Source organism: Paracoccus sp. (in: a-proteobacteria), assembly GCF_032007265.1.
In the GTDB taxonomy this organism is placed as follows: Bacteria; Pseudomonadota; Alphaproteobacteria; order Rhodobacterales; family Rhodobacteraceae; genus Paracoccus.
In genome coordinates this window covers 1-55,039 of record NZ_DALZMB010000012.1, presented here as the reverse complement: position 1 = coordinate 55,039, position 55,039 = coordinate 1, and the positions used below count along the sequence as shown (strand labels likewise).

At 59.1% G+C, this 55,039-nt stretch carries 45 protein-coding genes; 31 read left to right on the top strand and 14 right to left on the bottom strand.

The window, feature by feature from the left end:
* Nucleotides 1-17 precede the first annotated feature (17 nt).
* Nucleotides 18-533 (bottom strand): hypothetical protein, encoded by a 516-nt coding sequence (locus RTS12_RS04445; protein ID WP_312525896.1) that lies wholly within the window; start codon nt 531-533, stop codon nt 18-20.
* 837 nt (nt 534-1,370) lie between these two features.
* The gene (locus RTS12_RS04440) at nt 1,371-1,919 is read right to left on the bottom strand and encodes a cysteine hydrolase family protein (RefSeq protein WP_312525895.1); all 549 of its coding nucleotides are present in this window, start codon (nt 1,917-1,919) and stop codon (nt 1,371-1,373) included.
* A gap of 159 nt (nt 1,920-2,078) precedes the next feature.
* On the opposite strand from RTS12_RS04440, the gene RTS12_RS04435 reads away from it, so the two are divergent.
* Nucleotides 2,079-3,032 (top strand): helix-turn-helix domain-containing protein, encoded by a 954-nt coding sequence (locus tag RTS12_RS04435; RefSeq protein WP_312525893.1) that lies wholly within the window; start codon nt 2,079-2,081, stop codon nt 3,030-3,032.
* Between the two features lie 526 nt (nt 3,033-3,558).
* On the opposite strand, the gene RTS12_RS04430 is transcribed toward RTS12_RS04435, so the two are convergent.
* From RTS12_RS04430 to RTS12_RS04410, 5 genes are all read right to left on the bottom strand, one after another.
* Nucleotides 3,559-4,953 (bottom strand): efflux transporter outer membrane subunit, encoded by a 1,395-nt coding sequence (locus RTS12_RS04430; protein ID WP_312525891.1) that lies wholly within the window; start codon nt 4,951-4,953, stop codon nt 3,559-3,561.
* Nucleotides 4,954-4,997: 44 nt separating this feature from the next.
* A complete protein-coding gene (locus tag RTS12_RS04425) occupies nt 4,998-5,657 on the bottom strand; it encodes a hypothetical protein (protein WP_312525889.1) in 660 nt (219 codons plus the stop codon).
* A gap of 248 nt (nt 5,658-5,905) precedes the next feature.
* On the bottom strand, nt 5,906-9,085 hold the full coding sequence (locus tag RTS12_RS04420; RefSeq protein ID WP_312525887.1) for an efflux RND transporter permease subunit: 3,180 nt from the start codon (nt 9,083-9,085) through the stop codon (nt 5,906-5,908).
* A 3-nt stretch (nt 9,086-9,088) separates the two neighbouring features.
* Nucleotides 9,089-10,243 (bottom strand): efflux RND transporter periplasmic adaptor subunit, encoded by a 1,155-nt coding sequence (locus RTS12_RS04415; RefSeq protein WP_312525885.1) that lies wholly within the window; start codon nt 10,241-10,243, stop codon nt 9,089-9,091.
* Between the two features lie 149 nt (nt 10,244-10,392).
* On the bottom strand, nt 10,393-11,007 hold the full coding sequence (locus tag RTS12_RS04410) for a TetR family transcriptional regulator (RefSeq protein WP_312525883.1): 615 nt from the start codon (nt 11,005-11,007) through the stop codon (nt 10,393-10,395).
* Between the two features lie 1,297 nt (nt 11,008-12,304).
* Between RTS12_RS04410 and RTS12_RS04405 the strand changes: the two genes are divergently transcribed.
* The 10 genes from RTS12_RS04405 to RTS12_RS04360 all read left to right on the top strand — a co-directional run bounded on the left by RTS12_RS04405 (nt 12,305) and on the right by RTS12_RS04360 (nt 22,210).
* Nucleotides 12,305-13,471 (top strand): acyltransferase, encoded by a 1,167-nt coding sequence (locus tag RTS12_RS04405; protein WP_312525881.1) that lies wholly within the window; start codon nt 12,305-12,307, stop codon nt 13,469-13,471.
* Nucleotides 13,472-13,723: 252 nt separating this feature from the next.
* The gene (locus RTS12_RS04400; RefSeq protein WP_312525879.1) at nt 13,724-15,844 is read left to right on the top strand and encodes a type VI secretion system tip protein TssI/VgrG; all 2,121 of its coding nucleotides are present in this window, start codon (nt 13,724-13,726) and stop codon (nt 15,842-15,844) included.
* Nucleotides 15,845-15,847: 3 nt separating this feature from the next.
* Nucleotides 15,848-16,288 (top strand): hypothetical protein, encoded by a 441-nt coding sequence (locus RTS12_RS04395; RefSeq protein ID WP_312525877.1) that lies wholly within the window; start codon nt 15,848-15,850, stop codon nt 16,286-16,288.
* Nucleotides 16,263-17,219: a hypothetical protein gene (locus RTS12_RS04390; RefSeq protein WP_312525875.1), complete on the top strand. Its 957-nt coding sequence runs from the start codon at nt 16,263-16,265 to the stop codon at nt 17,217-17,219. The genes RTS12_RS04395 and RTS12_RS04390 overlap by 26 nt, the downstream gene beginning before the upstream one ends.
* Before the next feature lie 183 nt (nt 17,220-17,402).
* Nucleotides 17,403-17,534, top strand: coding sequence for a hypothetical protein (locus RTS12_RS04385; RefSeq protein ID WP_312525873.1), 132 nt, complete (start codon nt 17,403-17,405; stop codon nt 17,532-17,534).
* Nucleotides 17,534-18,610, top strand: a complete 1,077-nt coding sequence (locus RTS12_RS04380; protein WP_312525871.1) for a DUF4150 domain-containing protein — start codon at nt 17,534-17,536, stop codon at nt 18,608-18,610. The genes RTS12_RS04385 and RTS12_RS04380 overlap by 1 nt, the downstream gene beginning before the upstream one ends.
* A gap of 20 nt (nt 18,611-18,630) precedes the next feature.
* Nucleotides 18,631-19,623 carry a type VI immunity family protein gene (locus RTS12_RS04375; RefSeq protein ID WP_312525869.1) on the top strand — a complete coding sequence of 331 codons (993 nt, stop codon included), beginning with the start codon at nt 18,631-18,633 and terminating at the stop codon, nt 19,621-19,623.
* A gap of 3 nt (nt 19,624-19,626) precedes the next feature.
* Nucleotides 19,627-20,193: a hypothetical protein gene (locus RTS12_RS04370; protein WP_312525867.1), complete on the top strand. Its 567-nt coding sequence runs from the start codon at nt 19,627-19,629 to the stop codon at nt 20,191-20,193.
* 2 nt (nt 20,194-20,195) lie between these two features.
* Nucleotides 20,196-21,215: a DUF2169 domain-containing protein gene (locus tag RTS12_RS04365; protein WP_312525866.1), complete on the top strand. Its 1,020-nt coding sequence runs from the start codon at nt 20,196-20,198 to the stop codon at nt 21,213-21,215.
* Nucleotides 21,212-22,210, top strand: a complete 999-nt coding sequence (locus RTS12_RS04360) for a hypothetical protein (RefSeq protein ID WP_312525865.1) — start codon at nt 21,212-21,214, stop codon at nt 22,208-22,210. The genes RTS12_RS04365 and RTS12_RS04360 overlap by 4 nt, the downstream gene beginning before the upstream one ends.
* 19 nt (nt 22,211-22,229) lie before the next feature.
* Here RTS12_RS04360 and RTS12_RS04355 read toward each other — a convergent pair whose 3' ends face one another.
* The 3 genes from RTS12_RS04355 to RTS12_RS04345 form a co-directional block, all read right to left on the bottom strand.
* Nucleotides 22,230-23,477, bottom strand: a complete 1,248-nt coding sequence (locus tag RTS12_RS04355) for an MFS transporter (protein WP_312525863.1) — start codon at nt 23,475-23,477, stop codon at nt 22,230-22,232.
* Nucleotides 23,478-23,629: 152 nt separating this feature from the next.
* Nucleotides 23,630-24,397, bottom strand: a complete 768-nt coding sequence (locus tag RTS12_RS04350) for an SDR family oxidoreductase (RefSeq protein WP_312525862.1) — start codon at nt 24,395-24,397, stop codon at nt 23,630-23,632.
* 18 nt (nt 24,398-24,415) lie between these two features.
* On the bottom strand, nt 24,416-25,105 hold the full coding sequence (locus tag RTS12_RS04345; protein ID WP_312525861.1) for a GntR family transcriptional regulator: 690 nt from the start codon (nt 25,103-25,105) through the stop codon (nt 24,416-24,418).
* Between the two features lie 184 nt (nt 25,106-25,289).
* Here RTS12_RS04345 and RTS12_RS04340 point away from each other — a divergent pair, with 184 nt between their 5' ends.
* From RTS12_RS04340 to RTS12_RS04320, 5 genes are all read left to right on the top strand, one after another.
* On the top strand, nt 25,290-26,543 hold the full coding sequence (locus RTS12_RS04340; protein ID WP_312525859.1) for an ABC transporter substrate-binding protein: 1,254 nt from the start codon (nt 25,290-25,292) through the stop codon (nt 26,541-26,543).
* Nucleotides 26,544-26,609: 66 nt separating this feature from the next.
* Nucleotides 26,610-27,488, top strand: coding sequence for a branched-chain amino acid ABC transporter permease (locus RTS12_RS04335; protein WP_312525858.1), 879 nt, complete (start codon nt 26,610-26,612; stop codon nt 27,486-27,488).
* A 4-nt stretch (nt 27,489-27,492) separates the two neighbouring features.
* On the top strand, nt 27,493-30,024 hold the full coding sequence (locus RTS12_RS04330; protein ID WP_312525857.1) for a branched-chain amino acid ABC transporter ATP-binding protein/permease: 2,532 nt from the start codon (nt 27,493-27,495) through the stop codon (nt 30,022-30,024).
* A 13-nt stretch (nt 30,025-30,037) separates the two neighbouring features.
* Complete coding sequence (locus RTS12_RS04325; protein WP_312525856.1) at nt 30,038-30,955, top strand: 3-hydroxyacyl-CoA dehydrogenase; 918 nt, start codon at nt 30,038-30,040, stop codon at nt 30,953-30,955.
* Nucleotides 30,948-31,880 carry a 3-keto-5-aminohexanoate cleavage protein gene (locus tag RTS12_RS04320; protein WP_312525855.1) on the top strand — a complete coding sequence of 311 codons (933 nt, stop codon included), beginning with the start codon at nt 30,948-30,950 and terminating at the stop codon, nt 31,878-31,880. Before RTS12_RS04325 ends, RTS12_RS04320 begins: the two co-directional genes overlap by 8 nt.
* Before the next feature lie 93 nt (nt 31,881-31,973).
* Here the strand turns inward: RTS12_RS04320 and RTS12_RS04315 are convergent, their stop codons facing one another.
* The gene (locus RTS12_RS04315; protein ID WP_312525854.1) at nt 31,974-33,008 is read right to left on the bottom strand and encodes a LacI family DNA-binding transcriptional regulator; all 1,035 of its coding nucleotides are present in this window, start codon (nt 33,006-33,008) and stop codon (nt 31,974-31,976) included.
* A 204-nt stretch (nt 33,009-33,212) separates the two neighbouring features.
* Between RTS12_RS04315 and RTS12_RS04310 the strand changes: the two genes are divergently transcribed.
* The 11 genes from RTS12_RS04310 to RTS12_RS04260 all read left to right on the top strand — a co-directional run bounded on the left by RTS12_RS04310 (nt 33,213) and on the right by RTS12_RS04260 (nt 45,875).
* Nucleotides 33,213-34,280 carry a sn-glycerol-3-phosphate ABC transporter ATP-binding protein UgpC gene (locus RTS12_RS04310; RefSeq protein WP_312525853.1) on the top strand — a complete coding sequence of 356 codons (1,068 nt, stop codon included), beginning with the start codon at nt 33,213-33,215 and terminating at the stop codon, nt 34,278-34,280.
* Between the two features lie 72 nt (nt 34,281-34,352).
* Nucleotides 34,353-35,585, top strand: coding sequence for an ABC transporter substrate-binding protein (locus RTS12_RS04305; protein WP_312525852.1), 1,233 nt, complete (start codon nt 34,353-34,355; stop codon nt 35,583-35,585).
* Between the two features lie 118 nt (nt 35,586-35,703).
* The gene (locus RTS12_RS04300) at nt 35,704-36,606 is read left to right on the top strand and encodes a sugar ABC transporter permease (RefSeq protein ID WP_312525851.1); all 903 of its coding nucleotides are present in this window, start codon (nt 35,704-35,706) and stop codon (nt 36,604-36,606) included.
* Between the two features lie 3 nt (nt 36,607-36,609).
* Nucleotides 36,610-37,458, top strand: coding sequence for a carbohydrate ABC transporter permease (locus tag RTS12_RS04295; protein ID WP_312525849.1), 849 nt, complete (start codon nt 36,610-36,612; stop codon nt 37,456-37,458).
* Entirely contained in the window at nt 37,455-39,191 is a 1,737-nt protein-coding gene (gene araD, locus RTS12_RS04290) for an L-arabinonate dehydratase (protein WP_312525847.1), read from the top strand. The genes RTS12_RS04295 and araD overlap by 4 nt, the downstream gene beginning before the upstream one ends.
* Nucleotides 39,192-39,200: 9 nt before the next feature.
* Nucleotides 39,201-39,983 (top strand): aldolase/citrate lyase family protein, encoded by a 783-nt coding sequence (locus RTS12_RS04285; RefSeq protein ID WP_312525845.1) that lies wholly within the window; start codon nt 39,201-39,203, stop codon nt 39,981-39,983.
* A gap of 1 nt (nt 39,984) precedes the next feature.
* On the top strand, nt 39,985-40,866 hold the full coding sequence (locus tag RTS12_RS04280; protein WP_312525843.1) for an SMP-30/gluconolactonase/LRE family protein: 882 nt from the start codon (nt 39,985-39,987) through the stop codon (nt 40,864-40,866).
* 1 nt (nt 40,867) lies between these two features.
* Complete coding sequence (locus tag RTS12_RS04275; RefSeq protein WP_312525842.1) at nt 40,868-41,626, top strand: SDR family oxidoreductase; 759 nt, start codon at nt 40,868-40,870, stop codon at nt 41,624-41,626.
* Nucleotides 41,627-41,634: 8 nt separating this feature from the next.
* A complete protein-coding gene (locus tag RTS12_RS04270; protein ID WP_312525840.1) occupies nt 41,635-43,623 on the top strand; it encodes an alpha-glucosidase in 1,989 nt (662 codons plus the stop codon).
* 3 nt (nt 43,624-43,626) lie between these two features.
* A complete protein-coding gene (locus RTS12_RS04265; RefSeq protein WP_312525838.1) occupies nt 43,627-44,409 on the top strand; it encodes a sulfite exporter TauE/SafE family protein in 783 nt (260 codons plus the stop codon).
* Nucleotides 44,409-45,875 (top strand): NAD-dependent succinate-semialdehyde dehydrogenase, encoded by a 1,467-nt coding sequence (locus tag RTS12_RS04260; RefSeq protein ID WP_312525836.1) that lies wholly within the window; start codon nt 44,409-44,411, stop codon nt 45,873-45,875. The genes RTS12_RS04265 and RTS12_RS04260 overlap by 1 nt, the downstream gene beginning before the upstream one ends.
* Nucleotides 45,876-45,945: 70 nt before the next feature.
* On the opposite strand, the gene glpK is transcribed toward RTS12_RS04260, so the two are convergent.
* Together glpK and glpD are read right to left on the bottom strand one after the other, a co-directional pair.
* Nucleotides 45,946-47,436: a glycerol kinase GlpK gene (gene glpK / locus RTS12_RS04255; protein ID WP_312525834.1), complete on the bottom strand. Its 1,491-nt coding sequence runs from the start codon at nt 47,434-47,436 to the stop codon at nt 45,946-45,948.
* Nucleotides 47,437-47,462: 26 nt separating this feature from the next.
* The gene (gene glpD / locus RTS12_RS04250; protein WP_312525832.1) at nt 47,463-49,052 is read right to left on the bottom strand and encodes a glycerol-3-phosphate dehydrogenase; all 1,590 of its coding nucleotides are present in this window, start codon (nt 49,050-49,052) and stop codon (nt 47,463-47,465) included.
* Nucleotides 49,053-49,239: 187 nt separating this feature from the next.
* On the opposite strand from glpD, the gene RTS12_RS04245 reads away from it, so the two are divergent.
* The 4 genes from RTS12_RS04245 to RTS12_RS04230 all read left to right on the top strand — a co-directional run bounded on the left by RTS12_RS04245 (nt 49,240) and on the right by RTS12_RS04230 (nt 54,002).
* Entirely contained in the window at nt 49,240-50,001 is a 762-nt protein-coding gene (locus tag RTS12_RS04245; protein WP_312525830.1) for a DeoR/GlpR family DNA-binding transcription regulator, read from the top strand.
* 281 nt (nt 50,002-50,282) lie between these two features.
* Entirely contained in the window at nt 50,283-52,565 is a 2,283-nt protein-coding gene (locus RTS12_RS04240; RefSeq protein WP_312525828.1) for a TonB-dependent siderophore receptor, read from the top strand.
* A 58-nt stretch (nt 52,566-52,623) separates the two neighbouring features.
* Nucleotides 52,624-53,268 carry a tetratricopeptide repeat protein gene (locus RTS12_RS04235; protein WP_312525827.1) on the top strand — a complete coding sequence of 215 codons (645 nt, stop codon included), beginning with the start codon at nt 52,624-52,626 and terminating at the stop codon, nt 53,266-53,268.
* Between the two features lie 50 nt (nt 53,269-53,318).
* Nucleotides 53,319-54,002, top strand: coding sequence for a Fe2+-dependent dioxygenase (locus RTS12_RS04230; protein WP_312525825.1), 684 nt, complete (start codon nt 53,319-53,321; stop codon nt 54,000-54,002).
* On the opposite strand, the gene RTS12_RS04225 is transcribed toward RTS12_RS04230, so the two are convergent.
* Nucleotides 53,997-55,039, bottom strand: a 1,043-nt coding sequence (locus RTS12_RS04225) for an alpha-hydroxy acid oxidase (protein WP_312525823.1), incomplete at its 5' end; no start/stop codon positions are given. The two genes, RTS12_RS04230 and RTS12_RS04225, sit on opposite strands and share 6 nt — an antisense overlap.

Genomic DNA, 55,039 nt, shown 5'->3' with positions numbered 1-55,039 from the left:
AAATGGCTGCGTGAACTCTACGGCCAAACCCCGTTAAAACGGGGAGGATTACCCAGCAGTCCGGTGAGAATGTAGAGTGATTGGAATTTTGACCAGAATCCTGGTGTTTGGATACGCTTGAAGCGCGAGAGGGGCAGTTTGTCAGCATCTGCGCCATAGAGCAGTTGCTGGAGGATACTCCGCTCAATCTCTTGTTTGTGCCCCTCACGTCGCTCATCACCTGCTTCTGGTAAGAAGGCCGCAAGAGAGATATGCAGGGCTTGGCGGGGGTAGGACTTGAGGAAGGATCGGATGATGCTGCTCTTGCCAGAGCCATAAGGTCCGGTGAGCGCGATGTTAGACACGTTCGGGCTGTCGGTCGCGAACTTCAATGCAGCCGAATATACCCCTCCTTGGTCGGCCTCATCGGTAGGGGCGAGATCAACGAATTTCGCTGGCGCCAAGGATGAAGCGGTTCGTAAGCGCAGCGCTTCCGCTATCTTGATGAGCTTGGCAGAGATCCAGCGGCCGATTTTAGTAAGACCAGTACGCATAAAAGGCTGACCACCATGTTCGAAATCTCATCCCAACCGCATGTATAATTTAGTCTACCATGCGCGCTAAGGGCGAAAGGTCCGCTGTGGCGTCGGATGGTTGCTAAGGTTTCGCTGCGACGCGCACGGGAGGCTGTTATTGCCAATTGCTGCGCAAGCATCGCCGCGCCGCCGCATGTCGGTTCACCGCCCATAGCCGCCATTGCAGAGGCAGTTTCAGATCAAAGAATTTTAGGAAGACAACTCATTGGCCGGAAATGAAAAAAGCGCCCAATGGCGCTTTATTTCATTCGGGATGTCTGGCTGAAAAGGCAGGACTATCTGCGTCTTTCCACCGGCTTGACCTGACCCGCCGCCATCGGGGCCGTCACACTAAACTGATCGGCCGCCACCAGTGCTGGACGGTTGGGCAGCCTCGTCCTGCCCGCGCCACTTCGCACAGGAATAGTCTTGCCAAACAGGCGGGACAGCGGCTTTGGCGAGCGATGGGGTGGTGATAAATGGGGTTGGCGAGCCAATTGCTGTTGAAGGCCCGCTGACACGTAAGACGTATCAACTCTGGGCTCTCTGAGACCGCAATGTGCGGCGCCAAACCTTATCCGACCTTGGCAAAAGCGAGGATGAAAACGGGACGGGCGCGTTGCTGACCCGAGTGCCGCTGATCGCCGAGCCCAGGCTCTTTTGTCGACAATTCAGGTGATACTGCCGCCAAAGAATACGCCATCCGCCGGGGGTGGCATGCGTGCCCCGGCGGATCGCTTTTCGTTTATGGAAATACCGAAACTCGTGCTGGCAATAACTCAAGTATGCGGCAATCCACCGGGCCAGAAGGCCTTATTACTGCGCGACGTAAGCCTTGGTATCTGTGATTGCCGCATAGGCAAAGCCGAGCGCGGACATCATGGCGGCTTGGACCGAGGCCGCTGGAACGATGACGCCTTCGTGCTCTAGATCGCGGGTCGCGCAAGCGTCCTGAACCACAGTCACCTTATAGCCGAAATCGCTGGCAGCGCGGGTCGTCGCATCGATGCACATATGGCTCATCGCGCCGACAACCACGACATCATCGATCCCGGCTGCGTCGAGGGTTTCCTTTAGGTCGGTCTTCAGGAAAGAGTTCGGGAAATTCTTCACGATCACCGTCTCGCCCTTGCCGGGGGCGACCAACGTGTTGATCTTGCTTCCCTGCGAGTCGGGCGTGAAGAATGGTGCGTCGTGGCTGGGGAAAATGTGCTGGATGTGGATGACGCGGTCGCCTTTTGCACGGGCGGCCTCAATCACCCGGGCGGCGTTGGCGGCTGCCTGCTCAATGCCGACGAGTTCGTATTTTCCGCCGGGAAAGTAATCATTCTGAAGATCAACGACGACGATGGCGCGTTTGCTCATGGATAGACCTTTCTTGTGGCCGTTCAGGTTGCGATGCCTCGACAATAAGAAAGTGCGGCACTATTCCAATTGGCAATATCGACATTTTTGAGGGCAATAGTGACAAAGACGGCAGAGCTCGACACCGAAGTAGGTCTGTTGATCTATCCCGGAGCGCAGATGTCCGCGGTTCTTGCGATGACGGATCTGTTCCTTGTGTCCAACCGGTTTGCCGCGCCGGGCGAAGCTTCGGGTCTGAACCATATAACTGTCAGCCACTGGCGCATCGATGCGAAGGGCGGCCTGCCGCAAAGGGTCTTTGCGACAGGCCACGCCCCGCGCCCTGAACCCGCCGTCCTGATCCTGTCGCCCAGTCTTGGCGAGCCGACAATGCCCGCAATCGCTGCGCCCTATATCGACTGGCTGCGGGCCATTCATGACAGGGGGGGAATTCTTGCTTCGGTCTGTGCTGGCGCGTTTCTATTGGCCGAAACCGGATTGCTGGATGGCCGGCTTGCGACGACGCACTGGATGCTGGCAGACCAGTTTCGTGGGCGCTTTCCACATGTAATGGTCGATGCAGATCGCCTGTTGGTGGACGGTGGCCAGATCCTGACCTCGGGTGGTCTGATGTCCTGGACCGATCTGTGCCTGAGGCTGGTGGAACGCCTGCGCGGCGCAGAGGTCATGACCCAGACCGCCAGATTCCTGCTGGTCGACCCGCCAGGCCGCGAACAGCGGTATTACAGCTTGTTCTCGCCCTGCATGAGCCATGATGATGTGGCCATCCTTAACGTCCAGCGCTGGTTGCAAAAGACAAACGGCCAGGACGTTTCACTGGAAACCCTGGCGACAAAAGCGGGACTTGAACGACGTACCTTCCTGCGCCGCTTTCGCAAGGCAACTGGCATGACCACATCGGAATATGGGCAAAGGCTGCGCGTTAGCAGGGCGTGCGAGCTGCTTCAGTTCGGCTCGGACACGGTCGAGCAGATCGCTTGGGAGACGGGCTATGGCGATACGGGGGCTTTCCGCAAAATCTTTGCCCGGTTTGTCGGGCTTACCCCTGCTGAGTACCGTCAACGTTTTGGCATTGCCCTAAAAGACTGCGACGGGGGAATTCGGGCGGGTTAGCCGGTAAGCGGGGGGGGCGGGAAACGTGCCTATCTGCCCCCTTTGCTTGAGCGCCCATGAGAAGGCTGCAGTCTTCGCTGACGCATTCCGATTGTTGCGCTGTCCTAAGCCAGATCAAATCCTAGGGTGAATACACCTGTCGCGGGACACGGTTCAGGGGCGACATCGTGGTTGTTTGATTGTCTGGGGCAGTTTCTGGGCCAAATCTTGTCGTTTTGGCGCGGTTGCGAAGGCCAGGCATCTGGGCCGAACGCGCGGACAAGATCGTGCAGTTGTGGTCGATTTTCCCTGATGCGGACAGAACGTTTCTGGCTCGCCCCTTTCCGTCCCCCAAGCACCAAATTGCCGCCAGTGCCTTGGTCAGACTGTGCGCGATGCCGGGCGGGGTTTGGAGGGGTGTCGGTGTCGCGACAGTTATCACTTGCCCCCACCCAAAAGCGCGATGATGGGTGGGGTGCTTGACGAGAAAGGGGGCGTTTTGCCCCCAATCTTTACGCTTGAAGCGAAATGGGAACCGCAATCAGGCTTAGTTACCTGCGGGTTTCAGGCCGATCCCGCCTGCTGCGGCCGCGCTTAGCTTGATGAAGTTCAGGCTTTGCTGGCGCAGCGCACCCGCAAGCTCTTGGCGCGAGGACAACAGCACGCGTTCGGCGTCCAATACGGGGAAAAACTCGGATTCGCCGTATTCATAGGATTCTCGCGTCAGACCGACCGATTCCTCGGCATTGGCGACCAGTTTGGTTTGGGATGCGACCAGCCTTGAATCACGGTTATAGCCGGCAAGGGCGTTCTCGACCTCTTCGACTGCCCCCAGAACCGATGCGCGCCATGCCAGCCGCGCCTGTTCGGCCCTCGCCTGCGCGGCCGACAGCCTTGCACTGTTGGCACCGCCGGTGAACAGCGGGACGGAAAGCTGCGGTCCGAAGCCCCAGGTCTTCATGCTGCCGCCTCCGCTGATATTAAGGGGGGTAACCGACCCCGACAGCGTGAGTTGGGGGTAAAAGGCGGCTTGCGCCTGATCGACCCCAGCCATGGCCGAAGCAAATTTGCGCTCGGCCACGCGCACATCGGGACGCGCACGGATCACATCGGCAGGGACACCGACGCTGGCGCTATAGCGCGCGCGGGGCTGGCCGCCAGACTTTCTCAGGGCGCTTGCGATTTTGGTGCTAGTGCTGTCGGTAAGTGTGGCCAGCCGGTTCACGGCTTGGTCAAATCCGGTTTCAAGCGGCGGGACGGCTGCTTCGGCCTGGGTCACCAATTGCTCGGCCTGCAACACGTTGATGCGGCTTGTGGCGCCCAGAACGTCTTGCTGTTCGGTTAGGCGCAAGGAGGTCTTGCGGCTTTCCAAGCTACGGCGGGTCAGCTCGCGCATGTTTTGGTAATAGCGCGCATCGACATAGGCCGAGGCGATGGCGCTGACCACTGTCAGACGCGCCACATCTGCCGACAGATAGGCTGCATCGAGATCAGCACTGGCACCGCGCCGTGCCGCGCGATTGGCACCAAAGACATCGATCATCCACGACACGCCAAGCGTGCCCGATGAAGTCTCGGAGATGGCGCCCGCGCCTTGACTGTCACCGCGTTGGCCCGCCGCCGATGCGGTGACCTGCGGCAGATCGGTCGCGCCCGCTAGGCGTGCATTGGCTTCGGCCTCGCGGATGGCGGCGACCGCGCTCATGACGTCAAGGTTACGCGCGAGCCCGTCATTGACCAGCCGGTCGAGTTGGCTATCGCGGAAGGCCGCCCACCAGGTATTCGCACCAGCGCGCCGCGCTGGAGAGTTTCCGGCGAAACGGTCGGCAACATCGGCCTTGGGCGCGCTATAGGGCAGGGTGGTTCCGCAGGCGGCAAGCAGGCTGACCGAGGAAAAACCGGCCAGAAGGGCGCGGCGAGAAAGGCTTGGCGTTTGTGTCATCTGTCTGGTCCTGAGATGGGTTTGCGGCACCTGTCGGGGCCGGTTCATGCGGTGGTTGCGACGCGGGTTGCGGCGCCAGAGAGGGTTGGGGGCGGCGGTGTCCTTGCCGCGTTTGCTGCTTGGCAGGGGCTTGTGGCGAAGGGGGGCTGCCCATCGTGAGGCGACGGCGTGCCAAGCTCGGCAAGTGTCGCCAAAAACGCTTCGCGTTCAGCCTCGGCGAGGGTCAGCAGCCCAAGTGTTTCGCCAAAGCAGAGCCCCATCACACCGATCAGCGCGGCCATGGCCTTGGCGTGGTCGCCTGATCCGTTGCGAAGGCGGTCGATATGCCTGCCGATTGCGGCATTGGCCTCGATGCGGCAGGTTTCGGCCGGGCCGAGGCTGACCGCGATGGCAAGGCTGGCCGCCAGCAGGTCGAAATCGCTTCTGCGGCGCGCAAGATCCAAGGCCGCGTGGACGGAGGGATATGGCGCGCCTGCATGGGCGCTTTCGCAATCCTTGATGCGATGGCCAAGATGGCGAATGCCACTGCGGATGAAATTCTCGAGGATCTCGGCCTTGTCGCTGCGGTAGACGACGCTGGATTTGGTCGTGCCGATTTCTTTGGCCAGCGCGTCGATGGTCAGGTTTGCGGCGCCCTCGCGGTTGCACAGGGTGATGATGGCCTGATTGATCTGCTCGTGAGAGAGCTTGCGTGTTCGGCCCATGAAAAGCCTTCTTGGTTGGCCCGCGTCCTGACGACGGGGCGGGCAGTCGGTGATTGGCCCATTTGGGCGCGCGACGAAGGGGCAAACGGGACGCCCCGATCTAGGGGGCGCGCCCGAGGCCGGGTGAAGAAAGGTCCGGCGGCGGAAGGGTGAACCAGCCGCCGCCGGTGCTGTCTGCCGACCGGATCAGGGACGGCAGCACGGAGCAAACATGGCCCCTTTAGGCATTGTTGCGTTTTGGGGGCGCATCAATGCCCGGCAGGAGGGGCTGTGACCTGCGGTGCGGCAGCGGCCTGCTTGTCCGATCCGCCCCGGCTAAAGAGCCGCGTCACAAGGATGAAGAAGACCGGCACGAAGAAGATCGCCAAAGCGGTCCCCGTGATTGTCCCCATCAGCGTGGCATAGCCGATTGCAACCCGGGCCCCGGCACCTGCACCCGAGGCAAGCACCAGCGGCACGACGCCCAACCCGAAGGCCAGCGAGGTCATCAGGATCGGCCTGAACCGCAGCTCGGCCGATTTGCGCACAGCCTCAAGCGCGCTTTCGCCAAGCGTCGCCATCCTTTCACGGGCGAATTCGACAATCATAATGCCGTTCTTGCCCGTCAGGCCCACCACGGTCAGCAGCCCGACCTGAAAGTAGACGCCGTTCGACTGTCCGCCGATCAGTGCCCCCAACAGCGCGCCCAGAATGCCGACCGGCATCGCCAAAAGGACCGCAATCGGGATCGACCAGCTTTCGTAAAGCGCAGCGAGGCATAGGAAAACCGTGCTAAGCGCCAAGGCGTAAAGCAGCATAGCACCCGCGCCCGCCTCTTTTTCCTCGAGCGACATGCCTGTCCATTGCAGCGAGAAGCCGGGCGGCAACTGGGCGGCAAGTTCCTCCATCGCGGCCATGGCATCACCCGAAGAATAGCCGGTGGCAGGCGATCCTTCGACACCCATCGAGGGCAGCGCGTTGTAGCGGCTGACCTGCTGTGGGCCAAAGACCCATTCCTGCGTCGCGATGGTCGAAAGATCGACGAAATCGCCATTGGCATTGGGGATGCGCCAGAGTGACATATCCTCGGGAGAGGTCCGTGCCCACGGCTCGCCCTGCACATAGACCCGCTTCACGCGGCCTTCGTACAAGAAGTCGTTGACATAGGAGCTGGACCAGATCGTCGTCAGGAACGCCCCGACATCGGTGGCGGTGACACCGACCGCGCCTGCTTCGGCCCAGTCGATATTGAGCCGGAACTGCGAGGCATCTTCGACGCCGTTCGGACGCACGCCGGTCAGGCGCGGATCCTGTGCCGCCATGCCCAAAAGCTGGTTGCGCGCGGCAAGCAGTTCTTCATGGGTCTGGCCGGCATTGGCCTGAAGATAGGCGGAAAAGCCGTTCGAGTTGCCAAGCTCCATCACGGCGGGCGGAACGATCGGCACGACGATCGCCTCGCTGATCCCACCCATCAGGGGGCCGAAGGCGCGGGCCGCGATGGCTTGCGCGGAATCCTCAAGTGCGGCGCGTTCTTTCCAGTCCTTCAGCTTGACGAACATCATGCCCATGTTCTGGCCTTGGCCCGAGAATGAGAAGCCACGGATGGCAAAGATCGCGTCAACGTTGTCGGCTTCGGCGCTGGTGTAATAGGCCTCGACCTTTTTCAGCACGGCTTCGGTCTGCGAGGCGGTTGCCCCCGAGGGAAGCTGCACGATCGTCATAAGCGAGCCCTGATCCTCGTCGGGAAGAAACGAGGTCGGCGTCCGCTGGTAAAGCGCGACCATCCCCACAAGGATCAGCCCGTAGATGATCAGCATCCGCAACGGCCGGGCCGTCACGCTCCGCACGCCGCCCGCATAGGCCGAGGTCAGGCCAGAGAAGCGACGCTCGAAGCCGCGGCTGAAGCCCGCACCAAAACGCCCGATCACGGTTTTTGGCGGCTCTTTGCTGTGAGGCTTGAGCATGGTTGCGCAAAGCGCCGGGGTAAAGATCAGTGCAATGAGCACCGAAAGCCCCATGGCCGAAACGATGGTGACGGCGAATTGCTTATACATCTCGCCGGTCGAGCCGCCAAAGAAAGCCATAGGCACGAAAACCGCCGAAACGACGATGCCGATGCCCACCAATGCGCCCGAGATCTCATCCATTGATTTCTCGGTGGCTTCTTTGGGGCCAATGTGCTCCTCGGCCATGATGCGCTCGACGTTCTCGACGACGACGATGGCGTCATCGACCAAAAGCCCGATCGCCAGCACCATCGCGAGCATGGTCAGCGTATTGATGGTGAAGCCAAGCGAGGCCATCACCCCCATCGTGCCCAAAAGCACGACCGGAACCGCCATGGTCGGGATCAGCGTGGCGCGGAAGTTCTGCAAGAAGACCAGCATCACAAGGAACACCAGCACGATCGCCTCGATCAGCGTATGGATCACCGCCTCGATCGAGATGACGACGAAAGGCGTCGTATCATAGGGGATCTCATAGCTGACGCCCGCGGGCAGGCCTTGGGCCAACTCGGCCACTTTGGCTTTCACCAGCTCAGCCGTATTCAGCGCATTGGCCCCCGAAGCGAGCTGGATTGCCATGCCTGACGCGGCTTTGCCGTTAAGGAAGGCCTCGATCTCGTAGTTTTCCGTGCCCAGCTCGGCGCGTGCCACATCCTTAAGCAGCACCATCCCGCCATCGGTATCGGTCCGCAAGACGATGCGCTCGAAATCCTCGGGGGTTTTGAGCAGCGATTGCGCGGTGATCGTCGCGTTGAGAAGCTGACCCTCGGGCGCAGGCATCGAGCCGAAGCTACCTGCAGAAATCTGCGCGTTTTGGGCGCTGATCGCCTGCGTCACAACACTGGGCGCGAGATCGTAATATTTCAGCTTTTGCGGATCCAGCCAGATGCGCATGGCATATTCCGACCCGAAGACCTCGACTTTACCGACGCCTTCAAGCCGCGAGATCGGCTCGACCATATAGGAGTTGAGATAATCGGCGAGGTCGATATCGCGTTTGCTGCCATCCTCAGAGACGAGCGCGATCACCATCAGAAAGCCGGTCGCGGATTTCTCGACGGTGACGCCCTGGCGTTGAACCACCGAAGGAAGGCCCGCCTCGGCCTGCGCCAGTTTGTTCTGGACCTGCACCTGCGCAATATCAGGGTCCGTCCCGATCTCGAAGGTCAGCGTCACGGTGGCGCGCCCGGTCGAGGTCGTGGAGGAGCTGATATAGCGCAACCCGTCAAGTCCGGTCATTTCTTTTTCGATGATCTGGACGACCGTATCGGCCACGGTTTCCGCCGAGGCACCGGGATAGGTCGCGCCGATCACCACCGAAGGACCGGCGATCGAGGGATATTGCGAGATGGGCAGGCGCAGGATCGAAAGCGCGCCCAAGCCCATGATGATAATGGCAATAACCCACGCAAAGATGGGTCTGTTGATGAAAAAGCGCGCCATGGCTTATTGCGCCTCTGTACTTTGGGCGGGCGCAGTATCAGGCGCCGCTACGGGGGCAGCCGTCACAGGTGCGCCTGGGCCCGCTTTTTGGAAGCCAGAGGTGATCAACTCGTCGCCGTCGACCAGGCCCGCGGTCGTCACCCATTGGTTGCCCGAGGAAGACAGGATGGTCAGATTGCGCACCGCAACCTTGCCATCTTCAAGCACCCATGCGCTGGCCGCACCGCTTTGGTCGCGCATCACCGCATTCATCGGCACAAGGATCGCCTTGTCGGCGGTGGCCTGCGGCAGCTCGACCTCGACATAAAGGCCCGGCAAAAGCAATTTGTCAGGGTTCGAGAACGAGATGCGCAGCGTCACCATGCCCGTCGTGGGTTCGACCTGCGGTTCGGCGGCGCGCAGCTCTCCGGTATGGGGATAGGTCGCACCATTGGGCAAAAGCATCGTCGCCTGACCCGAAAGGGCGCCCCGCTGCTCTTTGAGTTCCGCTGCGCGGTCAAGCAGGTCGTTGGCCGATTGCGTCACATCGACATAGATGGTGTCAATCGCGCGGATCGTCGTCAAAGCGGCAGTTTGCTGCGCCCCGACAAGAGAGCCGGGCGTGGCTTGCGACAGGCCGATGATACCGGAGATCGGCGCCGTAATTGTGGTGCGGTCCAGATCGATCTTGGCGCTTTGCAGCTGCGCTTTGGCCATTTGCAGGCCGGCATTGGCAGCGCTGCGGGTCGCAACGGCGCTGTCGCGCTTTTGCGCTGAACCGGCACGGGTGGCGTAAAGCTCTTCGGCGCGTTCAGCCTCGCGTACGGCCAGCTCGTAATTGGCCTCAGCCTCGGCGACGGCTGCCTCGGCTGCTGCGACGGCTGCCGCGTAGGTGTCATCCTCGATCTTGTAAAGCGGCTGACCCTTTTCGACGGCACGGCCTTCTTCGAACAGACGATCGCTGATGATCCCCGAGACCTGTGGACGGACTTCGGCGACGGTCGAGGCCTTGATCCGGCCCGGAAGGCGCGCGGTAAGGGTAAAGGGCGCTTCATGAACGATCATCGTATTGACCGAAGGCGGCGGCGCGTCTTGCGCCGATGCGGGCAGGGTGGCCGCAAAGGCAAGAAAGGCGCCGGCCAAAAGGCTGGGGGAGGCAAGCAGTCTGGGTCGTTTCATAACGAGCCTTTCTGATGGGGGCGTAAATGGGTTCGCCGCAAGGGGGAGGGCGGCAATGGAAAGGAAAACGGGGCCGAGTAATGCCGCCATCACAGCAGCATTATTGCGGTGTCATCCGTCCTGTTGATGGGGGAGCTAGACCGTTTCGTTTACTTTTGTTCAGGAGATTTTCGGATCAACGACATCTGCGCCGAGATCAGCTTCCAACCGAGTGTGGTCAGCTGGAACGCATGAGAGGAGCGTTGCCATTCGCTGACGATACCGTTCATCGTCACCATCATCATGATGGCGGCCTCGCGCGGTGTGAAGTTGGGGTTCAGGCTGCCGTCTTTTTCAGCAAGGGCGGTCACACGCTGAAGGTTCTCGAAGACTTCATTGTTCATCTTGGTTGTCCAGTCCGCGACCGTTTCATCGGCAGCGGCATGCAGGGAAATGCGGAACATCCTTTGCTGACTTTCATCTGCCTCGAAGATCGCCAGTATCTCGTGCGCGGTCGCCTCGAGAAAGCTCAACGGGTCTTCGTGGCCCTGCGCGCCCGCCAAAATCAGCAGCTCTTCCTGCGGTAACTTGCGGCGCGTGCGTAACGCGTTCAGAAGATCCGTTTTATTCTTGAAATGCCAATACAACGCACCGCGCGTCGCACCTGCGGCGCGTGAAATGCTTTCGAGAGAGGGGCCCGAGATGCCCTTTTCAGCGAAAATGATTTCGGCTGCATCAAGGATCGCATTCCGCGTTTCCTCGGCGTCTTCCTTGGTCCGTCTCACGTCGCGATTCACTTTCAGTCACATATCGAAGCGCACCATTAAACAATCATGTATGTATGTAAAGGTGGATTTTGTCGGAACCTGAGCTGTCTTGGCCGGAGCGAATGGTCATGAAAGAGAGCGTCTAGATGTTATGGATTTGTGCTTAACTTATTGAATCTAATAAGAAATTGAAAAATCAGTGACGGCTTTGCTTGCCCATTCAAAGCAAGGCCGCAAAAGCAAACGTTGTCTGCTGCAAATGAGCAGAAATCCACCTGACCACCATGCGCCTTCTTGGGTTTGGGGATGGTGGCTTGGCGGAAGGCTAGGGCATTTCGGCCAGAATGCTCGGTCGGAAAGCAGATCGGATCAGCTTTACTGGATAGGATCGAGGACGTTGCAAACAACACTGAAGCCAAGCCTGTGACGATAAAACCGGGGATTAAGGAGGCTTTCACGATTCTCGTGAATATGCCGCTCGCGACCCTATGCTTCTGGACGCAAAGGGGCAGCCGAACTGAAGCTGCGTCTCGGCCTTGCCGATTAGGGCAGCATAGCCGCTTGATCACCTTCAGACGCAAGCCATCGTGGCAAAGCAGATTGTGCTGCAGACAGATTCTGGGCGTTCACACCTTCGTTTGGCGTCTTTGAATCCTCGGATCATGTGATGGATGGTCGCGCGATACCAAGTGAACTCGATCGCAATTGGTACCTTGCTGATCGTGCGCTGCAGCAGCCCGGCCATAATCCGGCATCGGTGTGTGGTGGAATGCGGTGCTGCGCGGGGGGCATATCAGCTTACAACAGCCTGAAAACTATGGCTTGTCGCGTGTCGAGTTAGACCCAGCCATGGCTGTAAAATTGAGCAGTAATTCGCGTTATGTAATATGGAAAACTATGAGCCTATCCATTTCGACAGCAGATTAGCTGACTTGGCTGATTTTTCATTCACATTGACCTTAAGCTGACAAAGGCGATGCCTGGACGCATCCTCGATAGGTTGCGGATCGCCGATAAGAGCGCCGCGAAATAAAATAAGTAGCATAATTAAAGATTTGCATGGGTATCCTTTAGCTGAATGCCAGTTGGTGGCGACTAAAAGGATGCCCTAAATGCATCAAATGGCGCCTGTGATCCTCTAGGCATTGGCCACTATAAAAAATTCAAATGCACGCTTAAGGCGATTCACCCAAGCGCTTTGCGTGTTACATATTCGCCCCAGATGCGCCCGCCGAAAGCGCCCGCCCTTTAACACGCCAGACCTTTCATCCTTTATGCTCGATTGTGCTAATTTGGTGTGTCGAGGAGTAATGAGTTGGCGCAGGCTATTCGGCCGTCATATCCGCTATTCGATTGGTTGCGCTTTGTTCTGGCTTCACTGGTCTTTATGGAACATGCCCAGATCGTCGGTGGCATGTTGCCGGGATATTTCGCGGTTCAGGTGTTCTTTGCACTAAGTGGCTGGTTGATCGGCGGAATCCTTATCAATATGCAGGCCTCTGATCTGCCACGGTTTTTCTTTAATCGCGCCACAAGGATTTGGATTCCTTATTTTTTTGCAGTTTTCTTACTCTATAGTTTCGCGCTGCTAAAAGAAGGCGTTGCCCCCTATTATTTCCGCAGTTTACTTAGTGATGTGACGCTGACGCATAACTGGTTTATCAAGAAAGTGCCCGAGGTGCTGTCTGCCATGCCAATGCAGGGAACGGGTGCACATTTCTGGTCAATCGCCGTAGAAGAGCAGTTCTATCTTGTTGCGCCCATTCTGATTTTCTTTACGCCTGTGCGCAAATCAGTCGTGGCCTGGACCGCATTGACGGCAATTGCGATCCTGTCTGGCAGTCTTTTCGGTGCGATTTCTGGTGGTGTTCTGGCCGTGATCCTGAACCAGAGATGGCCACACTTCTACAGCGGTAAAGCCGCCCAGGTCGGCCTTTTCACGGCGCTTCTGGTCATGGTCGCCGCCAGTTGGATTTGGCCGCAAAGCTATAGCTATCTTCTGCCGCTGATCTCGGTTGCGATTGTGCTGTTGTTGGTACGGCCCGGTCCGCGCGGCGCCCTTGGGATGACATTGGGAGGGCTATCCTTCCCGATGTATCTGAACCATTGGATTGGAATTTTCGCGGGAAATGCTCTGCTGTCCAAGGTTCCCGCGATCGGAAAATTGGGGGCAATGGGCGTGGGCTATGGCTTTGCGGTTATTTCCGCAGCAGGGATCTATTGGCTGATTGACCGCAATGTCATGCGCTACCGTGATGCTTGGTACACGGCCCTTCGCGGCAAGGGGGCCATGACGGTTGCCTATTCGCTGCTCATCGTTGGCGTTATCATGGGCGCGTTCGTCTTGGGACCGATCAATTCGGCACCCATGCGCAAAATGGACCAGATCTCGGCCGTCGCTTCGGTGCATCTGATCATGCTTGATGCGCTGAAGGGGGATCTCGATCATGCCCAAACCTCAGGACCAACGACGGTAGAATAGCGCGAATCTGTAAGAGTGCTTTGGGCTGTGACACGCATTCGCGCCAAAGCAAAGGCGATCTGGACCCCACATTTTCGCTTGTCGCGCGGCATCTGACAACTCTTGCAAGAAACCTAAGAAAGCCGCGCAATTTATGAATGGGCGGTGGGCTTTAAGTTTGTTCGTTTTGTCTGTTTCGACTTGATCCCGTCGCGCCGATGCCGCTAGCAAACTCTTATATGCTTCATTGGCACGCTCGGGAGGGGATCTGCGTTGAACGCTCCTTTTTTGCAAACTGACCGCGTTGGTCGCTTGACGACCAACTTCGGCCCAGAGGCTGTAGTCCTGCTGCGGTTCAATGGCGAAGAGCATCTGAACTCATTGTTCGAATGGCAGGTCGAGGCCCTGTCTTTACAAAATGATCTGGATTTTGACGCGCTGGTCGGCACGCATGCCACCGTGACCATCGAGGGGCATAAGGGCGAGCGCCACTTTGACGGCATCGTCACACAGGTGCGCTGGTCGGGCACAACCGAGAATGGCAGCCGCTATGATCTGGTGCTGAGGCCTTGGTTTTGGCTGACAGGACTGCGGCGCAACCAACGGATTTTTCACAATAAAACGGTCGTCGAAATCCTTCAGGAGCTTTGGGCGGATTATCGTGATCTGGGTAAGCCTGCGCTCGAAGTCGAGCTGAGTAAGGATTATCCGACGCTGGAATATACCGTTCAATATCGTGAAAGCGATTTGGACTTTGCCCGGCGCCAGATGGAGCGTCACGGCATCAGCTATTATTTTCGCCATGATGACGGCAATCATACGCTGGTGCTGACCGATGATGTCGAGGCGCTGCCTAACCTGGGTGCGCGTGAATATAAGGGCTATGACGGCCACCATCAGCCAGATGGCGAACATTTCTGGAGCTGGACGCCCGAGAGGAACCTGACCACGGGGGCGGTTCGCCTGACTGATTTCAACTTTAAAACGCCGATGGCCGCGATGGAGGCGGACCGCGCGGGCGATGCTGCCTATACGCAAGGCCGCATCGAAAGCTTTGACTATCCGGGCGACTATCTAGATCGCGGTCAGGGCAAAGGGGTTGCGGCGCTGCGTATCGATCAAGAACGCGGCGGTGATCGGCGCCAGCGCGCTGCGGGCGACTGTGTCAGTCTGGGTGCCGGAATGCGCGTCAAGCTGGATGGCGATCCGGTGCCTGGGACGGGCGAGACATATCTGTGCCTGACTGCAAGCTATAATTTTGTCTCTGAAGCTTATGGATCGGGTGCGCCCACGCAGGATGGCTATGCGTTTAGCGGGGCTTGGACATTGATGCCATCTTCGGCGCCTTTGGCCCCGCCCCGGCGCACCGCTGCGCCAGTTGTGCAAGGCCCCCAAACGGCGATGGTCGTTGGCGAGGGCGAGATCGACTGTGACGAGCATGGCCGCATTCTGGTACGTTTTCACTGGGATTTGCATGACGCCTATTCCATGCGCTGCCGCGTCAGCCAGAACTGGGCGGGCGCAGGCTGGGGGGGGATGGTCATTCCCCGCATCGGCATGGAAGTTGTGGTCGAGTTTCTTGAGGGCGACCCCGACAAGCCATTAGTGACGGGCTGCGTCTATAACGGTAAAAACAAACCGCCCTATGATCTGCCGGCCAATAAGACCCGCTCGACCTTTCGCACGGATACGCATGACGGCAAAGGTTTCAATGAGCTTCGCTTCGAGGACAAGCGCGGCGCCGAGGAAATCTATCTGCACGGCCAGCGCGACCTGAATTTTCTGACCAATAACGATAGTGCCTCGATCGTGCGCGGCAACCGGATGGATAAGATCTTTGGTGACGAAGTTCGCGCCACCAACGGCAGCCGCCGCCACCATATTGCGGGGGCCTCAGAAGAAACCATTCTGGGCAATCTCTCGATCTCGGTTGGCAATCAGCAGCGCAGTCAGCGGCTGATGAATGCTGGCCGCTATTTCGATCATGCACCGCAATCCGGAGAGTTGACGGTTTTCCCCGGCTTCAAACGCGATATGCGTGCCGGTCAGGGGCACGGCGATCAGGGCTCGTTTCACATCGAAACCGAGGGCGGCTTTGTCGTCGATGCCAAGAAAGGTGTCGAGCTGCGCGCGAACCACGGGTTCGATCTGAACACCCAACAAGATATCGATCTGCAAACCACCTCGAAACTTAGCATGTCCGGCGCGACGGGCGTCAGTATGGATACGGCGCAAGTCATGTCGCTTTCGGCGGGACAGACCTTGACCCTGGGCTGTGGTCAGGCTCGGATCGTGCTGCACGCCAGCGGCGCCATCGTCCTTGATGGGACCAGCATCAGCAAACTGGCCACCGGTGTCGTGCGTAGCAAAGCCAACCGGATCGAGGATAACTAACCGATGCGCAGCCCCTCTTTGTTCATCGCCGCCAGCGCGCTGCTGTTGGTTGCGGCATGCAAGCCCGAAGTCACCGCATTGGGACTGGCCTGCGAAAGCGACGCCGAAGCCACCGTCGCGCGCAGCAGCGCCATTGCCTATGGTGTTCAAATTTCGCCGCCACGTCTGACCGGTGTGCATCCGTTAAAGGAAGCCGATCTTTTCGAGGTCGAAATGCATGATGCGGACAAATTGGGACTTTTGGCATCTGACGCGACTGGTGCTTTGCATTCGGTGACATGCAGCGACGCGCTTTGCTCGCTTGATGATGCAAAGAAGGTGTTGAAAGCCTGCGCGCAAGAAAAGCAATGCAAAATTATTGGCGCTGTCGAAAGCAAGACATTTTACCCGCTTTATCTAAGTGATGACGCGGGCGGACATGTCTGCGCGCCAAGATGGGGGTAAAGGCTTGAATTCATTTCCCTATGGCAAGGACCTCAAAAAGGTCCATGAATGGATTGGAAGGGATGATTGTCCCTCCAATACCTGGCATATTCAATATCTTGGCGGCTCTGCCTCACTGGATGATTGTGAATTTCATTTTCTGATGCATGGAATGGATAATCTGGTAACGGCCCATTGCATATTGAAAGGTCAGGGCCTTGCTTTGCCAATCGGGCCAAAGGGAATCAGCATTCCGCGCACCATGAAAGAGGTCCGTGACACCTATTCCGAAGAGACCCGCCAGGATTTGGATCAGGCACTGAATGCAACGCAGCTTGAGAAAAAGATCGCGCAACCCTTCCTCGACCGATATGCCAATGCCAGCGTCTGGGAGAGATGCTTTAATTTAAGCGAGCAGAAGCAATACATTACCAGAACGACACGCACACCGTTTTCCTTGGCGGATTTGCGAAACGCGCCCACCTCGGTCGAGGTCGTGGCCAGCTCAGTGATCATCGTGCAATGGGAAACCTTGACCTTTCAATTGCCGCGCGCGGATGAAGATAATCTGCAGCCCACCGAGATGGGTGGCGCTGATGCGGGATTTTCCTTGCCTGGTAGTACGGTGGGAAAATATGCCTGTCGTTGGGAAGTGCGCGATTGGTACAATAATTTCTACAGCCGTTGTCCGTTTCGCAAGGATGGAGAGCGTAATCGCTTTACCACCAATGAATTCCTGCATTATTTGCCGCCATATACCGGGTATTTGTATTGGGATTACAAGGATTATCTCAAGGATTATCCCGATAAGTCCTATCCGTTTTGGCAGGGGTTGTTTCCACAGCTAAATAAGTCGCTTGAGCATTTCATGGATAATGATTGGGCTGGCGAGGTTGGTGGCTGGGTAGGCGATCTTCCTCAATCCTATATCGACGAATTTGCCCCGAAATAAAGGGGCGCCCTGCCCGCTTTATGTTTTTTCATCCCCCTCGCAATAAGGTTTGCCAATATGATAAATCTTGATCTTGATGCGACCCGCGATGCCGAAGAGGTTGTGACGCCGCTTTCACGCGCCGAGATCGCCGCATTGCGTCGTTTGCTTGGGGTGGTCCGCTATGATGCGGCTTAGGCGGCATTGGTTTTAGAGACAAAGGGTGCCCGCCTGCTGCTGCGCGATGATGGCACCATCCGCTGCGAGGGTAAAAGCGTTACCGTGGCCGCCGATGGGGTCATTACCATGGACGGCGCTGCGATCGAGCTGAACTGATGGCAGTTACGGTCAATGTGAATGGACTTTCGATGTGCCATGAGGGCTCGGGCGGATGGGTACGTGCGACCCTTCCCGATATTTGCCTGACGCCGACCAAAGGCGGCTATCCGGTTCCCTATCCCAATATCGCCTATTCACGCGATTTGCGTAAAGGGTCGCAGACCGTGGTTGCCGATGGCGGCAATAGCTGCGCCATTAAGCCTTCAGAATTCTATCGTTCATTCGGGGACGAGCCTGGCAAAGGCGGCGGCATCACCTCTCAGGTGAACCAGCACCGCGCGACATGGCTGTCATGGTCGGCAGATGTCTTTATCGAAGGCGAGCCGGTTTGCCGGCTGAGCGACAAGATGATGATGAACCGCGGCAATACGGTCTCGGTCGGGGGTGAGCAACAGCCGCCCCTGGACATGGAGGATTGGCTAGCCGAGCTTTGCGAAATCGCCTGCGAATGTAAAAACGCATCCCTATTTCAGGCCTGTGTGGCCCAGAAGCTAAAAGATAAGTATTACGACGGCGATTACCCCAAGGCCGACAGCCCCTATTGGCAAGAGGTCTCGATGAGCCAACAAGACGGCAAATGGGGCGTCATTACGAATAAGGCGGGCGATGCACCCACCAGCAATCCCATCACGCCAAGTGGGGGGATCCGACCGGACATCGTGACCACGGATGGCAAAGGCAATCCGACCAGAATTGTTGAACTTAAATTCCCCGGCGATACGCCGAATGCCAACCAGGTGCCGGGCGGCAAATACAGTGCAGCAGCCCGCGATCTGGATGTGGATTATGATGTGATCGATATTGCGGTCAAATGCGCATTTTGCTGGGATCCCCCCCCTCCGGGCCTGCCCCAACCCGTGCCGGGGCCGTCACCGGTGCCGGTTCCCGCCCCGGCACCAAAACCGGTCCCCGAGCCTGCACCTGAACCCGAGCACAGTACACCTTGGGGCTGGATTATCGGTGGCGCGGTCGCAGTCGGGATTGTGGTCTGCATTATTGCCGAACCTTGCGGCGTGGCCGTTGGTGGCGGAATATTGTTGGGCGGTGGCTTGGCTGTAGGCGCGACCGCCTGACCAGAAAGGCGAGCAGGGATATGGATCAAAAGACTGATTACGAAAAGCTGGACGAGGTCAGGATCGGTAGCAGCAACACCGGGCATCCGCTGATGCGGATCGGTGTTCAGGCCCAGTTTTTTCTGTCCGATGGTGCGATGCCTGAAACCCGAGTGCGCGGGGTCGAGGCTTTGGCCGCTTTTGCACAGTTGGCGGGCGAGAATGTCACCCGGATTTTACCCTCGGGGGCCAGCAGGCTAAAGCCATTGGCTGGCGCGGGATTTCCGCAAAAACAGCTCGAGGATGCTGCAAGCGCGCGGGCTGGCGATGTTTTCGGTCTGCGCATAAATGACGGGCAAGTGCCACCGCAATGGCAGGCCGTATCGCAGATGGTTGGTGATTACGCGCCTGATTTACAAAGCTATTTCTATACGGCGGTTCCCGCGTCCTTTATGAAACGCGATCCAGACCGCTATGTTGCGGCGGTGGTCGAATGGGCCAGCATTTTACGCCCTGACTACGGCACCGCCGGTTTCGCCCTGATCTCGGAAGCGGGGCTAGAGGCTCAAAACCCAACCGAAAGTTGGCCGTTGCATGCGCGTTTCCCGGGGCTTGATATTCTGGGAGCGTTCAATCTGACGCGCAAGCCGGACAAGATCCAATCGGTAAGCTGGCTGACCGTTCTGGGGCAAGGCGCACTTGCCGCAATCGGCGGGCGTGAAGCGCTTAGCGATAAGCTGGCCCAAGCCTGGGCCGAGGTCCAGGAAGAAACCCCGCGCGCCACGCTACCGCCTGATTTTTTCTTGCATGACTATGATGGCGGCTTGGTCATCCGTGCCGGGCAATATCCCCAGATGGGCGATATCAATATGGATAATATCCCCGAGACCTATCGCACCGTGAATGCGGCGCTGCGACCGATCCGCTTTGGCGCCTACCCGCAGCGCCCCAGTGATCTGATCAAGACCCCGGCCTCGTTTGATCGTTACACCGAGACCTTGAACTGGGTCCGTCGTTTTGACGGGCGTCGATAAGCGATGTCTGAACCAGCCTCGCTTTATCTTACCTGTCCGATCCGCCTGCCCGAGTTGCGCCTTGCTCTTGAGCAGCGCAGCCCGCGGGGGATGGATTGGCACGACTGGGATCAACTGGGCTGGGACCTCACCCCCGAGGATGTCGAGGCGCTGTCGCGGCTTACCGGGCAAACCTTGGGGGATTTTCTGACCAATTTGCGCCAGACCGCAGAACGGCCAGCGGATTGGCTGTTCCGATATGATCGGGCGCGCGAACAGCTTGAACTGGGACAGCTGCTTTTCAGCGAAGAGATCCGCTCGGTGCTGATCACCTTTTCCTATTTGCGCCGATTTGGTGGATTTGCCTCGGGTCCAGGGTTTTGCGTGGTGCAGGACATGATCTATGGCCACGACCGCGCCTTGGCAGGGCTGCAAATGGACGCTGGACAGGCCAATTTGGTTGCCGCTCAGCATGTCAGTCCGCGCTGGGGTGAAATTGCAAAGATCGCGCTGGACCCTCAACGTCAGGCGATTGCGTCATCATTGCCGCATCCGCTGCATGATGATCTTGATCAGCTGATGGCACGCTGACGATGTGGCAGATCGAAAATCGCACACCGTTCCAGACCGCCGGCACTTTTCTGCGCGATGAAAACGGACATGAGGTTTGGTGCATCGCCTTGCGCGCCAGCTTTCAGGTGAATGAGGCCGGACAGGTTTTCCGGGCGCCAGATCAGTCGCCGGTCGAAATGGTCCCGCGCTATGCGGGCGAAGATCTGTCTCAAACCCTGATCGCCGAGGAAGATTTCATCCCATTTTCCCCGGTCACCGATGTCACCTTGACCGGGGTGATTTCGCCTCAGTCAGCCGCGCCGCAACCGGTATTGCTGCAATTTTCCGTGGATAATAAGATCCGCAAGGATCTGCTCCTGTTCCCCCCGCGTCAGGCCCAGTTTCGGCGTGGTCGCTGGCATCTGGCAGATGTGGCAGACCAGATCCCCTGCCCGTTGGATTGGCGCGAAAGCTTTGGCGGCACCCAGCCCGAGGGTGACCAGACCCCGCCGGAAAACCCGGTTGGCAAAGGCCTTGCCCTGCGCAGCCAGCAGCCCGAGGGCACGCCTATCGACCTGCCGCGCATCGAGGCCGCAGGCAGCGATTGTCTGCGCGATCCCAAGCAGGCCACAGCCGCGAATTATTGCCCGATGCCGCGTTGGTGGCAGGGTCGTATCATCCGTGCCGGCACCTTTGATGCAGGCTGGCAGCAGGCCCGCGCGCCCCTGATGCCGCTGGACCATGATCGCCGTTTTGCCTGTGCCGCGCCGCTGGATCAGCTGCCCGCGACCCATCTCAAAGGCGGCGAGACGGTGACGCTGCAGGGCTTTCAGCCTGGGCCTGCGCTGATGTTTCGCCTGCCCCAATTGGTGCTGCGCGCCGAGACCGTGTTTGATGGCGGAGTTCAAAGGCAGGATTTCCACCTTGGCCGCGTCAATTTTGATCTGGGCACGGGGTTGCTGAATCTGGTCTGGCTTTCGGCACTGCGCTGCGATGGACGCGATCATCTGATCAAGCGCAGCCGCGTCTCATTGCAGCAAATCTCGGGCGTTCAGCGATGACAGACAGTGATGCCACTGCCGTGCTGGGCTTTGGGCTGGCGACGGCCGCTTTGGGCGATAGCGCGGCCCAACTGGCCACGATCGCTGCTGGGCGTCCCTTATATGAGCGCCATCCGCGCTGGGTCGGACGTGACGGGCAGCGCCAGATCATGTGTTGGGCGCCCGGGCTTGAGGATTATTCGGACTATCCATCGCGCGTGGCCCTGCTTTTGCAGCGGGCTTGGGCCGAGTGTCGGGCCGCTGAGGCGGACAAGGCCCATCTCGCAGGTGATCGGGCGCGAATGATCGTCGTCTTGCCGCTCACGGTTGGGCATTTCCCCGGAATGCGCGCAAGTTTTGATCAGATGGCTGCGCGCCTGAATTTTGCGGGACTTGCTGAAATCCGCTATGTCTTTGGCGAACATGCCGCCGGGCTTGGGGCCTTTTCGCAGGCGCGCCAATGGCTGAAACAAGACCCCAAACGTCCGGTCTATCTGGCGGCCGCAGATTGCTGGTGCGCGCCGGTGATGCTGGACGCACTTGCGGCAATGGGTATCTTGCGTGACCGCAACAACCCCTGGAGCCCGATCCCCTCAGAGGGCGCGGTGTGTTTAAAGCTTTCCCTGCCCGATCCCGGCACTCCGACCATTTTGGTGCGCAATCATGGCCATGCCATCGAAGAGGTGCGCCTTGCCGATCCTTCGCGCGGGGTGATGGGGCGTGGGCTGGCACAGGCGGCGCAAAAAACGCTGATGTCAGGCTGTGATATTGCCCGGATTTATAGCGATGCGGGGGCGGAACGCTGGAGGGCCGAAGAGCTGGGGGTTGCGCTGTCGGCGCTGATGCCTGCGGCCAGCGATTGGCCATTGGTCTCGCCGATGCAAGCGGTTGGCGAAATCGGGGCGGCCTCGTCGTTGCTGGCGGTGGTGCTGGCCAGCCAGCAACCCGGGACAAGCCTGGTGCTTAGCAGCGAGCGCGGCGGTATCAAACGTGCGGCGCTGGTCGAGCCGATCTAGGTCCGGCCCAGCACTGCCATTACCTGCCGTCTAACCGTTCAATGCGGCGCAGCACCGGAAATGCGCTCATCCAGATCACGACAACGGCAAGCGTTCCGACCCCGCCAATGACGCCCGCAGCCACCGGGCCAAGAAAGCCTGCCAGCATACCGCTTTCGAATTCGCCCAATTGGTTTGACGTGCCTATGAACAGCGAATTCACCGCATTGACCCGACCGCGCATCTCATCCGGGGTCATCAGCTGCACCAAAGACGAGCGTACGACCACGCTGATATTATCCGCGGCGCCCACGACAAAAAGCGCCAGTATCGACAGCCAGACATTGGCGGACAGCGAGAAGACGATCGTGGCAAGACCAAAGACTGCCACCGCCGCGAACATCTTTTTGCCTGCGCCTGCGACAATTGGGTTCCGGCTTAGATAGACCGACATGGTTAGCGCGCCAATTGCGGGGGAAGCGCGCAAAAGCCCAAGGCCAAAGGGGCCAGCCTCGAGGATATCCGAGGCGAAGATCGGCAATAGCGCCGTGGCCCCACCCAGCAAGACCGCGAAAAGATCCAATGAAATCATGCCAAGTACAGCGGGCGTGCGACGAATGAACGCCACGCCGGCAAAGACCGTTTCAAGCGTCACGGGCGGACGCGCGGTTTGCGCCACATTCAGAACCTGAATGGTCCCGACACTATATCCCGCAGCCAGAAACAGCAGCCCCGAGACGAAGAATGGCACGATATGGCCAAATCCATAAAGCACGCCCCCCAGCGCCGGGCCCACAATCAGCGCGGTCTGCATAAACGAGGTCGAGGTGGCGATGGCGCGTTGTAGCATCCTTGGCCCGACGATGCCGGGAACCAGCGAGGCCATGGTCGGACGCTCAAAGGCCTGGGCGGCTCCTACGACCGACACGGCTGCCAAAATACCCGCCGGAGTCAGCCGCCCCTGCCAGACGAACAGGCCCAAAACGATCACGGTCAGCGCTTGCAACCATTGGCAAATCAACCCGATGCGGCGCCGGTCGTGGCGATCGATGATCGTGCCCACCACGAATGTCAGGGTCAACATCGGCAGAAACTGGAAAAAACCAACCCAGCCCAGCATCCAGGCAGATCCGGTCATTTCGTAAATCATCCAACCCATGGCGACGGTCAGTGATTGTGATGCCAGCGATGAGCAGGTCCGCGAGGCCAGAAAATGGCGATAATTGCGGTTTTGCAAAACGTCGAAAGTGCCGCTTTGTTCAGGCTCGGCATGGTCTTGGAGCGTCATACAGGCTTCCTAGGCTGTTCGCCCCGCTCTGCGCCCTTGGGGCTATCTCGTCAAGATGACGCGGGTTCGAAATCTGTGAAAGCCTTGTCCAAAGGCGCTGCCCCATGCCGGAGATGGGCGATCAAGGGCAGCGCGCATTTTCGGCCAGGATGTCAGGCCAGCATCCGCGTGTCGCCGCATACCGAAATCGCCTGCCCCGATATGGTCGCGCCCCGCGGGCTGGCCAGATACAGGATTTGATCCGCGATTTGCTGAGGGGTGACGTAGTGGCGGATCGAGGTAAAGGAAAAGGCCTCGGCCTCGATATCGGCGACGGCGCGCCCCTGTGCTTGCGCCTTGGCCTCTAGCACGCGGCGCTGACGGTCGCCCGCGACCAATCCCGGCAGAATGGCATTGACGCGAATATCATCTGGGCCCAGCTCGATCGACAGCGATTTGGTCAGCCCGATCACACCCCATTTGGCCGCAGCATAGGGGGTGCGCATCTTGAAGCCGACCCGACCCGCGACCGAGGACAGGTTGATGATCGAGGCATTCTTGCTGGCCCGCAATAAGGGCGCGGCACGATTACAGGTCACGAATTGGCTGGTCAGGCAGATCGCCAATGTCTGATCCCAAGCGGCCAGATCAACATCTTCGACCCGTGCGGTCGGCCCCGCGATGCCGGCGTTATTAACCAGACAATCAAGGCCGCCCAGCCACTCGGCCGCGAGATCGATGAAGTCACGCAGTTGCGAGGGATCGCCGACATCGACGCGGCGTTGAAACACAGAATTGGGCAGGCTGTTCAGACCGTCTTGGTCGATGTCGCAGGTCGCGACCTGCGCACCTTCGGCCAAAAAGGCCTCGACAATGGCGCGTCCGATACCGTTTGCACCTGCGGTGACGATGACCCGATGGCCAGTCAGTTGAAGATCCATGCGCCCTCCTTTGGCGGCTTAGTCGCGCAAAACGTCGCGCGACAAGATGAAATCGGCGGCCGAGGCAATATCGGCATCCATCGCGGCGCCCGCAGCCTCGCCATCGCGGCGGGCAATCGCATCGACCAGCAAGGCATGATGATGAACCGAGGCCGCATTTCGGCTGCGCCGAGAGGCATGGCCCAGATCCAGATTGATGATCGGCCCAGCTTTCAACCACATGATTTCAATCAACTCGCGCAGCATGGGCGAGCCCGCAGCATCATAGATGTGGAAATGCAGTGCCTTGTTGGCCCGGACGGCGTCACGGCTATCTGGGCTGGTCAAGGCATCATGAAAGGCACGCTCGAGCGCGCGCAGCTGGTCCAGACCGGCCACGCTCATGCGTTGGGCGGCGAGTTTTGTGGCACGAATTTCATTGTAAATCCGCGTATCGGTCAGGTCGCGAAAGCCCGCGCGGGTCAAAAGGGGGACGGCAATCGCGCGGTTGGGTCGAACCTCCAGCGCGCCACCGGCAACCAACCGGCTGACGGCCTCGCGAACGGGCATGACAGATACGCCCAACTGTTCGGCCAGATCGCGCATCGACATGCGTTCATCGGGCATCAGGCGGCCCGACAGCAGCATTTCGGCCATAATTTCATAGACCTGATTCGTCAGCGAGGGCTGACGTTCAGGGCGGATCGCGCGGGTTTCGTCGAATTTCATCTCGGGGTCTCTGCCGGGCTCGGCGCTTGTTTTATCTTACCTTGTCTAGTGTGATCACAGTTATCAAGTGCTTTGACCATAAAATCATTGACATGATCGGATTCAAAAACAACTGTGATCTCAGATCGCAATGAGGGGAGACATTGCGAACTCACCAGACCCGAATGAGGAGGATGAAGGTCCGATGACAAGCCGTTCTTATTTCGATCGACGTGGCTTCCTGAAAGTGGGCGGCGTAGCTGCCCTGGGCAGCCTGGCCGCACCCGCGATTTTGCGCGCCCAAGAAGGCCCGATCATTCTGGGCCATTTGACACCGCGCACGGGCTTTTTGGGCCCGATGGGCGAATATGCGATCATGGCCGTTGATATGGCGACTGAAGAGATCAACGCCGCTGGCGGGATCAACGGGCGTCAGGTCCAGTTCATCAAAGAGGATTCGGTGAACCCTCAGACCGCCTCGACAAAGGCCGAGCGGATGATCGAACGCGACAAGGTCGTGGGCATAATCGGCGAGATTTCCTCGGCATCGGCCCTGACGATTTCGCAGGTGGCCGAGCGTGGAAAGCGCATCTTTATTAACACCGGCTCGAACTCGGATACGCTGCGCGGCTCAGATTGCAAGCGGCACATGTTCCACGTCGAATCGCAAAACGTGATGTATGTGAACGCCGAGGGCAGCCATTTCCTGAAAGAGGGGCTGGTGGACGGTAAGAACTGGTATGTTCTGACCGCCGATTATGCCTTTGGCCATGATCTTCTGAACGCCGCCAAGGGCTTTTTGGCGCGCAACAACGGCAATCTGATCGGCAGTGATCTGGTGCCCACCGATGCAACGGATTTCTCATCGCTTTTGCTGAATATCCGCCAGGCCAAGCCTGATCTGGTTGCGCTTAACCTGGCAGGCACCCAGATCACCAGCTTCTTCAAGCAATATGGTGAATTCGGACTGGAGTTCCCGATTGGTGGCTTTGGCTTTGACACCATCTCGGCCTGGGCTGCCGGAGCCGAGAATTTCCATGGCACCTGGCCATCGGTTTGGCACCATCTGGTGGAAACGGAAAAATCGCAGGATTTTGTAAAGCGATTTGTGGCAAAATACGGAAAACCACCGGAAAACCAAGCCTATAGCGACTATATGGCCGTGATGATCATGGCGCAGGCCATCCGCGACACCCAAGGGACGGATGCGGCCGAAATCATCGAATATTTCGAAAAGCCCGAAACCAAATTCGACATGATGAAAACCCGCGAGGGTTACTTCCACCCCGAGACACACCAATTGCTGCAGGAAATCTATGCGATCACCGCGCTGCCTGCCGATCAGGTGAAGAACGAGTGGGATATTTTCACCACCAGCGGGCCTTTGCCTGGGGCCGATGCGCCTTTGGAAACCCTGATCGCTGACGCTGTTGGCGGAACCTGTTCTTTCGCAAGCTAAACGCCGCTCCTCGCGGGGCGCGGCCATACCGCGCCCTTCATCCCTGCCCTAAGAGGACGTTCGGCAATGAACCTCTTTCTGTTTCTGTCGCAGCTCTTGAACGGGCTGCTGGACGGGTTTTATTACCTGTTGATTGCGATCGGCCTGTCGCTGATTTTCTCGCTTGGCGGCATCGTCAACCTTGCTCATGGCGCGTTTTTCGCCATCGGCGCCTATCTGGCGATCGTGCTGACACCCTATATCGGATTTTTCGGCGCGGTTCTGGCCGTGCCGCTGATCGTGGCCTGCATGGGCATGATCGTCGAGCGGCTGCTGTTTACCCGCTTTTACCGTGTCGATCCGCTGTATTCGCTGCTTTTGACTTTTGGTCTGGCGATGGTGATCGAACAGGGGCTGCGCTGGATGTTCGGCTCGGCACCCTTGGCCTATAGCATGCCCGATGCCCTGCGCGGTCAGGTCTTTATGGGCGATTTTGTCTATTCGCGCTATCGGATCTTCTTGATCTGCGTCGCAATCGCAGCAGTGGCAGGGCTTTGGTTTTTGCTTAACCGAACCTCCTTTGGCCGCATTGTCCGCGCGGGCATTCAGAACCCCGATATTTTGTCCTCGCTTGGGATTTCTCTGCGTCCCTATCTGTCCGCCGTCGCAGGGATCGCGATTGGCCTTGCCGGGCTTGCGGGCGTCTTGATGGCCCCGATCAACCCTGTTCACCCCGTCATGGGCGCCGAAGTCCTGACGGCGGCCTTTGTGGTCGTGGTCATTGGCGGTCTGGGTTCGTTCTGGGGCGTGGTGCTGGCGGCGATGCTGGTCGGCCTCGTCAAGGGCTTCATGGTCGCGATCGGCCTGCCCTCGTGGTCGCTTGCCGCGATCTATCTTCTCATGTTCGTCGTTCTTCTGCTCCGCCCGCGTGGGCTGATGGGCGAGCGCATTTTGCGGTTCGAGTGATCTTATGGCACAAGTTTCTTCTGCAATTCCCAAGGTCCATCCCGTCTTGATTGCGGCTGTGGCCGCGCTGATCTTGCCCTTCGCACTTGGTGGTTTGGGGCTGACCTCTAGCTCGGCGGTCGAGGTGGTGATCTTTGCCCTTGCCTGTATGGGGCTGAATGTCCTGGCAGGATATACGGGCCTGGTTTCATTCGGTCATGGCGCCTGGTTCGGCTTTGGCGCCTATGCGGCCGCCTTGACCGCGCTTGCCCTGCCCGGCCATGCCTTTGCCTTGCCGCTGTTGGCAGCGATCGTCAGCACCGGCCTTGTCGCATCGGCTTTTGGCTGGCTGATGCTGCGGCGCAGGGGCGTCTATTTCTCGCTGATGACGCTGGCATTATCGGCGCTTGGTTTTACTATCGCCTTTCGCTGGACCGCATTGACGGGCGGCGAGAACGGCCTTGGCGGCATCGAGCGGCCGGTGATATTCGGCCTGGATCTTAATGATAACATGACCTTTTATTGGGTCGTGGCGGCGATCTCTTTGATCGTGGTGGCGGGGCTGTGGCGTTTTGTCCGCTCGCCCTTGGGCCGCGTGCTTGAGGCCATCCGCGAGAACGAGACCCGCGCCATCGCTCTGGGCTTTCCGGTGGCGCGCTATAAGCTGGCGGCCTTTGTCACCTCGGCCACGATCACGGGACTGGCAGGCGCGCTGCTGATGTACAAGAACCGCATGACCTCGGCCGAGCCGATGTCGATCATCTTTTCGGGCGAATTGCTGGCGATGACGGTGATTGGCGGAATGCGCGGCTTTATGGGGCCGGCGCTTGGTGCGGTCTTCTATATCCTGTTTCGCGAATATCTGTCGATTTACACCGAAAATTGGCTGCTGTGGTTCGGGCTGGTTTTCATGGGCTTCGTGCTGTTCGCCCGTGAGGGTCTGATCGGCATTGCGCGCCAGATCGCGGCCAAATATTTTCCCGGCCCCGATTTGGGCGCGGCCATGGCCGAGCGGCGCACCGAGGAACGCCCGTTGCCTCAGATGCTGCGCGCCCAAGGCGATGCCTTTGGCGATGTGCTGTCTGCCAAAGGTCTGATCAAGCGGTTTGGTGGCTTCAAGGCGGTGGATGGCGTGACCATCAACGTCAAGGACCGCACGCTTCATGCGCTGATCGGCCCAAATGGTGCGGGTAAGACCACTGCCTTCAACCTTCTTTCAGGGATGTTTCCCCCCTCTGAGGGTTCGGTGACGCTGATGGGGCGTCCGGTTGCGGGATTGCGCGCTGATCAGATTGCCGAAATGGGCATGGGCCGATCCTTTCAGATCACCAGCCTGTTTCCTGAACTCTCGGTCGGTGAGAATATGCGCCTTGCCATTCAGGCTGGCGACCGGGCACGGATGAACCCTTGGACCAATGCCGAGTCGATTGCGCGGATCAACGAGAAAGCCCGCGAAATCATCCTGTGGGTCGGACTTGCCGGAATGGAGGGGGCCAAGGCCAACTCACTGTCCTATGGCGGTCAGCGTCTGCTGGATCTGGGGCTGGCATTGGCCAATCATCCCCGCATCCTGCTGGCGGATGAGCCCTTGGCCGGGCTTTCGGTCGCTGAACGCGAGCGGGTTGGCAATTTGATCAAACAGGTTTCGGCCGATGTGCCTGTGCTCTTGGTCGAGCATGACATCGACCGCGTGTTCAATCTGGCAGATCATGTCACCGTCATGAACGAAGGCAAGGTCTTGCTGGATGGATCGGTGCAGGATGCCCGCAACTCTGACAAGGTGCGCGAAATCTATATTGGATCTGGCACAGCCGCAGTCGCCGCAACCGCACATCATGGCACTGTCGGCGCCCCGATCTGCACCTTTGATAAGGTCAATGTCCATTATGGCAAAAGCCATATCCTGCATGATGTGAGCCTAGAGATCCGCAAGGGTGAAATTCTGGCTTTGCTGGGGCGCAATGGCGCGGGAAAATCCACGCTTTTGAGGTCCTTGATCGGCATTGCACCGGTTTCCAGCGGCTCGATCAAGCTGGAAGGCCACGAGTTGGCGGGACTTGATGCGGCAACGATCGCGCGTTCGGGGATCGGCTATGTGCCGCAGGGGCGTGGGTTGTTTGCGGGCATGACCGTGCGCGAAAACCTCGAGCTGGGCCGCCTTAAGCGACGGACGGGTGCGGGTCAGCACTGGAGCGATGAGCAGATCCTGGACTTCTTCCCACGCCTTGGCGAGCGGATGGAGACCGAAGCAGACCGCCTGTCGGGCGGCGAGCAGCAGATGGCCGCGGTGGCACGTGCCCTGTCGGGCGACACCAAGATCTTGTTGCTTGACGAACCATTCGAAGGCCTGGCCCCAGCCGTGGTTGAACAACTTTTCCACAGCTTCAACCGTTTGCGCGAGGTTCTTTCCATCGTCATCGTCGATCACAATCTGGATCTGGCGCTGGCCTTGTCAGATCGCACCGTCGCGCTGGAGCGGGGCCGCGTCTTTCACGACGGGCCTTCGGCCGCATTAGCAACTGATCTGGACTTGCGCCGCCAAGTTCTTTGGCTTTGAGGAAATGAAAGATATGACAACAATTGCCATTGTCGGCGCTGGATTGATCGGCCGGGCCTGGGCCTATGTCTTTGCCCGCGCGGGAATGACCGTGCAGGTTTGGGACAATGACCCCGCCGTTGTCGAGCGCCTGCCCGAAGATATTGCGGCGATGATCGCCGATTGTGGCGGCAGTCCCGATATTGCCGCGCGTATCCACGGCCAAGCAACGTTGGCTCAGGCCTTGAAGGGCGCCGCTTTCGTCCAGGAAAGCGGCCCTGAAAACGCCACGGTCAAAAAGGCGCTTTATGCGGAAATGGACCGGCTGGCGGAACCTGATGCGGTGTTGGCCTCGTCCAGCTCGGCGCTGATGCCATCGGTTTTTTCGGCGGATTTGCCGGGTCGCGCCCGCTGCTTGGTCGCGCATCCCGTCAACCCGCCCCATGTTGTCCCGATCGTCGAACTTTGCCCCTCGGAATATACCGATCCCAAAGCCATGGATTACGCCGAGGCGCTTTTCCGACAGGTCGGTCAAGTGCCCGCAAGGCTGACACGCGAGATCGACGGCTTCATCCTTAACCGTCTGCAAGCGGTGCTCTTAGCGGAATCCCTTCGCCTGATCGCGGACGGGGTCGTCAGCGTTCAGGGCTTGGATGATACGATCCGCCATGGCTTGGGCCGCCGTTGGGCCTTCATGGGCCCGTTGGAGACGATCACGCTGAACGCGCCGGGCGGTGTGCCTGATTACTTGAAACGATATGGCCCCGTGATGGCGCGCCTGACCGATGATGCTGCGCGCGGCGAGGCCTTCAACGATCAAGCCGCGCAAATCATCGCCAAGGCTTTCCCTGACATCGATGTCGCCCAACGTCAGCGCTGGCGCGACCGTGAACTTGCTGCATTGGACATCCATTTGCGCGACAGATCTGAAAGGAACAAGATCAATGGCTAAAGCCCGCAAAACGATTATCACCTGCGCCGTAACCGGCGCCATTCACACGCCTTCGATGTCGCAATATCTGCCGGTTTCGGCCGCCGAGATCGCCGAGGCCGCAATTGGTGCGGCCCAGGCGGGTGCGGCCATCGTTCATCTGCATGCGCGCGATCCCCAAGACGGCCGCCCAGATCAGACCCCCGAGGCCTTCGAGCCCTTTTTGCGCGTGATCAAGCAGCGCTCGGATTGCGTGGTCAATATCACGACCGGTGGCGCACCGACGATGACCATCGAAGAGCGCGTCCGCCCTGCCGCCCATTGGAAGCCCGAAGTGGCCTCATTGAACATGGGCACGATGAATTTCGGCCTGTTCCCGATGCTGGCACGGTTCGATGGCAAACTGCAGCACCAGTGGGAAAAGGACTATCTGGGTAACCGCAACATCGTCTTTCGCAACACATTCGGCGATATTGAGCATATCCTGACCACACTTGGTGCCAATGGCACGCGCTTTGAGTTCGAGTGCTACGACACCGCGCATCTTTATAATCTCAAGTATTTCTTCGATGCGGGCATCGTCAAAGGACCGCTGTTCATTCAAACGGTGTTCGGCCTGATGGGCGGAATCGGGGCGCATCCCGAGGATGTCATGCACATGAAACGCACCGCCGACCGCCTGTTTGGGGACAATTACCGCTGGTCGGTTCTGGGCGCGGGCAAGAACCAGCTGCCGATCGCGGCGATGTCAGCAGCAATGGGCGGAAACATCCGCGTCGGGCTAGAGGATTCGCTGTGGATCGGCCCGGGCCAATTGGCAAAAACAAACGCCGAGCAGGTCAGCCGTGCGCGCCAAATCATCGAAGGGCTGGGCCTTGAGGTGGCAACTCCTGATGAGGCGCGCGAGATTTTGACACTCAAAGGTCCAGATCAGGTCGCCTTTTAAGCACCGACTTTCCAGTTCCGGCCATCCCTCCGGAAAAACTGGCCCCGCTTGGTGCGGGGCCTTTTTTATTCGGCGTGATTTGGAAGGAACAGGCTAGCTGCTTTGGCGATGCAGCAATGTGAAGCCTGTATCGATGACGGTCGCGGGCGCGACCTCTTCTCCGTTCAGACGTGCCTTGATCAGGCGCGCAGTCTCCAACCCGATGACATTTCCAAACGGCCGGATTGTTGAAAGCGAAGGGTTGCTTGAGGCGGAAAAGCCCAGATCACCAAACCCCACGACTGAGAAATCCTGCGGAATGCGCAAACCGCGCCGCTGCGCCTCGAACAATGCGCCCAAGGCGATCAAATCGTTCGAGCAGCCAATCCCGGTCCCGGGGGCGGCGCCGTATTCATCGACCAGCTGTGACAATAAGATCCCGCCGCATTCAACCGTTGCGGGCGCAGGGTGGCTTAGATGGCGTGCGGGCAGCCCCAGTGCCTCGGCGGCGGCCAAAAAGCCCCGTGCACGCTCATCAGCACGGGTATCCAGATGGGTGCGGCCACTGAGGTAAACCAGATTTTCATACCCACGCGAGGCCAGATGGCGCGCTGTTAAGGCGCCGACCTGATGGTGATGAAACCCGACGGCCATGTCCACGGGTGTGCCGCCCAGTTCCCAGATCTCGACCACCGGAACACCGGCAGTTTCCAGCATCTTTCGCGTCGCGTCGCTGTGGTGAAGGCCCGCAATCACCAGGGCAGCGGGCGACCAGGACAAGGCCGTGCGCACCAGCTCTTCTTCGGTGCGGGGGTTATATTCTGTATGCCCCAGCAACAGCTGCAACTTGGCCTCGCCCAGCTCGCGCTGAAGCGCGGCGACGGTTTCGGCAAAGAACGCATTTTGCACCGAGGGTACAATAACGCTGACCACCCTAGACGAGGCTGCTGCCAGGCCGCGCGCGATCAGATTGGGACGGTAGTTCAGCTTTTGAATGGCGGCCTGAATGATCTGGCTTGCCCCCGCCGAGACCGCTTCGGGCTGACGCAAGTACAGCGAAACCGTCGAGGGAGAGACCCCGGCCATCTGGGCGACATCGCTCAGGGTGACGCGTTGAATTTTCCGCCTTGGTCGTCTCGATTTGTCCAATTCCGCCTCACGAAAATAGCGCTACGAATATGCCTTAGGTCGAAAACCCATGAATATTCCGTATCTTTTAGCAATATATGCAAGTTTTTGCCGTCAATCAACAAGACTTGATTGACTATAATCGTAGCGCTATTATTAAGCGGCAAGATGCGTTGTGACCCGAGTCTGAGGACCGGTCCTTGGCCATGAATGAGGAGGTAACAGATGGGTTCAGTCGCGTTCCGCAAGCTCGTCAAGAGCTACGGCAGCCTTGATATTGTCAAAGCGATCGACCTTGAGATCGCCTCGGGGGAATTTGTGGTCCTGGTGGGGCCATCGGGTTGCGGCAAGTCAACGACATTGCGGATGCTGGCGGGCCTGGAAAGCATCTCGGGCGGTGAAATCCGCATTGCCGATCGCCGCGTCAATGAGCTGCAGCCGCGCGAACGTGACATCGCAATGGTCTTTCAGGATTACGCGCTCTATCCCCATAAGACGGTGCGCGAAAACCTGGGCTTCAGCATGAAGATCCGCAAGGTTCCTGCCGCCGAGGCCGAGGCGCGCATCCTGGAAGCCGCAAATATGCTGGGCATTGCCCATCTGCTGGACCGCCGTCCCGGTCAGCTTTCGGGCGGCCAGCGTCAGCGGGTTGCGATGGGGCGCGCCATTGTGCGGCGCCCAGAGGTCTTTTTGTTCGACGAGCCGCTGTCGAACCTTGACGCCCAGCTTCGCGGTCAGGTCCGCGCCGAGATCAAAAAGCTGCATCAAAGCATCAAATCGACGATCATCTATGTGACCCATGATCAGGTCGAGGCCATGACATTGGCCGACCGGATCGTGATCTTGCGCGGTGGCGTGATCGAACAGGTTGGCACTCCGGACGAGGTTTATAACACACCCGCCAATATCTTTGTCGGCGGCTTCATCGGCTCGCCCGCGATGAACTTTGTGGCGGGGACCGTGGATGGAACCGTTCTGAAATGCGCCGATGGCGTTGATTTCGAACTGTCGCAGGTGCCGGCTTTGTCTTTGGCAAAGGGTCCAGTCACTTTGGGGTTGCGGCCGGAACATATTCAGCCGGGCCATGGCGCGGGCATTGATTTCACGGCCACCGTCCAGATCGTCGAGCCCTTGGGCGCGGATACGCTGGTCCATGTCGGGATCGGTGATGCGGTTCTGACGGCGCGGCTTGAGCCGCATCTGCACCCCAAGGTCGGCGAGCGGATCGCCTTAAGCGTCGCGCCCTCGCGCGTGCATCTTTTCGACACCGAAACCGAGGCTGCCCTGCGCTAATCGGGGCGGCAAGCAAGCCGAAAACATTCGGCCGACCGTAGGCCTGCGGCGGCCCGCACTGGGAGGAAGACCATGAAGCGATTTTCAATGACTGCGCTGCTCGCCTCGACGATTCTCGTCTTGCCGGGCTTGGCGGCGGCCCAAACGGATCTCAAGATCTATATCTCAAGCCAGCATCAGCCCGATGTCTGGCGTCAGGTTCTGGATCAGTTCGAACAAAAACACGATGACATCAAAGTCACGATCGAAACCGGCGGAAATACCTCTGAGGCGCAAAGCCAATATCTGAACACGGTGATGTCAGCCAAGGATTCTTCGCTTGATATCATGGTGTTGGATGTCGTTCGACCCGCGCAATTCGCGGCTGCTGGCTGGACCGTGCCGATTGAGGGCGTCGATATGTCGGCCTATCTGCCCGCCTATGCCGAAGCCAATACCATCGATGGCAAGGTTGTCGCATTGCCCGCGTTTTCTGATGCGATGTTCCTGTATTATCGCAAGGATCTGCTGGAGAAATACGGCCTTCAGCCGCCCACCACCTGGGAGGAGCTGCGCACCAGCGCAAAGACCGTGCTTGAGGGCGAAAAGAACGCCGAGCTTCAGGGGTTGTCGTTCCAGGGCAAGGCGATCGAGGGCGCAGTTTGCACCTTCTTGCTGCCCTATTGGAGCCAGGGCAAGAATTTCACGGAAAATGGCAAGCTGACCATGGATGCGCCGGCGGCGCAGTCCTCGCTTGAGCTGTGGAAAAGCTTTGTCACCGATGGCACGGCCAAGAAAAACATCTCGGAAGTGGCGACCGACGATACCCGCAAGGAATTCGAGGCAGGAAACGTCCTGTTTGCGGTCAACTGGTCCTATGCCTGGGCGCAATCGCAAGCTGACGGCTCGCCGGTTCAAGGCAAAGTCGGCGTGGCCCATATGCCTGCAATGCCGGGGGGCAGTTCTGCCACCTGTCTGGGCGGCTGGGAATGGGGCGTCTCGGCCTATTCCAAACATCCGCAAGAGGCGGTCGATCTGGTCAAGTTCCTGTCCAGCCCCGATGTGGCCCGTCACATGGCGGTGCATGGTTCGCTGATGCCAGCTTTCCCGCAGGTTTTTGACGACCCCGAGGTGCTCGCCGCCGTGCCGTGGTTTGCTGATGCCCGTGAGGTGGTTCAGACCGCGCGCCCGCGCCCTGTGACCCCGCGCTATGCCGAGGTCAGCGAGGTTTTGCGCACGACCTTCAACGCCGTCATGGCCAATGTCACCGAACCTCAGGCCGCGGTGGCCGAGATCGAAAGCAGGCTGCGGCGCGTCCTGCGCTAAGGCCGGTGACGGCAAAATTTTGGGCGGCCCATGGGCCGCCCCTTCGGGCGATATGCGCCCAATCCACCGGGCGGCCACAGACCGTCCCTATTCTTCCAGCCCCTCCAGCGAGGCCCCGATGTCCGCATCCAAACGTGCCAGCTTTTCGTGGTTAACCGACCCCAGCGACCGTGTTCTGGCGGTCATGCTGCTGGCACCGCTTGCGTTGCTGGTCTCGCTCATCGTGATCTATCCGGTGGGCAAGCTGTTCTACACGAGCCTGTTCAACCTATCCCTGACCTCGGGCATGCCCGCCGAATTTGTCGGCTTTGAAAACTTTGTGCTGATCCTAGAGGATCCGGTGTTTTGGCAGACGTTGAAAAACACGCTGATCATTACCGCGATCACCGTGCCGGGCGCGCTGATTATGGGTCTTGCGATGGCTTTGATGGCCAACCTGCCCTTTCAGCGCCAATGGCCGATCCGCCTGTCTCTCTTGATCCCTTGGGCGCTGCCTTTGGCCTTTGCCGGGATGATCTTCGCGTGGTTTTTCCACTCGGAATATGGCGTGGTCAATGATGTGCTGGGTCGCTTTGGCATGGCACCGGTCATTTGGTTCAACTCACCTTTCTGGGCGATGACGGCGATCTGCTTGACCATCGTGTGGAAGACATCGTCCTTTATGGCGCTGATCATTCTGGCTGGCCTGCAAACGATCCCGCGTTCGCTTTATGAGGCGGCGGATGTCGATGGGGCGGGAAAGATCCGCCAGTTCTTTGAAATCACCCTGCCCCTTTTGAAGCCCTCGATCATCGTCGCGCTGATTTTCCGCACGATCACCGCGCTTCAGACTTTTGATATTCCCTATACGATGACGGCGGGTGGGCCGGGGACCTCTACGGCCACGCTGGCAATGTATATCCACCAAAACACCGTCTCCTTCCTGGACCTTGGCTATGGCTCGGCCTTGGCGGTTGTGATGTTCCTGATCTCGATGCTGGTGACTGCTGTCTACCTGCGCATGATCCGCGCGAAAGGTTAAGCCATGTCCGCTGTCGCTTCCCCGACCTCGTTTCTGTCCGGCCGCCCCTTGCGTCTGATCGTGGCGCTGATCTTGCTGGTCAACGGACTTTTCCCGGCGCTGTGGATCTTGTTCACCTCGCTGAAATCCGAGGCCGAGTTGACGCAGGTGCCGATCACCTGGTTTCCGCATCTGCCCACGCTCAGCAATTACGCAACCGCCTTTACCGATCAGCCCTTGTTGCTGTTTTTGGGCAATAGCTTTGGCGTGGCGCTGTGTACGACGCTGTTGACCATCCTGATCTCGGTGCTGGCAGCCTATGCAATCGCACGGCTGAACCTGCGCTATCGCGGGCTGATCTTGTCATCGATCATCGCAGTTTCGACCTTTCCTTTGGTGACATTGCTGGTGCCGCTGTTCGAAATCATGCGCACGCTGAACCTGCTCAACAGCTGGACGGCACTGGTATTGCCCTACACCGTTCTAAGCCTGCCCGTCTGCACGTTGATCCTTGTCTCTTTCTTTGAAGGGATCCCGCGCGATCTGGAAAATGCCGCCATGATCGACGGATGCACCCGCATCGGCGCCTTGTTCAAGATCGTGGTGCCGCTGGCGGCGCCCGGTGTGTTCACCGCGGGCATCTTGGCCTTCGTCAATGCCTGGGACGAGTTCTTGCTGGCGCTGTCGTTCAACTCGAACCCGGCGCTGCGCACGCTGCCGGTGGGCATTCAGCTTTATCAGGGCGAATTTTCCTTCCCCTGGCCTGTGATTTCGGCGGCGTTGGTCGTCGGTATCGTGCCCGTCGCCATTTTGATCGTGATTTTCCAGGAGCGCGTGGTTTCTGGCCTGACCGCTGGGGGTATCAAGGGATGACCAAGCACCGCGAGATTTCCGAACTGCGCTCGCAGCGCTGGTTTGCCGAGGACAGCATGCGTGGCTTTGCCCACCGCCAACGCACCCAACAGATGGGCATGCGTCGCGAGGAATTCATGGGCCGTCCCGTGGTCGGCATCATCAATACCTGGAGCGATATCAGCCCCTGTCACTCGCATCTGCGCGACCGTGCCGAGGCCGTCAAGCGCGGGGTGTGGCAAGCAGGCGGCTATCCGATCGAGCTGCCCGCCCTGTCGGTCGGCGAGGTCATGGTCAAGCCCACCACCATGCTTTACCGCAACCTTCTGGCCATGGAGTGCGAAGAGCTTTTGCGCTCGCATCCGATTGATGGTGCGGTGCTGCTGGGGGGATGCGACAAATCCACGCCGGGCCTTTTGATGGGCGCGATCTCGATGGATATTCCGGTGATCTTTTGCCCGGCAGGCCCGATGTCCAACGGTCAATGGCGCGGCGTCAAAACCGGCGCTGGCACGCATACCAAGAAATATTGGGAAGAGCTGCGCGCGGGCAATATCACCAAAGCGGATTGGGTCGATCTTGAAAGCCGCATGACCCGCTCGATCGGGACCTGCAACACGATGGGCACGGCGTCGACCATGACCTCGATCGTAGATGTCATGGGGCTGACCCTTCCCGGTGCCAGCTCGATCCCCGCCGCCGATTCCGGCCATCCGCGCATGGCCTCGGCTTGTGGGGTGCGCATGGTCGAGATGATCCTTGAGGATCTGAAGCCCTCCGACATTCTGACGCGGGAAAGCTTTCTGAACGGTCTGGTCGCCTATATGGCGATGGGGGGATCGACCAATGCCGCGGTGCATCTGATCGCTATGGCGGGGCGCGCGGGTGTCACGCTGACCCTTGAGGATATGGCCGATATGGCTGGGCGTGTCCCGGTGGCGGCGAACCTCTTTCCGTCGGGTGAATATCTGATGGAGGATTTCTTCTTCGCTGGCGGTATTCTGGCCCTGATGCGCAAATTCAGCCATCAGTTGGATCTGGCGCAGCGCAACGTGCTGGGCCGGACTTTGGGCGATGAGATTGCCGGGGCCGAGTGCTGGAATGAAGATGTCATCCGCGGCGAGGATAATCCGGTCGTGCCCCTAAGCCGGGGCAAGACGCTGCAACTGCTCAAGGGTAATCTGGCACCTAATGGTGCGGTGATGAAATCCTCGGCAGCGGCGCCGAAGTTTCTTAAACACCAAGGCCCCGCCATCGTCTTTGACGATCCCGCCGAGATGAACCGCACGCTTGATGATCTCGACCTTGAGATCACCGAAGATTGGGTCATCGTCTTGCGCAATGCCGGTCCGGTCGGCGCGCCGGGCATGCCCGAATGGGGCAATCTTCCGATCCCCAAGAAGCTGCTGAAACAGGGGGTGCGCGATATGGTGCGCATTTGCGATGGCCGCATGTCGGGCACGCATTATGGCACCTGCATTTTGCACGTCACCCCCGAGGCGGCAGTCGGCGGCCCGCTGGCGCTGCTGCAAACCGGCGACATCATTGCGCTGGATGTCACCGAGGGGCGCCTCGATATGCTGGTTTCGCCCGAAGAGCTGGCCCGGCGCCAAGCCGAGTGGGTGCCCACAGTCAAACTGTATGAACGCTCATTCGCGGCGCTTTATCAGCGCCATGTCAGCCAGGCTGACAAGGGCTGTGACTTTGATTTCCTTGAGGGCACCGAAAAAGTGCCCGACCCCGTCATTTATTAAGAGGCAGCCATGAACCCCTTTCTTGCCCTGCAGGCCCAGAAAACGCCCCTTGGAACTTGGTTGATGGCAGCCGCGCCCAGCACCGCCGAGGCGCTGGGTTATACCGGTTTCGACTTCCTCGTGGTCGATATGGAGCATGTGACGATCGAATTTTCCGATCTGGCCCATATCCTGCGCGCCATTGGCGTGACGCCGGCTGTTCCGGTGGTGCGCCTGGCATGGAATGATCAGATCTTGATCAAGCGTGCCATGGATGCGGGTGCCGAAACCCTAATGATTCCCTTTGTGCAAGATGTGGCGCAAGCGCGCGAGGCCGTGTCCTTCATGCGCTATCCGCCCCACGGCGTGCGCGGGGTGGCGGCGGTGCATCGCGGCTCGAAATTCGGAACCGTGCCGGGCTATCTTGCCAGTGCGCATCAACGCTGCTGCTCGATCTTGCAGCTGGAAACTCCCGAAGCGGTGGCGGCTATTGGCGATATTGCGGCGGTTGAGGGCGTTGATGCTGTTTTCGTCGGCCCCGGCGATCTTTCGGCGGCGATGGGCCATATCGGCAATATCGCACATCCCGAGGTCCAAGAGCTGATCGCCCATGCCGCGCAAGCAGCACGCAAGGCCGGCAAACCGATCGGCATTGTTGGGCCAAATCCGGACATGGTCGCGCGGTTCCTGGATTATGGCTATACTTTCGCGGCTGTCGCCTCGGATCTCGCGATGATGACCGGACGTGCCAATGACTGGCTGGCACAACTGCGCAAGACGGCGCCGGTCGCAGTGTCGCAGGCGGCCTATTAAGATGGACAGCCCCTTCACGCTGGTCGCGGATCTGCAGGCCCAACTGGCCGAAGGCCCGGTTTGGGACAGCGCCGCGCAATGCCTGACCGTCACCGATATTCCCGCCCGTGCCTTATGGCGGATTTCGCCCCAGACCGGCGAAAGTCAGCGCCGCGAGATCTTTGAAGAAGTCGGCTGCTTTGCCCCCAGTCTTGGCGGCGGTCTGGTGGCGGCGTGCCGTTCGGGCATCTGGTCAATTCCAGATGCCGCCGAGGCGACCTGTCTGGCCCGCAATCCCGAGGCTCATCAATCCAGCCGTTTCAACGATGGCCGCATTGATCCCAAAGGGCGGCTCTGGGCGGGAACCGTCGATCCCTATCGCCAGGAACGTGCGGGGCTTTACCGCTATGATCGGCGCGGCCTTGTGCGCTTTGCCGATGGGCTGATGACATCGAACGGACTGGCGTTTTCGCCTGACGGTCGGCTGATGTATCATTCTGATACGCCAAGGTTTCGCATCTATGTCTATGATTATGATCAGGAAACCGGAACGCCCTCCAATCGTCGCATTTTTGCACAGCTGACCCCCACGGACATGGATCAAGGCCGCCCGGATGGCGCGGCCGTGGATGCCGAGGGCTGCTATTGGAGCGCGTTTTACCAAGGCGCGCGGGTGGTGCGCTTTGCCCCCAACGGCGACATTCTGGCCAGCTATCGCGTGCCCGCACAATCGCCCACCATGCCCTGTTTTGGCGGGCCGGATATGCGCACGCTTTTCGTGACCAGCGCCCGCGACGGCTCGAGCCCCGAGCAGTTGGCACAATACCCCCATTCGGGCGGCGTTTTTGCAATGCGGGTCGATGTGCCCGGCATCGCCATTCCGCCCTTTAATCCGGAGATTTGACATGAGTTACGATGGTGTCCGCTACGGCTCGCTTGCAGGGCGGCACGTGCTGATCACGGGCGGGGCCTCGGGGATTGGTGCAGAAATGGTGCGTGCCTTTCGCGCTCAGGATGCGCAGGTCTCGTTTCTTGATATTGATCGCGAGAATGGTCAAACCATTGCGGACCAAACCGGAGCCGCGTTTTACGCCTGCGATCTGACCGATATTGCGGCAATGCGCGACACGCTGAACTCGGCCCAGCAGCACGGCGGTCCGGTTCGGGTTCTGGTCAATAACGCGGGAAAAGATGACCGCCATGACCTCGATAGCGTCGAGCCAGACTATTGGCATCGCGCCATGGCGCTGAACCTTGATCACCAATTCTTTGCGACCCAGGCGCTGCGTCAGGGTATGGCGCAGGCCGGTGGCGGTTCGGTGATCATGTTCAGCTCGGTTTCCTGGCTGCGCGGGCGCCCGGGCATGGTCGGCTATACCACCGCAAAGGCTGCGATCTATGGCCTGACCAAGACATTGGCGCGCGAGTTGGGCACGGATGGCATCCGGGTGAACTGCATCATCCCCGGCGCAATCTTGACCCCGCGCCAAGAGCAATTGTGGCTAACCCCCGAACTGAACCAGCAATTCATCGATTTGCAGGCCCTGAAGTTCCGGCTGGATGCCAGCCATGTGGCGCGGCTGGCGCTTTTCCTAGGCTCGGATGAAAGCGCCGGATCGACCGGCTCGCATTTCACGGTTGATGCCGGCCTTACCCAGAACTGAGAGAGATTATGGCCCGTCTTGAACATTTCGCGACCGGATTTCGGATCTGGCTTGGCGATCGACTGATCCTGTCCCATGACATCTCTGCCCCTGCGATCTTTGTCGGTACAGGCGATGCGCGCATGGATATGTATCGCGGCAATTTCGACATCGAGGACTATCTGGTCGAAAGGGTCGCGCTGACACGTATCACCCCGCAGCCCGATGGCCGTATCCTTCTGGGTGCCGAGACCCCGGCAATTGCGTTCTGGCTTGAAGATAATCACCTTCGCTTTCAAGCGCTTGACCCCAAGTGGAATCGCTTTTGGTTGCGGTTGGTTTCCGAACCGGATGAGCATATCTGGGGCGGCGGCGAGCAGATGTCCTATTTTGACTTGGCCGGGCGAAAATTTCCGATCTGGACCTCAGAGCCGGGCGTTGGTCGCGATAAGGGAACTGAAATCACGCGACTGTCGGATGTGCACAACCGTGCGGGGGGCGATTACTGGAACAGTAACTATCCCCAGCCGACATTCTTGTCTTCACGGCTTTATGCGGCCCATCTCGACAGCACGGCCTATAGCGTGCTCGACTTCTCTCGCAAAGGCTTTCACGAGATCGAGGTCTGGGAGATCCCCACAGCGGTCGAACTGTTCGAGGCTGACAGCTATATCGACTTGGTTGGGGCGATGTCGAACCGTTTTGGCCGCCAGCCCGAACTGCCGGAATGGATCTATCAAGGGGCCATCCTGGGCCTGAAGGATGGCGAAGAATCCTTTACCCGTATGGAAAACATGATCGCCGCCGGGGTGAAGGTTTCTGGGCTGTGGTGCGAGGATTGGGTTGGCCTGCGCCATACCTCGTTCGGCGCGCGGCTTTTCTGGGACTGGCAGGCCAATGAGGCACGCTATCCCGACCTGCGCAATCGCATTGCCGCATTGCGCGAAAGTGGGATCCGCTTTCTGGGCTATGTGAACCCCTACCTGGCGGTGGATGGCCCCCTGTTTCCCGAGGCGGCCGAGCGGGGCTATTTCGCAACCGACGGCAAGGGCCAGATCGCGCATGTTGATTTCGGCGAATTCGACTGCGGAGTGGTTGATTTCACCAATCCCGAGGCGGCCGAATGGTTTTCCGAACGCGTCATTGGTCAAAATATGCTGGATTACGGCCTTTCTGGCTGGATGGCCGACTTTGGGGAATATCTGCCGATCGATGTGACTTTGGCCAATGGCGTTGACGCGCGGCTGATGCATAACCAATGGCCGGTGCTTTGGGCCGAGGTCAACGCGCGTGCTGTCGAAAGCCGTGGTCTGACCGGCGACATCGTCTGGTTCATGCGGGCGGGTTATTCGGGGGTCCAGAAATATTGCCCCTTCCTTTGGGCGGGCGATCAATCGGTTGATTTCAGCCGCCACGATGGCTTGGTGACGGTCATGGCCGGGGCCTTGTCCTCGGGGTTGGTTGGCAATGCCTATCACCATTCCGACATCGGTGGTTACACCAGCCTGTTTCACAATGTGCGCACCGCAGAGCTGATTATGCGCTGGTCGGAAATGGCGGCTTTCACCCCATTGATGCGCAGCCACGAAGGCAACCGTCCCAGTCAGAACCTGCAAATCGACCAAGATCCGACGGTTTTGGCGCATTTTGCACGTATGACCCAGATCTATGTGCATTTGGCGCCATATCTGCGCCATCTCTCGCATGAAGCAGCAACCACTGGCCTGCCGGTCCAGCGGCCGCTGTTTTTGCATTTCCCGCAAGATCGGGCTGGATATAGCCTGCAAGATCAGTACCTTTACGGCGCCGATATGCTGGTCTCTCCAGTGTGGCAGGCGGGGCAAGTGACACGCCCTGTCTATTTGCCCGAGGGCACTCAATGGGAAGAACTATGGAAGGGCACAATTCATGACGGTGGCCAGACAATCGAAGCACAGGCCCCGATCGGACAGCCTGCCGTCCATTTCCGCCCTGATAGCGCCTTTGCCGCGTTGTTCCGCGCCCTGCGGGAGATCTGATTTTTGCTTTCCGATCTGATTAGCCTGAATACGCTGGGGCTATGGCTGGTGATCTTGTTGGGATCGTGGCTGCAAACGCTGACCGGCTTTGCCTTTGGGCTGATCGTCATGGGAGGGGTGGGCGCGCTGTCGCTGATGCCCCTGCCAGAGGCAGCTATCGTCTCGGGGTTCTTGACCATGGTGAATGGCGCGCTGATCTTGGCGCGCAAACATCCGGCCGTTGACCGCCATGCGCTGGGGTTGCTGCTTGTGGGCAGTGTTCCCGGGCTGGCGCTGGGTTATTGGCTTTTGATGTATATGGCAGGCAATGCCTTAGTATTGCTGCAATTTACCCTTGGCCTCATGGTCACCTTGGCCGCGATCCAGATGATGCGCAGTCCGATTCAGCTGCGTGATCGCAGCAAAAATGGGCCTTTCATCATCTCGGGCTTTTTCAGCGGGATGATGGGCGGAATGTTTTCGACCGCCGGCCCTCCGGTGATCTGGCACCTCTACCGCCAACCGCTTTCGACCGAGGCGATCCGCTGCACATTGGTCGCGGTTTTCTTTGTCGGCGCCGTCTTGCGGATGGGAATTGTCTTTGCCACGACGGGGATTTCGGCGCAGGTTCTTCTGGTCTCGGCTGTCGCTGTGCCGGTGGTGATCTTTGGCACCTGGCTTGCCACCCGCCATCCGCCACGGCTTGCGCCCCAAACCATGCGCAAGCTGGCCTTTGGACTGCTGTTTTTGTCGGGGCTGGCGATGCTGGCCCCCGCCCTTGCCACTTTTTTCAAGGAAATCCTGTGATGACTGCGCTTTGCACATTGCCGCTAAAAGACCCCAGCTTGCTGACCGAGGCCTGCCGCATCGGCACCCGTCTGGTCGAACCGGGCGAAAGCGCCATCGAGGTGCGCAATCCTTTTGACAATTCGCTGATCGCGCGGGTGCCAAACCTTGGCGCGGCCGAACTGAACGAGGCTGTCGCCGCCGCCAAGGCCGCCATGCCTGCATGGGCTGCCCGCCCTGCCAAGGAACGTGCAGCGGTCTTGCGTCGCTGGTACGAGCTGATCTTGGAAAACACCGACGATCTTGCGCAGATCCTGACCGCTGAGCAGGGCAAACCCCTGGCCGAAGCGCGTGGCGAGATCGTCTCGAATGCCGCCTATTTGGAGTGGTTTGCCGAAGAGGCCAAGCGCATCGAGGGCGATTTCATGGCCGGGCCGAATGCCAGCCAGCGCATTTTGGTGATGAAGCAGCCGATCGGTGTTTGTGCCGCGATTACGCCTTGGAACTTTCCCAATGGCATGATCACCCGCAAGGCCGGCCCGGCGCTGGCGGCGGGTTGTGCCATGGTGTTGAAACCTGCCGCCCAAACCCCGCTTTCTGCACTGTCGCTGGCAGTTCTGGCAGAACGTGCGGGCCTGCCTGCAGGTCTGTTCTCGGTGATTACGGGCGCGGCCCAAGAGATCGGCACCGCGATCACGACCAACCCCGATATTGCCAAGATCAGCTTCACCGGCTCGACCGCGGTTGGGCGTTGGTTGCTGCGCAACTCGGCAGATCAGATCAAGCGTCTGTCGCTTGAACTGGGTGGCAACGCTCCTTTCATCGTCTTTGACGATGCGGATCTGGATGCAGCTGCCCAAGGCGCGCTTTTTTCGAAATTCCGCAATGCTGGTCAGACCTGTGTCTGCGCCAACCGGATCTATGTCCAAGATAGCGTGCTAGAGGCCTTTACCGAAAAGCTGATGGCGCTGGTCGGCACCTTGAAAATTGGCGCGGGTACCGATCCTGCAACGACGATGGGCCCGCTGATTGACGAGCGCGCCGTGGAAAAAATGCAAGATCATGTCGATGATGCCTTGGCCAAAGGCGCGGTTTTGCGCATGGGCGGCAAGCAGCCAGAGCTGGGCGGCACGTTCTACGAGCCGACGGTGATCACCGGCGTGCGCCAGGACATGAAGGTGGCCTATGAGGAAACCTTTGCGCCTTTGGCCGCGATCATCTCCTTTAAAGACGAGGCCGAGGCGGTCGCCATGGCCAATGCATCTGAATTCGGTCTGGCATCCTATTTCTATGCCCGCGACATTGGTCGGATTTTCCGCGTCGGCGAGGCACTAGAGGCAGGAATGGTGGGCGTGAACACCCCGGCCCTTGCCAATGAGGTCGCCCCTTTCGGCGGCGTCAAGCAATCGGGAACCGGGCGCGAGGGCTCGAAATACGGGATCGAGGAATATCTCGAGATTAAATATCTGGCGCTTGGCGGGATCTGAGCCGCATCGCCCATGAACGGAAAAGGCCACGCGAGATGCGTGGCCTTTTTATTTAAGATCAGTGTCTTGCCTAGTCGCCCATCACCATTGTCGCCTTAACCGCCTGGCGCCACTGGCCATAGCGCGCCTCGCGTTCCGCCGGGGCTAGCTTGGGTTCAAAGCGGCGCTCAAGCGCCCATTTCTGAGCGATGACCTGAGGTTCGGGGCAAATCCCAGCCTGATAGCCCGCCAGATAGGCCGCGCCCAATGCGGTGGTTTCGGTGATCTGCGGGCGGTCAACCGATGCGCCGATAATATCAGTCAGAAACTGCATGGCCCAATCATTGGCGGCCATACCCCCATCAACCCGCAAAATGGCCTCGCCATCCAGGCTGCAATCTGCCTGCATGGCATCGATCAGATCGCGGGTTTGGAAGCCAACGCTTTCCAAGGCCGCGCGCGCAATTTCCGCAGGCCCGCTATTGCGCGTCAGCCCCAGGATCGCACCACGGCAATTGGGCCGCCAATAAGGCGCACCAAGCCCCGTAAAGGCGGGGACCAGAACCACCGATTGCGCCGGGTCGGCCTTTTGCGCCAGCGCTGATGTTTCCGAGGCCGCGCGAATGATCGTCAGCCCGTCGCGCAGCCATTGCACCACGGCCCCGGCATTAAAGATCGAGCCTTCAAGCGCATAACTTGTCTGGCCGTTCAACCGATAGGCTATCGTTGTCAGAAGCCGGTTCTTGGATCTGACCATCTCTGTGCCGGTATTCAAAAGCGCGAAACAACCCGTACCATAGGTCGATTTCACCATTCCCGGCTGAAAACACGCCTGTCCGATCGCGGCGGCCTGTTGATCGCCCGCGACCCCCAGAATGGCGATTTCACGGCCGAAAAGATCCGGCCGGGTGACGCCGTAATCAGCAGCGCAATCGCGCACATCGGGCAGCATTTGCATGGGGATGTCAAAAAGCGCGCATAGCGTGCTGTCCCATTCGCCGTCGCGGATGTTGTATAGCATCGTGCGGGCTGCGTTTGTGGCATCGGTGGCATGGACCGCGCCGCCCGTCAGGTTCCAGATCAACCAGCTATCGACCGTCCCAAAGGCCAACTCGCCCTTCTGGGCACGAGGGCGTGCGTCGCTGACGTTATCAAGTATCCATTTGATCTTGCTTGCAGAAAAATAAGGATCAAGCAAAAGGCCGGTGCGATCGGTGATCATCTCCTCATGACCTTTCGCGCGCAAATCATCGCAAAGATCTGCGGTTCGGCGATCTTGCCAGACAATTGCCGGATGGATCGGCTGTCCTGTGGCGCGGTCCCAGACCACCACGGTTTCGCGCTGATTGGTGATGCCAATTGCCGCGATTTCAGCCGAAGTCAGCCCCTCTTTTTCAATAGCTGCACGCGCCGTCGCCGCAGTGGCCGCCCATAGATCCCAAGGGTCGTGCTCGACCCAGCCGGAATCCGGATAATGTTGGGGGATTTCCTCTTGGGCAAAGGATAAGATCCGCAAATCCGCGTCGAAAATAACCGCGCGTGCTGATGTCGTGCCGCAATCAATGGCCAGAATATGGGACATCGCAACCTCCTCCTTATCGTGATTGTTCAGCTTGCGGCGCTAAATGCAGCGGCAACATAAGCCGCGACAGCGGCCTGAGCGTCGGGAGACAGGTGCAGTCCCAGACGCGTGCGCCGCCACAGCACATCCTCACCGGTCTGCACATATTCATGCGCGATCAGCCAATCTAATTCCTGTGCACTTAACCCTTCGCCAAAATCGGTGCCCAGATCGGCGGCTGACTTGGCTTGCCCCAACATGTCGAAAGCTTCGGTGCCATAGGTGCGGATCAGTCGCTGTGCCCAACGCGGGCTGAGGAAGGGATAGGTCGCGCGCAGTTTCTCGGTCAGCGCGGCCACGCCATCGACCGGAAAATCGCCCCCCGGCAAAGCCACCCCTGCCGTCCATTTTCCGCCAAGATTCGGGAAAAATCCCGCGATCTCATCCAGCGCACTTTCAGCCAATCGCCGATAGGTCGTGATTTTGCCGCCAAAGACGTTCAGGACCGGCGCCCCTTCACGATCAAGTCGTAAGACATAATCGCGCGTGGCCGCCGTCGCCGAGCGCGCACCATCGTCATATAGGGGGCGGACCCCCGAATAGCTCCAGACGACATCCTGCGCGGTGATGGGCTTTGCAAAATATTGCGATGCAAAGGCGCAAAGATAATCACGCTCTTCGTCCGTGCAGCGCGGCACATCATCGGCCGAATGGTGGTCTTTGTCAGTGGTGCCGATCAGGGTGAAATCCTGCTCGTAGGGAATGGCGAAAATGATGCGCCCATCCGTGCCCTGAAAGAAATAACAGCGGTCATGATCGTAAAGGCGCGGCACGACGATATGGCTGCCGCGGACCAGCCGCACGTTATCCTTGGTTGCCAGGTCAAGCAGATCGTGAATGACATCACCCACCCATGGTCCGGCGGCATTCACCAGAACTTTGGCGCGATAATGGTGACGTTGACCCGCATGTTCGGTTTCGATCTGCCAGAGCTCTCCTTCGCGGTGAGCCGAAACCACGCGGGTTCTAGGCATAATGGTCGCGCCACGCGCCTTGGCGTCACGGGCATTCAAAACGACCAATCGGCTGTCTTGAACCCAGCAATCTGAATACTCATAGCCCAGCTTGAAACCCGGTTTCAAAGGCAGACCCAAAGGATCTTGCGATAAATCGATTTTGCGCGTTCCAGGCAGGATTTTGCGCCCACCAAGATTATCATATAAAAACAACCCCATGCGGATCATCCATGCCGGGCGGCGGCCTTTGATCCAGGGCATGAAAGCTGTCACCAGCCGGGACGCGGGCGTGGTGGTTTCAAAGCGCATATCCGGCCTATAGGGCAGCACGAACCGCATCGGCCAGCTGATATGGGGCATGGCGCGCAGCAGCGTCTCACGCTCTTCCAATGCCTCTCGGACAAGGCGGAATTCGAAATATTCCAGATAGCGCAGCCCGCCGTGAAACAGCTTGGTCGAGGCCGAAGAGGTTGCATGGCCAAGATCGCCCTGCTCGGCCAGTACAACCTTGAGGCCGCGACCCGCTGCATCGCGCGCAATGCCACAACCGTTGATGCCACCACCGATGATGAAAACATCTGCGATGTCGCCTGGATTCGTCATGCGTTGATCTAAGGCCATGCTGCACCCTTTTCGGCAGGATCGTTCAATCCGTAACTGCCGTCAAATGGGTGATGCGTCAATCAGTTTGTGTTCGTTTTATCTAAATAAGGGCCATATTCGAACATAAGCGAAACAGAAACGAACAGTCTTGGCGTCGGCGCGCAAATGGCGCACAATCTTGCGAACCGCTTTGAAGGAAGACCAGATGCGCGCCAATCTTCGCCAGCAACAGATTTTGAATATCGCCCGCACCGAGGGGCTGGTCCTGGTGGACGAGCTTGCGCAGCGCTTTGATGTGACCTTGCAGACGATCCGGCGCGATCTGGGCGACTTGGATGAGGCGGGGCTGATCGAACGCGTTCACGGCGGCGCGGTCGCCCGCGCGGGCGTCAGCAACACCAGCTATGAGCTGCGCAAACGAACAGGCGCCGAGGGCAAGGCCGCGATTGGCCGTGCATGCGCGCGCCTTATTCCCGACAACTCCTCGGTGATCCTCAATCTGGGTACGACGACCGAGGCAGTGGCCGCCGCCTTGGCCGATCATGCCAATCTGACGGTCATCACCAACAATATTAATGTCGCAAACATCCTGATGCCCAATCCGGGCTGCGAAGTCATCGTGGCGGGCGGGCGATTGCGCCGCTCGGATGGTGGATTGGTGGGCGAGCTGACCACCCAGTTTTTCGAACAATTCAAGGTCGATTTCGCGATTGTTGGCTGCTCTGCTTTGGACCTTGATGGTGATCTTTTGGACTTTGATCTGTCCGAGGTTCGTGTCAGCCGCGCGATTTTAAACCAAGCGCGCCAAAAGTTCGTGGTCGCCGATCACAGCAAGCTGACGCGTGCGGCGCCGGGCCGGATCATCAGCCTGTCCGAAGTTGACGCGCTGTTCACAGATGCCGAATTGCCCGCATCACTGGCTCAGGCCTGCGCGGATTGGGGAACTCAAGTTCACATCTGTCGCTGATCCAGCAAAGTGGGCGTCAAGGGCTGGAAGGCGAATTGTTGCGATTCCTGACAAAAATAGTTACATGTCGCAATTGGCCGGCCTCAATTTCGACGGGTTATTTTCGATATATTGATTATTATTCATTACATATCAGATAGTTAAAACTATATAATCATGTGAAATATCGCCTGTGTTCATTCGGACACAGCGCCTGAATTACGACAAAAATCCTATTGTTGTCTCTTTTTATCAGGATTAACTGGCTCCGATTTTAATGAATTTTCCGGAAGGAGCTGCTTATGGCGACTCGCCAGCCTCACTCTCTTCGCCCCGCGCTTTCAACCGCAGGCGTCACCCTTGGTATCGCTGCAGGGGGGATCGTTTCGGCGGATCTGGCAATTGCTCAGGACGTTGCTCAGGCCAATGCCGCGCCTGCCAGCGGGGTCATTTCGCTTGATACCGTCGTGATCACCGCCGGCACTGCGCCTGCCAATACCAACGAGGGCACGACCGGCGTCTCGCGTTTGCCGGAAACGGTGTTCAACACGCCGCGCGAAGTTCAGGTCATTCCGGCCAAGATCATCGAGCAGCAGCAATCAACCACCTTGGAAGAAACCCTGCGCAACGTGCCGGGGATTACGCTGTCCACTGGCGAAGGCCGGGGCGGCTCATCGGGTGATCAATTCCGTATCCGCGGCCTGGCTGCTGGCGGCGATGTCTATCGTGACGGGCTGCGTGATTTTGGCGTTTTCACCCATGACACGTTCAACACCGAAAGCGTCGAGGTTCTGAAAGGTCCCTCGGGCGATTCCTTTGGTGTGGGGAATATGGGCGGTCTGATCAACCAATCGACCAAACGCGCCAATCTGAAAGACGAGACCGTGGTGCAAGGTCTGATCGGCAGCGGCGTGCAAGCGCGCCTGCAGTTGGACAGCAATCGCGTGGTCGGTGAAAATCAGGCGCTTCGCTTTAATGTTATGGCACAAAAGCAAGATGTTGCGGACCGCGACCATGCCGAAGCTGACCGTCTGGGCGTTGCCGTTGACTGGGGCACCGGGATCGGGACGGGCACGGAATGGCATTTGAGCTATTCCTATCTGCGCGAGCGCGGCACGCCCGACATGGGTCAGCCGATGGCCGAGGGCAATGACGGGATCTATCGCCCGCTTCTGGAATATGGTGTGGCCGGTTACGACCGCGACGTCTCCTATATCCGCAGCACCGACCACGATGATACCGATGTTCATGACATCACCTCGTCGCTGAACCACGATATGGGCAATGGCTGGACGCTGACCAATGAGACGCGGCTGAGCTATTACAAGCGCGACCGCTCGGCGACGCATCCCGCTGATCTAAGCAATGCGCAGCTGAACGATTTGCTTGCCGGTACGGATGCGCTGCTGTCCTATGGCGCGGGTGGCGGCATGGTCTATGACCAGAAGGGCTGGGGCTTCCAGAACGTATTGGCCGCGCGCGGCGAGTTCGAAACGGGCGCGATCAAGCATAAAGTCCAGATCGGCCTTGACCTGAGCTATCAGGTCGACAAGCGCCGTCGTGGCAGCTATGACCCGGCGCGCCCGACCTCGACCTCGGTTCTTGATCCGGAATATAATATCGGTAACCCCTCGCTCAGCTATGGGCCGCAATCGCGCGCGACAGCCTTTAACGCCGGGCTTTTCGTCGCCGATCGCATGGATCTGGGTCGTGGCTGGACTGTCGCCGCTGCGGCGCGCCTGGACCATTTCGAGAATGATTTCACCGGAACCCTGGTGGGTGGACGCGCACCGATCAGCACCAGCGGCAGCTCGACCAAGCTGAGCCCGTCGCTGAGCGTGATCTACGAGCCCTCGGACGAGGCAATGGCTTATCTGTCATTCGCACGCACCTATCGTCCCCAAGGCACCGATATTTCGATGACGGTGAACTCTTTCGAGACCGAAGTTGCTGGCGATATGAAGCCCGAGCGTTCGGATCTGATCGAACTGGGCGGCAAACTGAACCTGCTGAACGGTCGTCTGGGTTTGACGGGTGCGATCTTCCAGATCGACAAGAAAAACAGCTATGACATCGACCCGACCACGGGCGATCCGGTGCTGGCATTCTCGGATGCAGGCCAAGGCCGCCGGATCCGCGGCGCTGAATTCGGCGTCACCGGCGAGATTTCGGATAATTGGTCGATCTACGCAAGCTACGCCTATCTTGACGGCGAAGTCCGTGGTGGCAAAGGCGTTTCCGCCGACGTTGTCGGCAAGGATGCGCCGGGCGTGCCGAAAAACAACTTCTCGGTCTGGACCAGCTATGTCCTCCCCCAGAATACGGCCCCTGTTCCGGGTGAGATCACGGTTGCTGGCGGTATCCGCTATGCGTCGGAATACTACGCCAATGCGACGAATACCGCAGAAATGCCCGAGACCTTCTCGCTCGACATGATGGTGTCATACGAGCAAGACGACTGGCGTCTGGCCCTGAACGCTTACAATCTGACCGATCACGACAACTATCGTTCGGCCTTCAGCGCAACGCGCGCGGTCCCCGATACGGGTCGCAGCTTTGCCTTGTCGCTAAGCAAGCGCTTCTGATGACACGACAGGCGGCGGGTATGTTCCCGCCGCCTGACCTTTTGACGACTGCGAAAACATGACCACGCTTAGCCCCTCTGAAGCAGCACTTGCGCTTGGCCAGATCTATCTGGACGATGACAAACCCGCGCAGGCGATCGAAAGCTTTCAGCGTGCGGCGCGTGATGGGAATGCTGCGGCGCTGAACATGCTGGGCCGCATCCATGAGCGCGGCTGGGGGGTCGAGCCTGATCCCGCCGTCGCCGCCGCCTATTTCACAAAAGCTGCGAATGCCAATGATGTCTGGGCCATGTTCAATCTGGCCGATCTTTATTTGCTGGGTCGCGGCGTTACCCAATCCGATGCAAAAGCACATCATCTTTATGCCACTGCCGCCAGTCTTGGGCATTCCAAATCTTTGAACATGCTTGGAATTATGGCCGAAGAAGGCCGTGGCCCCGATACGCCTTCGCGCGCCCAAGCCTATTTTCTTGCCGCCGCCAAGGCTGGTGACGTTTGGGCACAGTTCAATCTGGCGCGGCGGATGATCGACGCCAAGCAGATCGCGCAAGCAATACCCTGGCTGGAGTTGTCGCTGCAAAAAGGCTTTGCCGAATACTGGCGTATGCTTGCACATTCCCTTGCAGAACATGGCGATGAACGCCTGCGCCAAATCGCAACCCGCGCCGCAACCCTGCTTGGATCTGAATCCAGCCCGGTTTGACGCCATCCTTACTGATCTCGCCTGCTTCTGCCCCAATTGAAAGGTTCGCCATGCTTGTCACTATTCCTTCGGTCCTGAACAAGGATCAGGTCTTGGCGCTGCGCCAGACGCTGGACGAGGCGCAATGGCAAGATGGTCGCCATACCGCGGGCGCACAATCGATCGAGGTCAAGCGTAACCGGCAGCTTGACCCGGAAAGTCCGCTGGCCCTGAAGCTGGGTCAATTCATTCTGGATCAACTCTCCAACAATGCGCTTTTCATGTCCGCAGCTTTGCCCCATCGCATTCTGCCGCCGATGTTCAACCGCTATGAAACCGCCGAGACCTTTGGCGTGCATGTCGACAACTCGATCCGCAATATGCCCCTAACGGGAGAGCGTCTGCGCGCCGATCTTTCGATGACATTGTTTCTGAGCGAGCCCGAGGATTACGACGGCGGTGAACTGGTCATCGAAGATAATTATGGCGCGCAAGCAGTTAAATTGGCTGCGGGCGATATGGTGCTTTACCCGTCGACCTCGTTGCATCAGGTCACGCCGGTGACGCGCGGGGCGCGGGTCTCGTCGTTCTTTTGGCTGCAAAGCATGATAAGATCCGATGCGCAGCGCGCGATCCTGTTCGATCTTGATCAATCCATTCAATCGCTTAGCGCGCGCGACGGCGCCAACACCCCCGAAGCCCTGCGGTTAAGCGGCATCTATCACAACCTTATCCGGATGTGGGCCGAGCTATAATGCGCGGTTGGGGATCACCATCTCTCGCGTGACCTCGGAAAGATCGCGGCACCCGGCCAAAGCCATCGTGACCTCTAGCTCATCTCGCAGGATGCGCAGCATCTGACTAACGCCGCGCGCACCATCGGCCGCCAAAGCATAGATCAGCGGCCGCCCCACCAACACGGCCCTGGCCCCCAAGGCCAGCGCCACAAAGGCATCAGTGCCGCGACGAATGCCTCCATCGACCAAGACCGGAACCTGACCGCCAACCTCTTGGGCAATCGCGGGCAACATGCGCAGCGCGGGTGGTGTGGCGTCCAAGACCCGGCCACCATGGTTCGACACAATCACGCCTTGGGCGCCCATCTCAACCGCAAGCCGCGCATCTGATCGGCGCAACACGCCTTTGACCAGAACCGGCAAAGGGGCGCTCCGGCACAGCCACTCGAGATCGCACCAATCTGGTGCCAACGCCATGAATCCGTCAAAGACCCGCGATGCCCCGACCGGCAGCGGCCTTAAGGGAATGTCGCGCAAATTGGCATCATTCGCCCCTACCGGCATCGCAAAGCCCGCAGCGATTTCACGGTCACGCACACCGCTGATCGGTGCATCAAGCGTCAGGACCAGCGCGCTATAGCCCGCATCAGCGGCACGCTTGGCCAGCTGCATTGTGTTATCCTGCCCGGCCCAATAGAGCTGAAACCAGCCACGGCAAGACCCGTCCTGCCCCAGCCGCTCGAGCGGGGTCGAGGCCTGTTCGCTCAGCACCATCAGCCCGTCCTGTGCCGCAGCTGCCCTGCTCATCGCGATTTCGCCATCGCGATGGACCAGACCTTGGGCGGCCATCGGGGCCACGACGAAGGGGTGCGCCAGTTCTTGCCCCATCAGCTTCAGCGCAGTGCCCCCCCCGGTCAAGGGACGCAAAAGCCGAGGCAGGATCGACCATTCGTCAAAAGCCGCGCGATTGGCCGCAAGCGTACGCTCTGCACCCGCGCCGCCTTGAAAATAGGCCAGCGTTGCGGGGTCAAGGATCTGTGCGGCGCGACGTTCAT

What these genes read in the sequence shown, in the direction of transcription:
- RTS12_RS04445 (WP_312525896.1), bottom strand. Translation starts at nt 533, where the DNA reads ATGCGTACTGGTCTTACTAAAATCGGCCGCTGGATCTCTGCCAAGCTC.
- RTS12_RS04440 (WP_312525895.1), bottom strand. Translation starts at nt 1,919, where the DNA reads ATGAGCAAACGCGCCATCGTCGTCGTTGATCTTCAGAATGATTACTTT.
- RTS12_RS04435 (WP_312525893.1), top strand. Translation starts at nt 2,079, where the DNA reads ATGTCCGCGGTTCTTGCGATGACGGATCTGTTCCTTGTGTCCAACCGG.
- RTS12_RS04430 (WP_312525891.1), bottom strand. Translation starts at nt 4,953, where the DNA reads ATGACACAAACGCCAAGCCTTTCTCGCCGCGCCCTTCTGGCCGGTTTT.
- RTS12_RS04425 (WP_312525889.1), bottom strand. Translation starts at nt 5,657, where the DNA reads ATGGGCCGAACACGCAAGCTCTCTCACGAGCAGATCAATCAGGCCATC.
- RTS12_RS04420 (WP_312525887.1), bottom strand. Translation starts at nt 9,085, where the DNA reads ATGGCGCGCTTTTTCATCAACAGACCCATCTTTGCGTGGGTTATTGCC.
- RTS12_RS04415 (WP_312525885.1), bottom strand. Translation starts at nt 10,243, where the DNA reads ATGAAACGACCCAGACTGCTTGCCTCCCCCAGCCTTTTGGCCGGCGCC.
- RTS12_RS04395 (WP_312525877.1), top strand. Translation starts at nt 15,848, where the DNA reads ATGCGCAGCCCCTCTTTGTTCATCGCCGCCAGCGCGCTGCTGTTGGTT.
- RTS12_RS04390 (WP_312525875.1), top strand. Translation starts at nt 16,263, where the DNA reads ATGTCTGCGCGCCAAGATGGGGGTAAAGGCTTGAATTCATTTCCCTAT.
- RTS12_RS04380 (WP_312525871.1), top strand. Translation starts at nt 17,534, where the DNA reads ATGGCAGTTACGGTCAATGTGAATGGACTTTCGATGTGCCATGAGGGC.
- RTS12_RS04375 (WP_312525869.1), top strand. Translation starts at nt 18,631, where the DNA reads ATGGATCAAAAGACTGATTACGAAAAGCTGGACGAGGTCAGGATCGGT.
- RTS12_RS04370 (WP_312525867.1), top strand. Translation starts at nt 19,627, where the DNA reads ATGTCTGAACCAGCCTCGCTTTATCTTACCTGTCCGATCCGCCTGCCC.
- RTS12_RS04365 (WP_312525866.1), top strand. Translation starts at nt 20,196, where the DNA reads ATGTGGCAGATCGAAAATCGCACACCGTTCCAGACCGCCGGCACTTTT.
- RTS12_RS04360 (WP_312525865.1), top strand. Translation starts at nt 21,212, where the DNA reads ATGACAGACAGTGATGCCACTGCCGTGCTGGGCTTTGGGCTGGCGACG.
- RTS12_RS04355 (WP_312525863.1), bottom strand. Translation starts at nt 23,477, where the DNA reads ATGACGCTCCAAGACCATGCCGAGCCTGAACAAAGCGGCACTTTCGAC.
- RTS12_RS04350 (WP_312525862.1), bottom strand. Translation starts at nt 24,397, where the DNA reads ATGGATCTTCAACTGACTGGCCATCGGGTCATCGTCACCGCAGGTGCA.
- RTS12_RS04345 (WP_312525861.1), bottom strand. Translation starts at nt 25,105, where the DNA reads ATGAAATTCGACGAAACCCGCGCGATCCGCCCTGAACGTCAGCCCTCG.
- RTS12_RS04340 (WP_312525859.1), top strand. Translation starts at nt 25,290, where the DNA reads ATGACAAGCCGTTCTTATTTCGATCGACGTGGCTTCCTGAAAGTGGGC.
- RTS12_RS04335 (WP_312525858.1), top strand. Translation starts at nt 26,610, where the DNA reads ATGAACCTCTTTCTGTTTCTGTCGCAGCTCTTGAACGGGCTGCTGGAC.
- RTS12_RS04330 (WP_312525857.1), top strand. Translation starts at nt 27,493, where the DNA reads ATGGCACAAGTTTCTTCTGCAATTCCCAAGGTCCATCCCGTCTTGATT.
- RTS12_RS04325 (WP_312525856.1), top strand. Translation starts at nt 30,038, where the DNA reads ATGACAACAATTGCCATTGTCGGCGCTGGATTGATCGGCCGGGCCTGG.
- RTS12_RS04320 (WP_312525855.1), top strand. Translation starts at nt 30,948, where the DNA reads ATGGCTAAAGCCCGCAAAACGATTATCACCTGCGCCGTAACCGGCGCC.
- RTS12_RS04310 (WP_312525853.1), top strand. Translation starts at nt 33,213, where the DNA reads ATGGGTTCAGTCGCGTTCCGCAAGCTCGTCAAGAGCTACGGCAGCCTT.
- RTS12_RS04305 (WP_312525852.1), top strand. Translation starts at nt 34,353, where the DNA reads ATGAAGCGATTTTCAATGACTGCGCTGCTCGCCTCGACGATTCTCGTC.
- RTS12_RS04300 (WP_312525851.1), top strand. Translation starts at nt 35,704, where the DNA reads ATGTCCGCATCCAAACGTGCCAGCTTTTCGTGGTTAACCGACCCCAGC.
- RTS12_RS04295 (WP_312525849.1), top strand. Translation starts at nt 36,610, where the DNA reads ATGTCCGCTGTCGCTTCCCCGACCTCGTTTCTGTCCGGCCGCCCCTTG.
- araD (WP_312525847.1), top strand. Translation starts at nt 37,455, where the DNA reads ATGACCAAGCACCGCGAGATTTCCGAACTGCGCTCGCAGCGCTGGTTT.
- RTS12_RS04285 (WP_312525845.1), top strand. Translation starts at nt 39,201, where the DNA reads ATGAACCCCTTTCTTGCCCTGCAGGCCCAGAAAACGCCCCTTGGAACT.
- RTS12_RS04280 (WP_312525843.1), top strand. Translation starts at nt 39,985, where the DNA reads ATGGACAGCCCCTTCACGCTGGTCGCGGATCTGCAGGCCCAACTGGCC.
- RTS12_RS04275 (WP_312525842.1), top strand. Translation starts at nt 40,868, where the DNA reads ATGAGTTACGATGGTGTCCGCTACGGCTCGCTTGCAGGGCGGCACGTG.
- RTS12_RS04270 (WP_312525840.1), top strand. Translation starts at nt 41,635, where the DNA reads ATGGCCCGTCTTGAACATTTCGCGACCGGATTTCGGATCTGGCTTGGC.
- RTS12_RS04260 (WP_312525836.1), top strand. Translation starts at nt 44,409, where the DNA reads ATGACTGCGCTTTGCACATTGCCGCTAAAAGACCCCAGCTTGCTGACC.
- glpK (WP_312525834.1), bottom strand. Translation starts at nt 47,436, where the DNA reads ATGTCCCATATTCTGGCCATTGATTGCGGCACGACATCAGCACGCGCG.
- glpD (WP_312525832.1), bottom strand. Translation starts at nt 49,052, where the DNA reads ATGGCCTTAGATCAACGCATGACGAATCCAGGCGACATCGCAGATGTT.
- RTS12_RS04245 (WP_312525830.1), top strand. Translation starts at nt 49,240, where the DNA reads ATGCGCGCCAATCTTCGCCAGCAACAGATTTTGAATATCGCCCGCACC.
- RTS12_RS04240 (WP_312525828.1), top strand. Translation starts at nt 50,283, where the DNA reads ATGGCGACTCGCCAGCCTCACTCTCTTCGCCCCGCGCTTTCAACCGCA.
- RTS12_RS04235 (WP_312525827.1), top strand. Translation starts at nt 52,624, where the DNA reads ATGACCACGCTTAGCCCCTCTGAAGCAGCACTTGCGCTTGGCCAGATC.
- RTS12_RS04230 (WP_312525825.1), top strand. Translation starts at nt 53,319, where the DNA reads ATGCTTGTCACTATTCCTTCGGTCCTGAACAAGGATCAGGTCTTGGCG.